At 36.8% G+C, this 51580-nt stretch carries 33 protein-coding genes, 1 tRNA gene, 3 rRNA genes and 1 pseudogene; 18 read left to right on the plus strand and 20 right to left on the minus strand.

Features of this window, described 5'->3' with window-relative positions; genetic code table 11:
- From H1X92_RS05980 to rrf (H1X92_RS05990), 3 genes are all read left to right on the plus strand, one after another.
- A 23S ribosomal RNA gene (locus H1X92_RS05980) occupies positions 1-361 on the plus strand; the annotation flags it as partial.
- Positions 362-541: 180 nt separating this feature from the next.
- Positions 542-657: ribosomal RNA gene (rrf, locus tag H1X92_RS05985) — 5S ribosomal RNA — on the plus strand.
- 149 nt (positions 658-806) lie between these two features.
- A 5S ribosomal RNA gene (gene rrf / locus H1X92_RS05990) occupies positions 807-922 on the plus strand.
- 150 nt (positions 923-1072) lie between these two features.
- Here rrf (H1X92_RS05990) and acs read toward each other — a convergent pair.
- Positions 1073-3031 (minus strand): acetate--CoA ligase, encoded by a 1959-nt coding sequence (acs, locus tag H1X92_RS05995; protein ID WP_180559295.1) that lies wholly within the window; start codon positions 3029-3031, stop codon positions 1073-1075.
- A gap of 339 nt (positions 3032-3370) precedes the next feature.
- On the opposite strand from acs, the gene sodA reads away from it, so the two are divergent.
- Positions 3371-3997 (plus strand): superoxide dismutase [Mn], encoded by a 627-nt coding sequence (sodA, locus tag H1X92_RS06000; RefSeq protein ID WP_180559296.1) that lies wholly within the window; start codon positions 3371-3373, stop codon positions 3995-3997.
- Positions 3998-4293: 296 nt separating this feature from the next.
- On the opposite strand, the gene trpS is transcribed toward sodA, so the two are convergent.
- The 11 genes from trpS to pilM form a co-directional block, all read right to left on the minus strand.
- Entirely contained in the window at positions 4294-5337 is a 1044-nt protein-coding gene (gene trpS, locus H1X92_RS06005) for a tryptophan--tRNA ligase (RefSeq protein WP_180559297.1), read from the minus strand.
- Between the two features lies 1 nt (position 5338).
- Complete coding sequence (locus H1X92_RS06010) at positions 5339-6043, minus strand: phosphoglycolate phosphatase (protein ID WP_180559298.1); 705 nt, start codon at positions 6041-6043, stop codon at positions 5339-5341.
- Positions 6043-6714 carry a ribulose-phosphate 3-epimerase gene (gene rpe, locus H1X92_RS06015; RefSeq protein ID WP_180559299.1) on the minus strand — a complete coding sequence of 224 codons (672 nt, stop codon included), beginning with the start codon at positions 6712-6714 and terminating at the stop codon, positions 6043-6045. Before rpe ends, H1X92_RS06010 begins: the two co-directional genes overlap by 1 nt.
- A gap of 27 nt (positions 6715-6741) precedes the next feature.
- On the minus strand, positions 6742-7572 hold the full coding sequence (gene dam / locus H1X92_RS06020; RefSeq protein ID WP_180559300.1) for an adenine-specific DNA-methyltransferase: 831 nt from the start codon (positions 7570-7572) through the stop codon (positions 6742-6744).
- Between the two features lie 79 nt (positions 7573-7651).
- Positions 7652-8512 carry an SPOR domain-containing protein gene (locus H1X92_RS06025; protein ID WP_180559301.1) on the minus strand — a complete coding sequence of 287 codons (861 nt, stop codon included), beginning with the start codon at positions 8510-8512 and terminating at the stop codon, positions 7652-7654.
- A 125-nt stretch (positions 8513-8637) separates the two neighbouring features.
- Positions 8638-9732 (minus strand): 3-dehydroquinate synthase, encoded by a 1095-nt coding sequence (gene aroB / locus H1X92_RS06030; RefSeq protein WP_180559302.1) that lies wholly within the window; start codon positions 9730-9732, stop codon positions 8638-8640.
- A 54-nt stretch (positions 9733-9786) separates the two neighbouring features.
- Positions 9787-10308 carry a shikimate kinase AroK gene (aroK, locus tag H1X92_RS06035; RefSeq protein WP_026823190.1) on the minus strand — a complete coding sequence of 174 codons (522 nt, stop codon included), beginning with the start codon at positions 10306-10308 and terminating at the stop codon, positions 9787-9789.
- Positions 10309-10929: 621 nt separating this feature from the next.
- Positions 10930-11973: a secretin N-terminal domain-containing protein gene (locus tag H1X92_RS06040; RefSeq protein WP_180559303.1), complete on the minus strand. Its 1044-nt coding sequence runs from the start codon at positions 11971-11973 to the stop codon at positions 10930-10932.
- A gap of 16 nt (positions 11974-11989) precedes the next feature.
- The gene (locus H1X92_RS06045) at positions 11990-12514 is read right to left on the minus strand and encodes a hypothetical protein (protein ID WP_180559304.1); all 525 of its coding nucleotides are present in this window, start codon (positions 12512-12514) and stop codon (positions 11990-11992) included.
- Positions 12501-12785: a PilN domain-containing protein gene (locus tag H1X92_RS16225; RefSeq protein WP_180559325.1), complete on the minus strand. Its 285-nt coding sequence runs from the start codon at positions 12783-12785 to the stop codon at positions 12501-12503. Before H1X92_RS16225 ends, H1X92_RS06045 begins: the two co-directional genes overlap by 14 nt.
- A gap of 269 nt (positions 12786-13054) precedes the next feature.
- Positions 13055-13888: a pilus assembly protein PilM gene (gene pilM / locus H1X92_RS06055; RefSeq protein WP_180559305.1), complete on the minus strand. Its 834-nt coding sequence runs from the start codon at positions 13886-13888 to the stop codon at positions 13055-13057.
- A gap of 115 nt (positions 13889-14003) precedes the next feature.
- On the opposite strand from pilM, the gene mrcA reads away from it, so the two are divergent.
- Positions 14004-16529: a peptidoglycan glycosyltransferase/peptidoglycan DD-transpeptidase MrcA gene (gene mrcA, locus H1X92_RS06060; protein WP_180559306.1), complete on the plus strand. Its 2526-nt coding sequence runs from the start codon at positions 14004-14006 to the stop codon at positions 16527-16529.
- 89 nt (positions 16530-16618) lie between these two features.
- On the opposite strand, the gene nudE is transcribed toward mrcA, so the two are convergent.
- Complete coding sequence (gene nudE, locus H1X92_RS06065) at positions 16619-17170, minus strand: ADP compounds hydrolase NudE (protein ID WP_180559307.1); 552 nt, start codon at positions 17168-17170, stop codon at positions 16619-16621.
- A 349-nt stretch (positions 17171-17519) separates the two neighbouring features.
- On the opposite strand from nudE, the gene H1X92_RS06070 reads away from it, so the two are divergent.
- The 4 genes from H1X92_RS06070 (at position 17520) to pckA (ending at position 22815) form a co-directional block, all read left to right on the plus strand.
- Positions 17520-19664, plus strand: coding sequence for an IgaA/UmoB family intracellular growth attenuator (locus H1X92_RS06070; RefSeq protein WP_180559308.1), 2145 nt, complete (start codon positions 17520-17522; stop codon positions 19662-19664).
- A 15-nt stretch (positions 19665-19679) separates the two neighbouring features.
- Positions 19680-20096 carry a ribosome-associated heat shock protein Hsp15 gene (gene hslR / locus H1X92_RS06075; RefSeq protein WP_180559309.1) on the plus strand — a complete coding sequence of 139 codons (417 nt, stop codon included), beginning with the start codon at positions 19680-19682 and terminating at the stop codon, positions 20094-20096.
- Between the two features lie 26 nt (positions 20097-20122).
- The gene (hslO, locus tag H1X92_RS06080; RefSeq protein WP_180559326.1) at positions 20123-20995 is read left to right on the plus strand and encodes an Hsp33 family molecular chaperone HslO; all 873 of its coding nucleotides are present in this window, start codon (positions 20123-20125) and stop codon (positions 20993-20995) included.
- 197 nt (positions 20996-21192) lie between these two features.
- Positions 21193-22815: a phosphoenolpyruvate carboxykinase (ATP) gene (pckA, locus tag H1X92_RS06085; protein WP_180559310.1), complete on the plus strand. Its 1623-nt coding sequence runs from the start codon at positions 21193-21195 to the stop codon at positions 22813-22815.
- 604 nt (positions 22816-23419) lie between these two features.
- On the opposite strand, the gene H1X92_RS06090 is transcribed toward pckA, so the two are convergent.
- The gene (locus H1X92_RS06090) at positions 23420-24613 is read right to left on the minus strand and encodes an NAD(P)/FAD-dependent oxidoreductase (RefSeq protein WP_180559311.1); all 1194 of its coding nucleotides are present in this window, start codon (positions 24611-24613) and stop codon (positions 23420-23422) included.
- 290 nt (positions 24614-24903) lie between these two features.
- Here H1X92_RS06090 and pitA point away from each other — a divergent pair, with 290 nt between their 5' ends.
- Positions 24904-26391 carry an inorganic phosphate transporter PitA gene (gene pitA, locus H1X92_RS06095; protein ID WP_180559312.1) on the plus strand — a complete coding sequence of 496 codons (1488 nt, stop codon included), beginning with the start codon at positions 24904-24906 and terminating at the stop codon, positions 26389-26391.
- Positions 26392-26492: 101 nt separating this feature from the next.
- Here the strand turns inward: pitA and uspB are convergent, their stop codons facing one another.
- Positions 26493-26819 (minus strand): universal stress protein UspB, encoded by a 327-nt coding sequence (uspB, locus tag H1X92_RS06100; protein ID WP_180559313.1) that lies wholly within the window; start codon positions 26817-26819, stop codon positions 26493-26495.
- Positions 26820-27228: 409 nt separating this feature from the next.
- Here uspB and uspA point away from each other — a divergent pair, with 409 nt between their 5' ends.
- Both uspA and gdhA read left to right on the plus strand, forming a co-directional pair.
- The gene (gene uspA, locus H1X92_RS06105) at positions 27229-27660 is read left to right on the plus strand and encodes a universal stress protein UspA (protein ID WP_180559314.1); all 432 of its coding nucleotides are present in this window, start codon (positions 27229-27231) and stop codon (positions 27658-27660) included.
- 255 nt (positions 27661-27915) lie between these two features.
- Entirely contained in the window at positions 27916-29256 is a 1341-nt protein-coding gene (gene gdhA / locus H1X92_RS06110) for an NADP-specific glutamate dehydrogenase (protein WP_180559315.1), read from the plus strand.
- A 168-nt stretch (positions 29257-29424) separates the two neighbouring features.
- On the opposite strand, the gene H1X92_RS06115 is transcribed toward gdhA, so the two are convergent.
- From H1X92_RS06115 to prlC, 5 genes are all read right to left on the minus strand, one after another.
- The gene (locus H1X92_RS06115; protein ID WP_180559316.1) at positions 29425-30762 is read right to left on the minus strand and encodes an HlyD family type I secretion periplasmic adaptor subunit; all 1338 of its coding nucleotides are present in this window, start codon (positions 30760-30762) and stop codon (positions 29425-29427) included.
- 50 nt (positions 30763-30812) lie between these two features.
- Positions 30813-32513: a type I secretion system permease/ATPase gene (locus H1X92_RS06120; protein ID WP_180559317.1), complete on the minus strand. Its 1701-nt coding sequence runs from the start codon at positions 32511-32513 to the stop codon at positions 30813-30815.
- Positions 32514-32655: 142 nt separating this feature from the next.
- On the minus strand, positions 32656-35316 hold the full coding sequence (locus H1X92_RS06125) for a hypothetical protein (RefSeq protein ID WP_180559318.1): 2661 nt from the start codon (positions 35314-35316) through the stop codon (positions 32656-32658).
- Positions 35317-35546: 230 nt separating this feature from the next.
- On the minus strand, positions 35547-36308 hold the full coding sequence (gene rsmJ / locus H1X92_RS06130; RefSeq protein ID WP_259371263.1) for a 16S rRNA (guanine(1516)-N(2))-methyltransferase RsmJ: 762 nt from the start codon (positions 36306-36308) through the stop codon (positions 35547-35549).
- A gap of 6 nt (positions 36309-36314) precedes the next feature.
- Positions 36315-38357, minus strand: coding sequence for an oligopeptidase A (gene prlC, locus H1X92_RS06135; RefSeq protein WP_180559320.1), 2043 nt, complete (start codon positions 38355-38357; stop codon positions 36315-36317).
- A gap of 196 nt (positions 38358-38553) precedes the next feature.
- On the opposite strand from prlC, the gene H1X92_RS06140 reads away from it, so the two are divergent.
- From H1X92_RS06140 to H1X92_RS06165, 6 genes and pseudogenes are all read left to right on the plus strand, one after another.
- Positions 38554-38648: transfer RNA gene (locus H1X92_RS06140), tRNA-Sec, on the plus strand.
- A gap of 192 nt (positions 38649-38840) precedes the next feature.
- Positions 38841-39355: pseudogene (locus H1X92_RS06145) on the plus strand (IS6 family transposase); the annotation flags it as partial.
- A 259-nt stretch (positions 39356-39614) separates the two neighbouring features.
- Positions 39615-44255 (plus strand): pentapeptide repeat-containing protein, encoded by a 4641-nt coding sequence (locus tag H1X92_RS06150; protein WP_180559321.1) that lies wholly within the window; start codon positions 39615-39617, stop codon positions 44253-44255.
- A gap of 1152 nt (positions 44256-45407) precedes the next feature.
- Positions 45408-48182, plus strand: coding sequence for an amino acid adenylation domain-containing protein (locus H1X92_RS06155; RefSeq protein ID WP_180559322.1), 2775 nt, complete (start codon positions 45408-45410; stop codon positions 48180-48182).
- Positions 48183-48202: 20 nt separating this feature from the next.
- On the plus strand, positions 48203-49255 hold the full coding sequence (locus H1X92_RS06160; protein ID WP_180559323.1) for a thioesterase domain-containing protein: 1053 nt from the start codon (positions 48203-48205) through the stop codon (positions 49253-49255).
- On the plus strand, positions 49252-51513 hold the full coding sequence (locus tag H1X92_RS06165) for an amino acid adenylation domain-containing protein (protein ID WP_180559324.1): 2262 nt from the start codon (positions 49252-49254) through the stop codon (positions 51511-51513). Before H1X92_RS06160 ends, H1X92_RS06165 begins: the two co-directional genes overlap by 4 nt.
- The last annotated feature ends 67 nt before the right edge of the window (positions 51514-51580 follow it).

The raw sequence follows: 51580 nt of genomic DNA on the forward strand, positions 1-51580 counted from the left end.
AGGGTATGGCTGTTCGCCATTTAAAGTGGTACGCGAGCTGGGTTTAGAACGTCGTGAGACAGTTCGGTCCCTATCTGTCGTGGGCGAAGGAAGATTGAGGGGGGCTGCTCCTAGTACGAGAGGACCGGAGTGGACGCACCACTGGTGTACAGGTTGTCATGCCAATGGCATCGCCTGGTAGCTAAGTGCGGAAGAGATAACCGCTGAAAGCATCTAAGCGGGAAACTTGCCTCAAGATGAGTCTTCCCTGACAGTAATGTCCTATAAGGGGTGTTCGAGACGAGGACGTAGATAGGCTGGGTGTGTAAGCGTAGCGATACGTTGAGCTAACCAGTACTAATGACCCGAGAGGCTTAACCTGACAACACCGAAGGTGTTTTGAGAAGAGAGAAGAGATTTTAGCTTGTTCAGAGATTGGTGCCTGTAAGCGGTTACGGCGCTAGAAGTCAACGGGCGAGATGGCCTGCGCATAGCGAGAGGCAGCCGAGATGAGCGCCCGAGGCAGTAGCGTAACGAAACAGGATAGCGAAAAAAGAATTTGTCTGGCGGTAATAGCGCGGTGGTGCCACCTGATCCCATGCCGAACTCAGAAGTGAAATGCCGTAGCGCCGATGGTAGTGTGGGGTCTCCCCATGTGAGAGTAGGGAGCTGCCAGACGTTAATTTAATGCTAATGGCTGAGGCCATTAGTGAAATAAATATGTGACAGGACAGTTTGGTTAGTCGTTGTTTATCTATAATTTTAATTATTAATTTGATGAATGCGCTATTTGAATGTTCGATAGAATATAAATAGAAAAGAATTTGCTTAGTAGCTATAGCGCGGTAGCTCCACCTGATCCCATGCCGAACTCAGAAGTGAAATGCCGTAGTGCCGATGGTAGTGTGGGGTCTCCCCATGTGAGAGTAGGGAACTGCTAAGCTTAAAATATCAAGGCCACCTATAAAGGTGGCTTTTCTATATAAATAATAAATCTATGTTAATGAATAATATATTTTATAGTTGAATTATATCTATTTTATCGACCATCTTTGTTAATATTTTTAGAGTTTATTATTGGTAATTGACTAATCTAACTAGAAATATTGATTGAATCCTTTTCTTCTAGTAATTTTTCAACAACACTAGGATCGGCTAAGGTTGATGTATCTCCTAAATTGTTTATATCACCAGTGGCAATCTTTCTTAGAATACGTCGCATAATTTTACCTGAGCGAGTTTTTGGTAAAGCATCAGTCCAATGAAGAATATCTGGTGTGGCTATTGGACCAATTTCTTTACGCACCCAATTGCGTACGTCATTATAAAGTTCTGTTGAAGGTTTTTCTCCATGATTTAATGTAATGTAGGCGTAAATTGCTTGTCCTTTAATATTATGTGGAACACCAACGACGGCAGCCTCAGCAATTTTAGGGAAGGCTACAAGTGCGGATTCGATTTCGGCTGTACCTAAACGATGGCCCGAAATATTTAAAACGTCGTCAACACGACCGGTTATCCAATAATAACCGTCTTCATCGCGGCGAGCACCGTCCCCACTGAAATACATACCTTTAAATAGTGAAAAATAGGTTTGTTCAAAGCGTTCATGGTCACCATAAATTGTTCTAGCTTGCCCTGGCCACGAATCCATGATGACAAGATTGCCTTCAGCAATACCTTCAAGTAAATTACCCAAGTTATCAATAAGCTCGGGCTTAATACCAAAAAAAGGTAATGTGGCAGATCCTGGTTTAAGTTCAGTAGCTCCCGGTAAAGGTAAAAGCATAAAACCGCCGGTTTCAGTTTGCCACCATGTATCAATAATAGGGCAATGGCTATTACCTATTTTTTTGTAGTACCATTCCCAAGCTTCTGGGTTAATAGGTTCACCGACATAGCCTAAAATTTTTAAAGAATTACGCTGGGTACCTTCAATAGCTTTATCACCTTCGGCCATCAAAGCACGTATTGCCGTTGGTGCAGTATATAAAATATTTACTTTATGTTTATCAATTACTTGGCTCATACGGTTTATACTTGGATAGTTAGGTACTCCTTCAAACATTAACGTAGTGGCGCCATTGGATAGAGGGCCATAAATTAAGTAACTATGACCTGTTATCCAACCTATATCAGCAGTACACCAATAAGTTTCTTTTGCCTGATAGTCAAAGGCGTATTTGAAAGTAAGAGAAATATAAACTAAATAGCCTCCAGTGGTGTGTAAAATGCCTTTTGGTTTACCTGTTGAACCTGAGGTATAAAGAATAAATAAAGGATCTTCTGCATTCATTTCTTCAGCAGGACAATCAGCGTTAAGCCCTTTAATAATTTCATGCCACCAGTGATCACGTTTTTGTTGCCAGTCGATTTGATTACCGGTTCGCTTAAAAACAATAACATTATTAATTGTTTTGACAGTCGGGTTTTTTAACGCTTCATCAACATTTTTTTTCAGCGGTATAGTACGATTTGCTCTTAACCCTTCATCTGCGGTAATAATAAGTTTAGCTTTACTGTCAGTAATGCGTCCTGCAATAGCTTCTGGTGAAAATCCAGCAAAGATAACAGAGTGAATAGCGCCAATGCGTGTGCATGCTAACATGGCGATAGCGGATTCAGGTATCATCGGCATATAAATGGCAACAACATCGCCTTTTTTGATGCCTAGTTTTTTTAACGCATTGGCAAATAGACAGACATCATGATGAAGTTGGCGGTAGGTTATATGATAAAATTGTGATGGGTCATCGCCTTCCCAAATGATTGCAGTTTGATCACCACGTAATTGTAAATGGCGATCTAGGCAGTTAGTACTTAAATTTAAAGTGCCGTCTTCAAACCATTGGATGTTAATGTGACCCGGGTCAAATGAAGTGTTTTTTACTTTGGTATAAGGTTTTATCCAATCAACGATTTGACCTTTTTCTCGCCAAAATGCGTCAGGATCTTCAAGTGATAATTGATAATCTTGTAAATACTGTTTTTTATTAATTAAGGTACGTGCGGCAATTTCAGTAGGAATGGGGTACTTGAATGTTGATATCATATTTTTCTTCTCCTCATTTGGGTTAATCATATGCTAAATAGCGATTAACTAACCCTATGTGTAAGAATTTGTTTTTTTTTTGTGTTAGTGATCACGTAAATGTTGCTGCTTCATTTTATTTTAATTGTTTGTTAATTAATTATTATGTTTAAATTCATTTAATTGATGTTTTTTATTGTAATTTTTATTTTGATGTAATTAATGAGTTGTTTTTTATAGATAATAAAAAACCTTAAAAAATGTATTGTTTATAATTGTTTTCAATATGATGGTAATCCTTGTAAAATAAGTATTGATTAAAACATTTATTTTATATTTCAGTAACAGGAGTTAATGAAAATGAGCTATACATTACCTTCCCTACCTTATGAATATGGGGCACTAGAGCCACATTTTGATGAAAGGACAATGAGGATCCATCATACCAAACATCACCAAACATATGTCAACAATACCAATGATGCTTTAAAAGATTTTCCTGAGCTTGCCAAACTTGATATATATGATTTAATTCAAAATTTAGATAAAGTGCCATCTGATAAGCGTACCTTTTTACGCAATAATGCAGGCGGGCATGCCAATCATAGTATGTTTTGGATTGGATTAAAAATTGGTACTGAACTAAAAGGTGAGCTGAAATCGGCAATTGAACGTGATTTTGATAGTGTAGAAAATTTTAAAGAAATCTTTGAAAAAGCGGCTGCAACTCGTTTCGGTTCTGGTTGGGCGTGGTTAGTCTTGAAATCGGATGGAAAACTGGCGGTTGTTTCGACAGCTAATCAAGATAATCCGTTAATGGGTGAGTCTATTTCCGGTGTTTCTGGTTATCCTATTTTAGGGCTTGATGTTTGGGAACATGCTTATTACCTTAAATATGAAAATCGTCGTCCTGAATATATTAAAGCTTTTTGGTCGGTTGTTAACTGGGATGAAGCTGCGAAACGTTTTGCGCAAAAAGTAAAATAACATTGACGATACCTGTTTGTTTCTTTTCAATGTTAGTGGTGCCAGATTACTTACTGGCCTACTAATATTTTTGGGATAACAATTAAAAATATAACAATAAAAATTACAAAACACTGTTAATTGTTTATATAATCAGTTGAAAAAAATAATTTCTTTTACTAAATATTGTTTCCTTGTTTGATAAATATATTAATAAAATAAAGATTTGCTCTTATTTTACTTTTCATTGTTATTAATTTTTATAAATAATTTATTCTTAGTGTCAATCTCCCACGTATTTTACGGGGAGAAGAGAGTTAATTTTTTATAGGATTAATAAAACCAATAGCATCATAAACTTTACTAAGCGTTATTTGAGCGCGAGCCTCTGCTTTGCTAGCACCTTCAGACATAATATCATTTAATAATTTTTCGTTATTACGAAATTCATCAAAACGACTTTGGATATTTATTAACATATCAGAAACAGCTTCAGCAACAGTGTTTTTAAGATCGCCATACATTTTTCCAGCAAATTGTTTTTCTATCTCCGAGGTAGATATAGCTGTTATGCCAGAAAGGATATCTATTAGATTAGAAATACCCGGTTTATTTTCTAAATCATAGTAAATTTGTGGTGGCTCGTCAGAGTCAGTGACAGCACGTTTTATCTTTTTAGCTGCTGATTTAGGATTTTCTAATAAGGTTATAACATTATTGCGATTATCGTCTGATTTTGACATCTTTTTTTGCGGTTCTTGTAGAGACATAACCCGCGCGCCTTTTTCCGGAATAAAGGGATCGGGTATAGTAAATATTTCACCATAGAGCGAATTAAAACGTTGAGCGATATCACGGCTTAATTCTAAATGTTGTTTTTGATCAATACCAACCGGGACTTGGTTTGTCTGGTAAAGTAAAATATCTGCAGCCATTAATACTGGATAATCAAATAATCCAGCATTAATATTTTCAGCATGACGGGTTGATTTGTCTTTAAATTGTGTCATGCGGCTTAATTCACCAAAATAGGTGTAACAGTTAAGGGCCCAGCTAAGTTGAGCATGTTGAGGAACATGGGATTGAACAAAAATAATACTTTTTTTAACATCGATACCGCAAGCTAGATATAAGGCTAATGTATCAAGCGTACGCTTTCTTAACTCTTTGGGATCTTGACGGACTGTAATGGCATGTTGATCAACAATACAATAAATACAGTCATATTTATCTTGCATGTGAACCCATTGACGTAATGCGCCAATATAGTTGCCGATGGTTAATTCCCCAGACGGTTGAGCCCCACTGAATACAATAGGTTTTTTGAGAGTATTAGTTGATTTTATTGGGGGTGTATTCATATTACGATTCCAGAATTTTCAAAGGTGGTAGTCCTAACGCAGGAAGTAGATCGGCAAAATTATCTAATACATAATCTGGTTTACTTAATGCGATAGATTCACCATAGTTATATCCATAAGTTAAACCCGCACAAGGACAGCCAGCCGCTTTAGCAGCTAAGATATCGTTATGAGAATCGCCGACAAATAATAATTGATTTTTATGTAGGCCAAATTTTCCCATTGTAAGATATAGTGGAGCCGGATGGGGTTTTTTCTCTTTTACGTCATTTCCCCCTAATATTAAAGAAAAATAAGAATTAATTGCTAATTTTTTTAATAAAGGGGCAATAAATGGTGTTGGTTTATTGGTGACGATTGCCATTGGAAAAGGTTGTTTGGCTAATTCTGCTAATGTTTCTTTTACTCCAGGAAAAAGCTGACTACCTGTTATGACTGTTGTTGCATAAATTTTATCAAATAGTTGATGAATATTATTTTTTATTTTTGGTGTAATTTTAATATTTGCCCAAGTTAATGCGCGTTCTATCATAATATCGACACCATTACCAACCCAAGTGGAAACAAGTTCTTTACCGGCAGCAGGTAATTGCTGATTAATTAAAGCATGATCTAAGGCATCAGCTAATCCGCCAACACTGTCGACTAATGTACCATCCAAATCAAATGCGATAGCTTGAATATCGGTTAATTTTTTTAATGTCATTAAATCGCCTCAGCTAATTTTTTACGCATAGCATCAATGACAGTTTTGTAATCTGGTTGATTAAAGATTGCAGAACCTGCGACAAAAGTGTCAGCGCCTGCATTTGCAACATTAATAATATTATTAACATTGATGCCACCATCAACTTCTAGGCGAATATTATAACCATTACTATCAATCATTTTACGAACTTGACGCAATTTATTTAGGGTTTGTGGAATAAAAGATTGCCCACCAAAACCAGGATTTACCGACATAATTAGGATCATATCTAATTTATCTATTACGTAATCTAAATAGTTCAATGGTGTTGCAGGATTAAACGCTAACCCGGCTTTACATCCGTTATCTTTAATTAATTGTAATGTGCGATCAATATGCTCGCTTGCTTCAGCGTGAAAGGTAATATAGGTTGCACCAGCTTTAGCAAAATCTGGGATCAGTCTATCTACTGGTTTTACCATCAAATGTACATCAATGGGAGCTTTAATACCATAATCGCGCAATGCTTTACATATCATTGGGCCGAAAGTTAAATTGGGGACATAATGGTTATCCATCACGTCAAAATGGACAATATCTGCTCCAGCTTTAATTACATTCTCAGTATCTTCACCTAAACATGCAAAATTTGCGGATAAAATAGAGGGGGCAATCAGAAAATCTTTCATTATTATCTCCGATTTGTTTTTTACCTTTTACTTTTTTTTATAAGTTGGATTATAGAATGCCAAAAGTTCGTCGACTTTTCTACGAGCAAGGCTATTGCGACTAATTGTTCTACGTACTTTAACAACATTTAGCTTGGCGTGATGATACCATTCTCTAGTCGCTGGTGTATCATGATTTGATATTAATACTGGTATTCCGCGTGTTGATGATAAGTGATAAGCGATTTGAGCCAGATTGTATTGTTCTTTGTTGCCAAAACTATTTGTATGATAGGCGGTAAAATTAGCTGTATCTGAAAGCGGTGTATAGGGTGGATCACAGTAAACAACAGCACTTTTATTTACTGATAGCAATGTTTCTTGATAGGTTTGGCAGATAAAAATAGCTTTTTGTGCTTTTTCAGCAAACCAATAGAGTTCATCTTCGGGAAAATAAGGTTTTTTATAACGACCAAATGGAACGTTAAATTCACCTTTTGAATTATAGCGACAAAGACCATTGTAGCAATGACGATTAAGATATAAAAATAGTTCACTACGGCGTTGAGAATTATTACATAGGTTAAATTCAGTTCGTAAACGGTAGTATTGCTCAGGCGTATTAAACTCAGAGTTAAAAAGCTTACGTGAATGCTGTACAAATGTATCAGCATGGTATTTTACGGTATTATATAAATTGATAAGATCATTATTAATGTCAGCTAGGATGTAAGCATTATAGTTGGTATTCAAAAATACTGAACCTGCCCCGACAAATGGCTCTACCAGACAATCACCTTCTGGTAGATATTTTTTAATTTCTTCTACCAGAAGATATTTACCGCCAGCCCATTTTAAAAAAGCGCGTTTTTTCTTCATGCCGCCAAATTTTATCTAAATGTTCCAGAGTTTTTGGTATATCTCTGTTTAGGACAGCATATTTGCGCCTAATAATTCTTTATTTTTGATCTTGCTTAACTTGCTGAAATTTTCTAACCCAGGGTTTTTTTTCCTGCACAGAAGTGGGCAAAGTTGAAATTGCGTTTTTTGCTTCACTGACTGAGTGGTAATTACCATGGATAAGAACATACCACGGTTGTCCATTACGTACGGTCTTATAGATTTTATAATTAGTTAAGCGATTTTTTTTAGCAAATGCTTCTAGGGAGTCTGAACGGCTAGCACTACTTAATTGTAGGGTGTAATTACTTGCTGGGGCTGATAATAAATCACCACTATGGTTTGTATGTGTTCGAACTATAGGTTTTGTTTTTGTTTCAGGATTAGTTTTAACTGGTTCAACGATTTTAGGTGGTGTAGTCGAAGGAAGTATTGTTGATGTTGAATTTTCAACCAATTGTTGCTTTGTAGTCGGCAATGTTTGGCCCTGCCGTAAAGCATCAACAACGTCACCAGGAATTTCAATACGTTTACCTTGCCCTTGGTTAGCTGGAGGCAACGTTCCTTCAGTTGGGGTATCACTAATTGAAGGCATAGTTACGTTTTGTGGTTGGTTTTGTTCTTGAGATATAGAAGACTCATTTGACAGAGTTGTTGATTTAGAAATATCAATGTTACGTTCATTATTTGTTACAGAGTTATGTTCTTTCTCATGATTAGTTGGTGCTTTAAGTGCTGAGCTAATCGCGATAATGAGTAATAATAGAACCAAAACAGCGATACCTATCATGACATGTTGCCGAGAAGCTAGATGATGTTTAGATCCTTGTTGACGTGAACGTAATACAGGCCTATCTGAAGTATCTGGCCGGAAGTTACTTTGATCTTGAGGATCTCTTTCTGGTTTAAACTCGTCCATTTCCCCTCCCTTTAAGGTGAATGACCTCATATCATGGATAAAGATGATTTTTTGTGCAGTTTGATTCTAAAATATGGATATTTATTATAGTGTCACTATAGCTATCTTGCTATCTCAATCACGGTTTAATCTGCATATAGGCATTGCTTAATTGCTTTTAAAACAATCTCATGGCTTATATTAGAGTATAATTCTGCATTACCAATAGATTTAGGTAGCACCAGATTAAGTTGATTATTAACTACTTTTTTATCTCTCATCATGTGAGGTAAATAAGCTTCAGCAGCCATTTTTGCTGGTCCTTTAGTGGGAAGATTTGCTTGCCTCAGTAAGTTTAAAATGCGTTGAGTATCATTATTATCAAATTGGCCGATTAACTCTGCAGTTTTTGCAGCCATCACGATACCTGCAGCAACTGCCTCGCCATGTAGCCAGCAACCATAGCCTAATTCAGTTTCAATAGCATGACCAAAGGTATGTCCTAAGTTCAATAATGCACGTTTTCCATTAATTTCTTTTTCATCTATGGCGATGATTTCTGCTTTTAGTTCACAGCAACGCCGGATGCAATAACTTATTGTTTTTTCGTCAAACTCAAATAGTTTACTAATGTTTTTTTCTAACCAACAAAAAAAATCATAATCTAGAATAATTCCATATTTAATAATTTCTGCTAAGCCTGAAGAGAACTGACGTGCTGGTAATGTTTTTAGACTATCTAAATCAATAATAACCGATATAGGTTGATAGAAAGCACCAATCATATTTTTACCTAACGGATGATTGACAGCTGTTTTTCCTCCAACAGATGAGTCAATTTGAGATAGAAGTGAGGTTGGTGCTTGGATAAAACGAACGCCTCTTTGGTAGCAGGCGGCAGCAAATCCTGTCAAGTCACCAATAACTCCGCCCCCAAGGGCAATAAGAGTGGTGCTTCGAGGATGATTTTTTTCCAATAAAGCAGTGAAGACGGTATCAAGAATAGCTAATGTTTTGTACTGTTCTCCATCAGGTAGAATGATCTCATTAACTTTGACGCCCATTTTTGTAAGAGTAGTTTTTACTCTTGTAGAATAAAGGGAATGTAGCGTTTTGTTCGTTACAATCATCGCGTAATCGCCACTTTTAAGCGGCAAAAATGCGTCAGGTGAGTTAAGTAAACCAAAGGCGATGCTAATAGGGTAACTCCGTTCACCAAGTGTAACTGTCAATTTTTCCATATTGATTTTACCTTTATGGCATGTCAATCAGTCATTCATGTTGATTTATTGAAATCAAGTATTTTCTAATAATCCAATGATTTGGTTAGCAACCACTTTTGCACTTTGATCGTCGGTATGAATAGTAATGTCTGCGATTTCTTCATAAAGTGGATTACGTTCATGAGCGAGTTTTTCTAAAACTTCACGAGCAGGCTGATCTACTTGCAATAAAGGTCTTTTTTTATCGCGTTGTGTTCGTGCCATTTGTTTTTCAATCGTTGTTTCAAGATAAACGACCACCCCGCGAGCAGACAAACGGTTACGTGTTTCTTTTGATTTTACCGATCCTCCCCCTGTTGCTAGGACAATTCCTTGTTTTTCTGTAAGCTCATTGATGATTTTTTCTTCACGTTCCCGAAAACCTTCTTCGCCTTCCAAATCAAATACCCAACTCACATCAGCACCAGTACGTCGTTCAATTTCTTGATCGGAATCAAAAAACTCCATACTAAGTTGCTGCGCTAGCTGGCGACCAATAGTACTTTTTCCGGCGCCCATAGGCCCAACCAGAAAGATATTACGTTTCTCTGCCATGTTTTTGGTATTACTAAGATTATTCGTTAATGATAACCCGCCCCGCCAATCAAATTAGCAACGGGACCTATAATTGAAACCTCATGAGTATTGACACCTTTTCTTGCATATAAAAGCAAAAAAATCCCAAATACATTCAGTTTTTTCTGAATTATATCGGAGGGCCTGTTTTTGGAACATAACTGATAGCAGTATTTCTTCACAGGTTTAAAATCCCAAATGTCTCGTAATACGTAATATACAGTATTACAAAGCTCAAGTATTCGTCTTTAAGTTTGTTTGCGCACTAAGTTTAACATCAATCAATTTGAAAACCACGTCGATATCTAAACGGAAAGCGTATTATTTGCTGCCGATTATGAATGATATTAAATTGGATATAAAAATTATCGCAATAGATTAGCTAAAAATGCAACTTTAATCGTACATATAAAGGTTTTATCATCGAGTGTACGCACTTACATTGTTTATTTCGCCAAATATTTAACTTTGTAAGCTAAATCTTTCTTATCGTCAAATTTATAATCCATTATTCACAATAATCGGATGATTTTTGCTCTTTTTAGCGCCTTTTAGTATGAAGTTATATTATAAAAAATAATTATTGGTTACTATATTTTATTAAATATTAATTAATTGAGGTGTTATAAATATGACTAATTCTCTGTGATAAGTTTGTTTTCCATCTTTGGTGAATAACTGGCCAAAGAAAGGAATTTCTGCTAGGTAAGGAATTTTTTGTTGTTGATTGTTTTTTTTCTGTTGGAAAATTCCACCTAAAATAAGTGTTTCTCCATGATTAATCGTAACTTGCGTTGATATTTCTTGTTTATTAATAGCAATATGTTGGTAAGTATTTGCTAGTAGAGTAGTATTGGGGCTATTTTGACTAATTTTTAGCGATAGACGAACTTTACCTCCTCGTAAAATGGTAGGCTTAACTTCCATTCCTAGTATTGCTTCTTTAAATTTTATCTGACTTTTTTTATTACTTTGAATGATATAAGGAATTTCTGTGCCTTGCTTAATGCTGGCCGATTGGTTATGAGAGGCCATCAATCTGGGGCTGGCAATGATAGATAGTTGATTTTCTTGTTCTAAAGCACTCAATTCCAGTGACAATAAGTGACTTTTAATTTTGGCAATATTGAAAGCGATATGTGGAATTGAAGATGGTGTTGGTTGATGAATATTCAGCCTGCTAATTCCGACTTGGTTCATTTTATCGGCACTGAGTTCCCAAAAGATACCTAGTTCATATAAAGCCTCTCGACTTGTATTGATAATATAGGCTGTGATTTGTACTTGTTGTTGTGGAATATCAATTTTTTTTAGCCAGGATTGAAGCCGTTCAATGTGTCTCTGAGTATCTTCAAAAATTAAGTTATTGGTCTGTTTATCGGCGAAAACTTTTCCTTTTTTGGTGAGTAAGGGGGGATTTTTTTGTGAAAGTTGAGATGCTAATAATTCTGCTTCAGCATATTGCAGGGGGTAAGTTAGATAATGTATATCACTCTTTTCTTCAGGTATTGGTAATGTATGAGTAACATTGTTTTCAATAATTTCTTCTATTTTTGGCGGGGTAAAGGGTTCTCTGGCGGCTATAGCATTAACGCTAAATAATGTTATTAATACTACAATTAATATTAAATTAAGTAAATTCATTATGTTAGACTTTTTGTTATGGATGAGAGAATGAATTCGCAATATAAGTTATTTTTTTGGGTGTTATTTTTAGCTGATGAATAAGGAGGAGTGGATGGGTTTTTTGTAAGTTTTCGACAAAGGCAATTAATTGATAATAGCTTGTTAAAATTGTGAAATAGTAATCTACACGATTATTTTGATTTTGTTGTTGCCAATAGATGAGTTTTTCACCTGAAGTAGGTAGCGGAAAATTAAATTGAGCAGAAACCAGAGAAGATGTCGGTATTGAAGTAAGTAAGTCTGTTATTTGTTGTTTCTTTTTGTTTAGCAGAGTTTTTAATTTGTTTTTTGTTATGTTTTGTATAAGTTGTATTTTTAATATATTGATATGTTGTCTGTTGTTTTTCCGTTGTTGATTCATTTCATTAATGATTAAAGAATGTTTTGACCAATAAAAAATAAAGAAAAAGAGAAAAATTAAAAAAAGCGTTAACCATTGTGGGATAAGCTGTTTCCATAATGGCCTGTAAAACCATTCATATATTTTATTTTTTATCATATTGTTCCTCCGAACGTAGCCAGTTTGCATTTAATGTGGTTTTTTGAATATTCTGTGAGGTTAGTTGTATTGTTTCTAATTGGATTTGAGTTACTAACTTTTGCTCGGTTAATTGGCGCATGGACGATAAAATTTCATGATAATCATGGCTATTTGCTTCAATTATTAATTTATCTCCTTGGCTTGAAAGCCCTTCTAACCAACTACCTGTTGGCAGAATATTTGGAATTTGTTTTAGTAAATAAAGTTGTCGTTTGTTGTGGTTAGCGATTTAAATTAACGTATTGAGTTGTTGAGTTAATTGATCAAGTTGCTGTCGCTGTTGCTTAATGTTAGCAAGTTGTTGTTCAATGGCAGCAATTTCTATTTTTTCATTATCAAGTAAATATTGTTAATGAAGGTATTGCTGTTTATGTCTATCAAATATAAAAAACAGAATTATTAGTAAACTTGAAATTTGTATAAAAAAGAGAGATAACCAATCATAATGGCGTTGTTTGAGGCGTTTTTTCTGCCATGGCAGAAAATTGACTTGATAAATCATTTATCTACCTCACGAAGGGCTAAACCTGCGGCGATCGCAAAATTATGGAAATCTTTTGGTAACTTGATAGAGTAATATTGAAAAGAATCTAACAGAGACCAAGTGGAAAAATGATGATGCTTTATATCGTTACCGAGGTAAAAAATAGTATTAGGTTGTTGTTGGGTTTCTTTAGGTAGTAATAATACTAGTTTTTCTATAGAGTCTACCTCAGTTATCTCAAGTGGCTGGTAGTGTATTGATTGATATAAAGGGCCAGCACATATCCACTCTTGTTGTCGCCGATAAATAAGCCAAGTGTTATCAGTAATAGAGGCTTTGTGTGCTAAGTAACGAAGGGCATTAGGAGATATATCGATGACAGAAAGTGAAAAACCTACTTCATGCAATAATTCAGACCAAAAAACAATATCACTACGTCTAGTCGCACAAAGGTAAATTTGCTTTTGATAAATACGATAATCCAGAACAAGCTCACTGATATCCATAGGAAATAGGGTTTCAGCTTTACTATGGACCAGCCAGCCAATTTCTGGTTCAGTTAGTGTTATTTTTTCGGGTAAAAGGAAGTGAGATTTTAGGATTTGTAATGTCGATAAAGAGAATCTTGCATCACAATTGTTAGGTAGTTTTTTGCACCATTGTTGCAGGATATTTTTTAGCGTGGTTATACGAATATTTTGGGTTTCAGTATCTTGGGTTTTAATTATTGGTAAAGAATGTTGCCAACATTCGCGAAGTTGCCAGCCATGTCTGTGTCGAGTAGCAGCCACAAGTTGAATTTTATTATGATGTATATCAAGGCCAATCTGCCATTTGTGTAAAAGCATAGACGATTTCCCTATTGTTAATGTATAAAATTCCATATTCAAAGTATTTTCGAACATTTATACTAAGTATTCATTGTTTATAAACCACCCAATAAATCGTAAATGGGAATTTCAGGTGAAGATCGTAAAGTTTTTTCTTTTTTTTATAGTTTGTTGTCTAGTTTTGGGGGCTGGATCTATTTTTGGTTTGTACAAATATGTCGAATCAGAACTGCCTGATGTAGCAACATTAAAAGATGTTCGATTGCAAGTACCTATGCAGGTGTTAAGTGCAGAGGGTGAGTTGATCGCGCAATTTGGAGAGAAACGTCGTCTTCCATTGTCCTTAAAAGAAATTCCCCCACTAATGATAAAAGCTTTTGTTGCGACGGAAGATAGCCGATATTATGAGCATCATGGTATTGATCCTATAGGCGTTTTTCGCGCTATATCGGTCATAGCTGCTTCCGGTCATGCTTCGCAAGGGGCTAGTACAATAACGCAACAGTTAGCCAGAAATTTTTTCCTAAGCCGAGAAAAAACATTGATGCGTAAAGCTAAAGAGGTGTTTTTAGCTGTCCGGATTGAGCAATTATTGTCAAAAGATGAAATTCTGGAACTTTATTTAAATAAGATTTATTTAGGAAATCGCGCTTATGGTGTAGGTGCAGCTGCTTATGTTTATTTTGGTAAGTCTGTAAATGAATTAAGTTTAAGTGAAATTGCGATGATTGCAGGTTTACCAAAAGCACCTTCTACTTTTAATCCTCTTTATTCCTATGAACGAGCGATAAATCGTCGCAATATCGTATTATTACGGATGTTAGAAGAGGGGTATATTACTCAACAGCAATATAATGAAGCAAAGCGTGAAAAAATTATAGCCACTTATCACGCACCAAAAATTTTATTTTCAGCGCCCTATCTGGCAGGAATGGTTAGGCAAGAGCTCTATAAACGCTATGGTGAGAATGCCTATACCGATGGTTATAAAGTCTATACCACCATCTTCAGTAAAGATCAGATAGCAGCAGAGAATGCTTTGCGTAATAACTTAATTAATTATGATATTCGTCATGGTTATCGAGGAGCAGAAAAAACTCTTTGGACGCAGCGACAAACACCTTGGGCACATGAACAAATTATTGAAAAACTAAAAAAAATACCTACTTATGGGCCATTAATTCCCGCTGTAGTTATTGCGACTGATAGAAATAAAGCTGAAGTTATAATGTCAAATGGTGTTTCTGTTGAGTTGGCAATCAATGGTGTTTCTTGGGCACGTAAATATATTTCTGATGAGCGACAAGGAGTAACACCTAAAACGGTTAACGAAGTTGTTAAAGTGGGAGAATTAATTCGTATACGACAGGTTAAAGATAGTTGGTGGTTAGCGCAAATACCAGAAGCAAATTCAGCTTTTATTGCTCTCAATCCAATCGATGGCGCTATTGTTGCGTTGGTTGGCGGGTTTGATTTTGAGTTAAGTAAATTTAATCGAGTAACCCAGTCATTACGTCAAGTTGGTTCCAATATTAAACCTTTTCTTTATACCGCAGCATTAGATAAAGGATTAACGTTAGCTTCGTTATTAAATGATATGCCTATTACTCGTTGGGATGCTGGAGCTGATTCAGATTGGCGACCTAAAAATTCTCCCGACAAATATGCAGGTCCAATTAGTTTGCGGCAAGGATTAGGACAGTCGAAAAATGTTGTGATGGTACGAGCTATGCGTGCAATGGGAGTTGATTATGCGGCGGATTATCTAAAACGCTTTGGCTTTCCTGAAGAAAATATTAATCGAACAGAGTCATTGGCATTAGGTGCTCCGTCATTTACGCCTATGCAAATAGTTCGAGGTTATGCTGTTATGTCTAATGGTGGTTACCTTATCGATCCTTATTTCATTAGTCGAGTTGAAGGGCTAGAAGGTCAGATTGTGTTTGAAGCTAAGCCCAAAATCGCATGTCCTCAATGTAACGATATACCTGTTATTTATGATGATGTACCAAAAATTAAAGAAATAAATGCAGAATCTATTGAGAATATAGTTAAATCTACAACACCGACGATGAGGCTTGAACCTAGAGTAGATATTAATAGTGAAACGCCAATAACGGTTCAACAAGAAAAATATGCTCCACATGTAATTAGTACACCTTTGGCTTTTTTAATTAGTAATGCAATGATGACGAATATTTATGGAGAGCCTGGTTGGATGGGGACAGGCTGGCGTGCGAGAGATTTTAAACGTAAAGATATTGGCGGAAAGACAGGAACGACTAATAGTTCTAAAGATGCTTGGTTTTCTGGTTATGGCCCCGAGCTAGTTGCTACAGCCTGGATAGGCTTTGATGATAACAGACGCAGTTTAGGGCGTACTATTACCGGTGGCGAAGCGGGAGCAAAAAGTGCTCAACCTATCTGGAATGATTATATGAAAGTTGTTCTTGATGGAGTGATGGAAAATAAAATACAGCCCCCAGAAGGAATTATTTCTATTACTATTGATAACAAAACCGGTAAATTAGCAACGGATAATTCAGTAAGTAAAAGTTTGGAATATTTTATTGAAGGAACTGAACCTAAAACAGCAGCTATTCGAGAGGTAGGTACAATGGTTATTTCTGAAGATGGCAATAGTCAGGAACTTTTTTGAACACTTATAACTTTGTTTAATTTTTGTCGTTGAAATTAGGGTTATTAAATAGACCCTATTTCATTTAACAATATTAGGACTTAATTGAGTTAGCGAATATTTTTGAGATAACGTTGAGCATATAATAGAGCGCTAATATTTCTCGCTTCGTTAAAATCTTTAACATCAAGGAGTTCCATCATATTGTCAATTGGCCAACGAATTTGTTCTAGCGGTTCGGGTTCATCGCCCTCTAGTTTTTCCTCATAAAGATTTTGTGCAATGAATATATTCATTTTACTAGAAAAATAGGCAGGGGATATTGTTAGTTTTCCTAGCAATTCAACATGTTTTGCGCCATAACCAATTTCCTCTTTTAATTCTCTTATAGCAGCTTGAATGGCACTTTCTCCTTTATCAATAGCTCCCTTAGGAAAACCTAATTCATACTCTTCAATACCAACAGCATATTCACGAATTAAAATTAGTTCGTTATTGATAATAGGAACAATCAGTACGGCTTCATTTATTGTTGGCTGCATTCGTTCATAAAGACGCTTAACGCCATTACTAAATTCAAGATCAACAGATTGGATACGAAAAAGTCTAGATTCAGCAATATTTTTTATATCCAGAATTTTGGGTTTTTTCATTTGTTTCATATACTGTGTCCCGGACAAAATTTGTTGAATAGATTATAACTTTTTATATTAAAGACAAGGATGGACTTTTAGTTTTTTGCTGAAATCAATTGTCATTCAATCTATCTATTTAGTGATAATATATCAATAAATTTAACCAGAATTGATTATTAGGATAAGGATGTTTTAGTAATATTTTTATTAAATTACTTATTAATTGAACTACTATCTTGTTAAAATAAATAATGATAAATCGTAACTCATTGTTATTGATATTAAAAATAGAAAACTAGAATAGGAATTACCTTATTTAGAGCTACGGAAATGGTTGTTATTCTGCACAGGCATTATTCGTTACATCGGGGAAGAAATGAGCTTACCTTTTGTTATATTGGTTATTTTAATTATTTGCTTGTTTATATTAATTTTCTTTTTGTTTATGAAGGGAAAAAAAGGTAATGATGTAGATAGATTACCTTTCTTAATACATGCTAATTATCGCAAAATTACATCTGATGAATATCAGATAATTTGTGATTATCTTAAATATACCAATTCTGAACAAATCTTAATAAAGACAAAAGAGGCTACAATAAGAAAGTTATTTGATTTCCCTAAAAGAAATGCTTGGGTTTCTTCGGGCTGTAATGCAATAACACGTTTTTCTTTAATCAACGAGCAAGATAATTTATGGCGCTATTTTATTGATACTAAAGAAGTTCATTTACCCCGACAATTAGAACCTTATTTAACAACGCAAAATGTTATGGATGTTGTTGAAACTGATACCTTACCTCTTGTTATATCAGTAAATAATCATTTTTTGGCTGATTTCAAGCAAGATTTTAAAGAATTTCATTTAGCTAGAGAAATAACATTTCCACCAGTTAATGCTTTGATTCAAGAGAGTGGTCAGCAACTGGTAAAATTTATTAAGGTTAGAAAAGAGACATTGGAAGAGTATAAGCTTAATCGATCGTTTAGTTTATGGGGTGGTGGCGTTATTTGTGTTGGGCTAATTGTTTGTGCACTTTCGTTATTTGTTATTGCTATTTTTTTTCCTTGGTTAATGCTATTGGGCGGACTTACTTTTATTGTTGGAGTGTATCTCCTTTATCGACCCTATATTTTTCGTAAAAGATATCAACAAGATATTCGTTGTGTAGAGGGTAAACCTAAACGATTGGGTTTATTCGGCGAGTTTGACAAAGGTAAAAAACATAATATTTCATTGGCTGGAATTGATCTTATTTATCCATCTCATTGGGAGCCATTCCTGGAATATGAGATTGATCAAGCTATTAATATTGATATGTATGCAAACGGTTACGTTGTTCGTCAAGGACGTTACTTATCTTTACATGAAGAGGCACGTCGTTATCCATATAAAAGATATGGCAAAAATTTAATGTTGGTGATAACAAGTTTTTTTCTCATGTTACTACTTCATTTCTATGAACCGGTTCATTTACCAGCGAGGTTAATTTTTCATTGGCTTAATGGAGAAAATTATCGACATACAACAAATTATTCTGAATTGGAAGTAATGCCATTACAGATTGGAGATTATATTGCAGTTAAAGGTGTGGGTATGTGCTATGTACCTATTGATTTTATAGAGAAAGGTAATCGATTTGATTTTCTTCCTTTTGATTGTTCCGGTATCTATTGGAATAATATAAGCCCCTCTCCTATACCTGAATCTGATATAGTTGAAAAAGTATTTTCTCTTTCGACAACAGTTAAACAGCAGCTTTATTTTAATAACCTAGATCATAAAGTTAATCAGCAACTTCGACGCGAGATTATGAAATCCGGCATGAATTTGCTTGATAATTTTGCTGATATCATTTTAAAAACAAATTCATTATGCCCACTTAATAATGAATGTTTTCGTTTAAAGAGCGCTTTAGTTAATTTAAGTGATACCTACGAATGGTCGGTACTTGTTGCTCGAGCAAAAAATGGAAAATTAGCCGGTACAAATGTGATATTACGGCCAGGTGGAGCAGAAACCCTGGAAAAATTGGTTAATGAAACAACATCTTTTTATATTAATAGAGAAATAGAAAAAGCAGCAGCATTATTGAATTCACCACCAGCCAGAGGTGTATTACTTATTAGTGAAGAAGGAAAACCGTTTGTCGATCTAGTTTCGTTCCACTCTCCTGTTGTTGATTCTTATACTCCATTACAAAAATGGCAGGAGCTGCAAAAATTGTCAGATATTTTGATGCATACGCCTTTTGAAGCAGAAGGTATTATTACTAAATTATTTGTCGATGCAAAAGGTACGCGTCATATTATTTTACATAGTAAACCTAGCTCTATCTTACTTTTACGCTATATTAGTGCTTTTCTATTAAACTTGCTGTTAATGGCAACTTTTATATTGAATCTTATTCTGGTTATTACACGTAAGCGTATAAATAAATGGCGATTAAAAAGTATTCGACAATATTATGAGCATTGTTTCAATATTGTTCCTTCTTCTGACCAGCAAAAAAATATTTAACGTAATGAATCGAATATGAAAACACAATCAGAAATGGATTTGATTATCCGTTTAGATAAATGGTTATGGGCGGCACGTTTTTATAAAACTCGCGCAATTGCCCGTAAAATGATCGAGGGTGGCAAAGTTCACTATAATGGGCAGCGCAGTAAGCCAAGTAAAGTTGTTGAAAAGCATGCGATTATAAAATTAAGACAAGGAAATGATGAGCTAACTATAAAAGTATTGGCCATTAGCGATCAGCGACGGGGCGCATCGGAAGCAAGAGCGTTATATCGTGAAACACAAGACAGTATTGTTAATAGAGAAAAATTAGCATTAGCGCGGAAAACCAACTCATTAACAATGCCAAATCCAGAACGTCGTCCTGATAAGAAAGAACGACGTAACCTGATTAAATTTAAGCATACAAATTTAAATGAGTCATTTTGATGACGACTTTAGTAATGAGAGAAAATATGTCTAAATATGACCAGTTACACCGTTTTTTGTTTGAAGATGATGCTGTTCGTGGTGAGCTAGTTTCAGTTAATGAGACTTATAGAAAAATACTTTATCAACACAATTATCCGCCAGCAGTTAATTTATTATTGGGTGAATTGTTAGTTGCCACTAGTTTATTAACGGCAACTTTAAAATTTGATGGTGATATTACCCTACAAATTCAAGGAGATGGCCCTGTAAAAATGCTGGTAATAAACGGAAATAATCATCAACAAATGAGAGGTGTTGCTCGTGTTGAGGGACCCGTTACTAATCAATCATCATTAAAACAGATGATTGGTCAAGGCTATATGGTGATCACGATTACACCAACAAATGGTGAGCGTTATCAAGGTGTTGTTGCATTGGAAAGTAATACAATAGCGGAATGTTTGGATGATTATTTTAAACAATCAGAACAGTTGCAGACACGTTTATTTATTCATTCCGCTGAGATAAATGGTCAGCCTGCTGCCGGTGGAATATTATTGCAAGTACTGCCCTCTGCAGCTAGTGAAAGTCAGCATAAATTTGATCATCTGGTAAAATTAACCGCAACGATTAAGGGCGAGGAGCTATATAACTTAGAGGCAAAGGAAATTCTTCATCGTCTTTATCATGAAGAAGATGTGACTTTATTTGATCCGCAGCCAGTCACCTTTCATTGCAACTGCTCAAAAGAGCGTTGTGTAAACATTTTGCTATCTCTTCCTGATGAAGACATTGAGCATATATTACATGAACGGGGTGAAATTGATATTGAATGTGAATTTTGTGGGGCTAATTATCTGTTTAATAAGCAAGATATTGAGGACTTGAGGCGAATTAAAAAACAGCAGATCCATTGAGTCATCCGTGCTTATTTTATGCCGTAATAAAAGCTATAAACACATATTTTACTGTAACGTTGATTGTGCTCTAGATCGCATTTCTAGTTGAGAAAATAGTTTAGATGAAATTTATTGATTTTTATCGCTGTTAATTTCGAGTAAAAATTTATGATAGGTCCTAATTAAGGTTAAAATTCATTTAGGAGCATAAATTAATGAGTGCAAAAGAAAAGATTACTCCAGAAGAGATGGCTAGATATGGTATTCATCAAGTTACTGAAATCGTTTATAACCCAGGATATGAACAATTATTTGCAGAAGAAACAAAACCTTCTTTAAAAGGCTATGAACGCGGTATTGAAACTAACTTAGGCGCAGTGGCGGTTGATACCGGTATTTTTACTGGTAGATCACCCAAAGATAAATATATCGTTCGTGATAACGTTTCTATGAATACCGTTTGGTGGGCGGATCAAGGTAAAGGAAAAAATGATAACAAACCGATGACCGAGGCAGTCTGGAAATCATTAAAAGATTTGGTGACTAACCAATTGTCGGGTAAGCGTTTATTTATTATTGATGCTTTTTGCGGGGCGAATGCAGATACCCGTTTGAAGGTGCGCTTTATTACCGAAGTGGCTTGGCAGGCACATTTTGTCAAAAATATGTTTATTCGACCTACTGAACAAGAATTGATTGATTTTCAACCAGATTTTGTTGTCATGAATGGTGCAAAATGTACTAATCCCAACTGGCAGGCTCAAGGCTTAAACTCAGAAAATTTTGTGGCGTTTAATTTGACTGAGCGTATGCAACTTATTGGCGGTACTTGGTATGGCGGTGAAATGAAGAAAGGATTGTTTTCTGTCATGAATTATTTGCTGCCGTTAAAAGGAATTGCTTCGATGCATTGTTCAGCCAATGTTGGAGAAAAAGGGGATGTGGCGATTTTCTTTGGTTTGTCTGGTACAGGAAAAACAACCCTTTCTACCGATCCTAAGCGTAAATTAATTGGTGATGATGAGCACGGATGGGATGATGATGGTGTATTTAATTTTGAAGGTGGTTGTTATGCTAAGACAATAAATTTGTCTGAAGCAGCAGAACCTGATATTTATCATGCGATCAAACGTGATGCATTATTAGAAAATGTCACTGTTTTAACTGATGGTTCGGTCGATTTTAATGATGGAACAAAAACAGAAAACACCCGAGTTTCTTATCCTATTTACCATATTAATAATATTGTTAAACCAATATCTAAAGCAGGCCATGCGACGAAAGTGATTTTTCTGACAGCCGATGCTTTTGGCGTTTTGCCACCGGTATCTTGTTTGACACAGGAACAGACAGAATACCACTTTTTGTCAGGTTTTACCGCTAAATTAGCGGGTACCGAACGCGGCATCACTGAACCTACGCCTACTTTTTCAGCCTGTTTTGGGGCTGCTTTTCTGACATTACATCCTACTCAATATGCTGAAGTATTAGGTAAACGTATGAAAGCCGCTGGCGCAAAAGCATATCTGGTTAATACAGGTTGGAATGGAACCGGCAAACGTATTTCGATCAAAGATACTCGTGCAATTATTGATGCAATTTTAAATGGGGATATAGATAAAGCAGACACCATAAATTTACCTGTTTTTAATTTAGCTATACCAACCCATTTGCCGGTAGTCGATAATAATATTTTAGATCCGCGTCATACTTATGCAGATAACAGCCAATGGGAAGTTAAAGCTAAAGATTTGGCTAAGCGATTTATTAATAATTTTGAGAAATATACTGATACCCCAGTGGGTGCGGCACTTGTGAAAGCAGGTCCAAAGCTATAATTTTTTGATTAAAAGGTTACTGATAATAAAGTAAAAAGTGCATAGGATAGAATAAAATCTATGCATTTTTTATTTTATTGTGAATATGTCTTGCGGTATTAATGAATTGAAATGGGACAGCAAAAATTTTTTAAAGTTGTCTCTATGGCCTTGCTGTTACGTTATATCCGATAGTATATAAGTCAAAAAGCGGAATCTATTAAAACATCCACCTTATAATGAAATCTTTATTAATTACTCGTGATGATAAAATTAATCGGATAAAAGTTAAAATTGATAAGTGCTAAAAAAAGTGCCAGCGCTAGGCTGGCATAAGTAAACACTGGAAGCAATGTGAGCAATGTCGTCCTTTCATATGATCCCAGAAAGGTTCATCTGAAAGTGTTTTAATGATAATGGTTATCACTATCATTTGTAAAGTGATTTTTTTAATATAAATGTAAAAAATTCATTTTTAATTATTATTATCTGATAAATATAGTATATTTTTATAATAATGTGTTTTACAATCTTAAAACAATAATTTTATGGTTGAAGACAATTAATAAAAATTAAAGAGATCATTTTAGCTGATAATATTAATAAGTTAACGATAACGAAGGCGTTATGACCTTGTCAGATGCTGAGCACATGCCCAAGCTGAACTCCATGCCCATTGAAAGTTATATCCCCCTAACCAACCAGTAACATCAACAACTTCACCAATAAAGTAGAGTCCGGCTACTTTTTCTGACTCCATTGTTTTTGATGAAATACTACTCGTATCAACCCCACCGAGCGTGACTTCTGCGGTACGGTAACCTTCTGTACTATTTGGTTGTATCTGCCAGTTATGTAATCTTTCCGCAATGATGTTTATCTGCCTTTTATTAAGCTGTTTTAACGAGTTATCTGGAATTCTTTTTAATATTTGTAGTGTCTCGATAAAACGTTTAGGTAGATATCTTGCTAATAGATTTTTTAGCGATAGATTAGGATTAATGGTTAGTTCATGGGTTAAGTAGTCGATAAGATTAATATTGGGAAATAAATTAATACTTATATGCTCTCCTGGCTGCCAGTAACTTGAGATTTGCAAAATGGCTGGGCCTGATAATCCTCTATGTGTAAATAAAAGATTTTCTTGGAATGTCATTGCATTTTGTGAACTAACTTTTACTGAAATAGCAATACCGGAGAGTGTTTGTAAAACGTCAAGCAGTGCCTTATGCAATGTGAAAGGCACTAAAGCTGCTCGTGTGGGCTGGATGTTATGCCCAAATTGTTCGGCTATACGATAACCAAAAGGAGTTGCCCCTAGTTTTGGCATTGAAAGACCACCGCTAGCGACAATTAGTGCACTTGAACTAATAACTTTTTCATTAACAGAGACTACATACTTATTGTCTATTTTTTTTATCTCAGTTATTTCGCTTTGAAAGCGTAAACTAACGCCAGCGACTTTACATTCAGTTAATAGTAAATTGACGATATCTTGTGCGCTATTGTCACAAAAAAGTTGACCTAATGTTTTTTCATGATAAGGAATATGATGTTTTTGTACTAATGCAATAAAATCCCATTGAGTAAAGCGAGCTAGTGCTGACTTACAAAAATGAGGATTAGTAGAGATATAAGCAGTAGGATCAATATAAAGGTTGGTGAAATTGCATCGCCCGCCACCCGACATTAAAATCTTTCTACCCGCTTTTTTACCATTATCCAGTACTAGTACTTTTAAACCTTTTTGGCCTATATTAACTGCACAAAATAGACCAGCCGCTCCTGCACCTATAATGATTACGTCAAATTTTTCCACAAAATTTCTCTTTTATCTGAAAAGATATTTATTAATAATACAAATAACGCGTTTTTTATTAAATAGGGTAAAATATTTATTACGATCTAAATTTGAGTAGACAAATGTCAGTAAGTGCTAAAAATCTACTTATTCTTAACTTTAGTAACTTAATGAAAGTAAAGAATATTTTTGTTTTATTCGTTTTTTTTGTCAATTAAAGTCAAAAAAGATGTAGATTTTGCTTCCACCGCTAACGTTTGTCACTGATAATGCATTGAGTTCATATTCAACAAATTGGCTTAAGGTTTATGCTACATTTATTTACTGGTTTGGATTTCTACACCGGTCTGTTATTAATACTAGCGCTATTATTTGTGCTATTTTACGAAGCAATTAATGGTTTCCATGATACCGCAAATGCAGTAGCAACGGTTATTTATACTCGAGCAATGCGAGCTCAATTTGCGGTTGTTATGGCGGGTGTTTTTAATTTTTTTGGCGTTATTTTAGGTGGCTTGAGTGTTGCTTATGCCATTGTGCATCTGTTGCCAACAGATCTTCTCTTAAATGTAAGTTCTGCTCATGGTCTAGCAATGGTTTTTTCTATGCTATTGGCGGCCATTATTTGGAATTTGGGTACCTGGTATTTGGGATTACCTGCTTCCAGTTCACATACATTAATAGGCGCTATTATTGGTGTTGGTTTAACCAATGCCTTAGTGACCGATTCCTCTATAGTGGATGCATTAAATATATCAAAAGTCATTGAAATTTTTCTTTCTCTTATTCTTTCTCCAGCTATTGGTTTTGTTATAGCAGGATTGCTTATTTTCTTTTTACGCCGTTATTGGAGTGGTACGAAAAAACGTCGTCGCATTCATTTAACACCGGCTGAGCGAGAGAAGAAAGATGGTAAAAGAAAACCGCCTTTCTGGACACGTACTGCATTGATTCTATCTGCGGTTGGTGTCAGTTTTTCCCATGGTGCGAATGATGGTCAGAAGGGTATTGGTCTTATTATGCTCGTGTTAATCGGCGTGGCTCCAGCCGGGTTTGTGCTTAATATGAATGCCAGTGGTTATAATATAACTCGTACCCATGACGCAATAGTCCATTTACAACATTATTATGAAGAGCATCAGTCAGCGGTAAAACATATTGTTAATAAGTCACAACACGAGTCGGAATTGGAAATTTTAGATGAGAAATTCCATTGTGATAATTCACGTCCTATTAATGTGTTAAAACAGACATCACTGATGTTGGCCGACATTCAAAGTTATTCAGCGCTAAAGCCCGAGCAACGTAATCAAATGCGTCGATTATTAATGTGTTTATCTGATACGGCATTAGATGTAGCTAAACTACCTAAAACGTCTTCTTCCGATGCACGTTTTCTACGTAACTTGAGTAATGATTTACTTAATACTGTAGAGTATGCACCACTGTGGATTATTATTGCCGTTGCTTTAGCTCTTTCTGTGGGTACTATAATTGGTTGGCAACGTGTTGCTATAACGATCGGTGAAAAAATTGGTAAAAAAGGTATGACTTATGCACAAGGTGTTTCTGCTCAAGTTACTGCTGCAGTTTCCATTGGCGTTGCAAGTTATACTGGTATGCCTGTATCAACAACACAAGTACTATCTTCTGCGGTAGCAGGCACAATGGTTGTTGATGGGGGTGGTGTACAAGCTAAAACAATTAAAAATATATTATTGGCTTGGTTCTTTACATTGCCTATTTCTATTATACTTTCTGGTTTGTTTTATTGGATATCATTAAAACTAATATAGACATGTGAACAAAGTAAATAACAAAAAATAGTGATGATTAATTTGAGCATCACTATTTTTGTTGGTTAAATAATATATCATCTAAATGTTATTTAAGCTGATTAATATTGCCAAATGGTCCATATTAAACTTATTAAAACAATCATACTTAATCCACTAATTAACATAAATTGCTTACGAATGCGTTCACAACGTAAAATAACTTCAGGATCGTGGTGATTAATATATTGCTTAGTATTAATGTAACGAATTAGTTTTATATGCTTAGTCCATTGGCCATGGGCTGTAAAGAACCCGTTGCCATCAACAGATTGATAGAGCAAGGGATCAGATTCCCGCAGAATAAAAAGTAATACTCGAATTGAAGAAAAATACCGCATCATATTTATGATGCAGAGTATACATAATGCCCAAAACCATACATGCATATTAAGATAATAACCTCAACAAATACAGATTTAGCCGCTGATATTGTTTATAGCAAGCATAAAAGAAAATATTTGCTTATCAGTTGCCGGTCTATTTTAATTGTAGAATAATCTAACAACTTCACAAAATGACCCTTTGTGATTATTTTTATCTGCTTAATTTTAATGACATGTATTTTTAACAAATAATTAATATCCTCAACACTATGATTTTTATGCTAAATTATGGAAAATCTAGCTGATTTGGTCTATGCTAATTATTAGTAAGGAATCTATTTTTTATAATTTAATGGGTAAAATTTTTATTAAACTAAGTTCAAGATGATATTTAAGTATCAGGTTTGACCGCTAAATATTTATCATAAAAACAGTATTCTTTTTTAAGAGCGACGTTTGAAAGGAGCTAAATATGGCTTACAAACATATTCTTGTTACCGTTGATTTATCCCCGGAAAGTAAAATTTTAGTTGATAAAGCTGTTTCCATGGCAAAACCTTATGATGCAAAAGTTTCTTTAATTCATGTTGATGTAAATTATTCTGATCTTTATACCGGATTGATTGATGTAAATCTTGGTGATATGGAGCAACGTATTACCAAGGAAACTCACCAAGCATTGACTAAACTAGCAAAAGAGGCAGATTATAAGATTGAAAAAGAATTGAGTGGTCGAGGTGATCTCGGGCAGGTTTTGGTTGATGCAATAAAAGAATATAAAGTCGATTTAGTGGTTTGTGGTCATCATCAAGATTTCTGGAGTAAGTTGATGTCCTCGGCTCGCCAACTAATAAATACTGTTCATGTTGATATGTTAATTGTGCCGTTAAAAGATAGTGATTGATAATATTTGTTAATAAATTAGTTTTTTTCAATAAAAACACTTGATTATTCAAGTGTTTTTTTGTCAATTCCGCTTTAATTTAAATTATTTATATTTTGCCGAAAAATGTGATTAAGACATAAAAAATCTCATTAAAAATAGAGATAAATTAGTGATATATTCAATAAGTAAATTCACATATAGCAGGTCATTCTGCAAAAAAACGTTAATAAGTATGAAAATATAATAATTTATTTTTAATCTAAGGAATTTTGTATGAAAGGTTGCTTATCTTTAGAAACATTCCTAACACCAATCCAGTCACGTTATGCTGATCAACCTGAGTTCTTACAAGCCGTGCGTGAAGTTTTTACTTCTTTGGCGCCATTTTTACACAATAATCCTCAATATTGTGAGCAGGGATTACTGCAAAGAATAGTCGAGCCAGAGAGGGTGATTCAGTTTCGTGTTTGTTGGGTTGATGATCAGGGAAATGTTCAAGTTAATCGAGCCTGGCGGGTACAATTTAATTCGGCAATCGGTCCTTTTAAAGGTGGAATGCGTTTTCATCCTTCAGTTAATTTATCAATTTTAAAATTTCTCGGCTTTGAACAAACTTTTAAAAACGCGTTAACCACTTTACCTATGGGCGGAGGTAAAGGGGGCTCAGATTTTGATCCTAAAGGAAAAAGCCATGCAGAAGTTATGCGTTTTTGTCAGGCATTGATAACAGAGCTTTATCGACATTTAGGTCCTTATACCGATGTTCCTGCTGGAGATATTGGCGTGGGCGGGCGAGAAGTCGGTTTTATGACAGGTATGATGAAAAAGCTGTCAAACAACACTTCCTGTGTTTTTACAGGTAAAGGCATGTCTTTTGGTGGCAGCTTAATTCGACCTGAAGCTACCGGTTATGGTTTGGTTTATTTTACTGATGCGATGTTAAAACATCTTGGTTTATCGTTTGAGGGGAAACGCGTATCTGTTTCTGGAGCGGGCAATGTTGCTCAGTATGCTATTGAAAAATGTATGTCATTAGGTGCTAAGGTGGTTACTGCTTCTGATTCAAATGGCACCGTTGTTGATGAAGCGGGCTTTACACCAGAAAAACTTAAACGATTGGAAGAGATTAAAAATCAGTATGGTCGTGTTGAAGCATATGCAAAAGAGTTTGGTTTGACTTATCTTAAAGGAAAGAACCCCTGGTCGGTGCCAGTAGATATTGCTTTACCTTGCGCCACTCAGAATGAACTTGATATAGATGATGCAAAAATTTTAATTAAAAATGGTGTCAACGCGGTCGCTGAAGGTGCAAATATGCCGACGACAATTGAAGCTACGGATGCATTTCTTGAGGCGGGTGTGCTGTTTGGGCCGGGAAAAGCCGCCAATGCAGGGGGGGTAGCAACATCCGGTTTAGAAATGGCACAAAATGCGGCTCATTTGAGTTGGACCGCAGAAAAAGTGAATACGCGTTTGAAACATATTATGTTAGATATTCATCAGCATTGTGTGAAGTATGGTGGAGAAGATAAGCAGACTAATTATGTTAAAGGCGCAAATATTGCTGGTTTTGTAAAAGTCGCCGATGCGATGTTAGCACAGGGAATCCTGTAACAAATTAATAGTTATTGAGCAAATTAAAATTAATTATATAGTTCAATACCGTAAGATTTTGAATTTTATTTTGTTTATTGGACATCGCCTGCAACTATCCTTTTCAGGCGATGTTTTTAGCAAAAATTTGTCGATTATTATTTATCTATCACCTGACATTTAGCGCTATTAATCTTCATTTAAACTCATATGTAGGCGATCAAATAAAGGTTTAAATAAGTAATTTAGTAGCGATCGTTCACCGGTACGAATAAAGACCTCTACTGGCATTCCTGGTTTGATGGTTAACTGATTTAGGCGTTGACGATTTTTATCATTTACTTGAACCTGTAATAAATAATAGGGCTCGCCAGTTTGTTCATTAAGCAGCCTATCAGCAGAAATCATCGTTACATTGCCTTCCACTTTCGGCGTCGTGCTTTGATTAAATGCAGTAAATTGTAACTCTACCGGTAAACCCAATTTTACTTGATCAATTAATTGTACTGGAACCCGTGCATCAACTAACAGTGGTTGATCATCGGGAACAATCTCCATCATTTTTTGTCCGGCAACGATCACGCCGCCCTCAGTAAAAACTGACATACCAATTATAGTGCCAGCAACGGGGGCACGTATTTGAGCATTAGCCAGTATGAACTTAGCTTTAACCAGTTCGCTGTTAGTATGATTAATCTTAGTTTGTGTGTCAGCTAGTTGAGCATGAACGTCTTTTTGATATTCTTGTTGCAGTTTTTCGCTAAGCAGTTTTTGCTCTAATATTTGATGTTGTATACGGCTAATATCACCAAGTGTTTGCGCTAAATTACCATCAACTTCAGTATATTTATTTTCAGTTTCAAGTAATGTATTGCGAGCAATATAACCATTTTTTTCTAATTCCCTTAATCCTTCTAATTGTTGCAATAACATTGTAAGCTGCGTTTTTTGGCTTTTTGCTTTTTGTTGTTGGGCATATAGAATAGCGTCTAATCCGGTTATTTTTTCTTTAATACTGGCCAATTCTAATTGTAAAACTTGATATTGGTTTTCCAGCAATTGTTGATTTAATTGAAGAAGCTCGCTTACATCATGCTCTTTCATTTCATGTTGCAAAGCGGGTGAGATAATCAACCGTTTTTTGCCCTGCTGTTCTGCCAATAAACGGGCTTCTCTAACTAGTAATTCGTGGTATTGTTTTAGTTTTATACTATATTCCGAATGCACTTCAACGGTATTGAGTGTTAAAAGAATTTGTCCTGCTTGTACTTTTTCACCATTATTGACAGATAGCTGTTCGATGATCCCGCCATATTGATGTTGAATAGTTTTATGATTGCCTGCCACAATCACATTACCTGATACAGGAACTCCTTTATCTAAAGGAGCGAGTGCTGACCATAATAAAAAGCCACCAAACCCAATAGTCACTAATAACCAACCTAAGTATACAGCTCGTTTTTCATTACTGATTAAGTTGTCTGTTAAGATAGGAGATGATTTGTGATATTTACCTTGTGCTGACATATTTTTTTCCATTAATTGCTATTATTTTTTATCGGCTTAAATATTGAAAATCACGTTGTTAGTTGTGACGTTTTATGTTCATTTAATAATGTTTGTGGTGTTCCAAAACGTGGTGACATTCCGGCCTGTAAAATTAGCACATGCTCTACATATCTGATCAGAAAAGGGCGATGGGTAATTATAATAAGGGTGCAATGTTGTTTTTTAAGTTCTTCAATCGCAAGGCACAGGGCTTTATCTCCTTCGCTATCAAGATTAGAGTTAGGTTCATCAAGAATAATTAAACGAGGAAGGCCATAGATAGCACGAGCCAAAGCTAATCGCTGTTTTTGTCCGCCAGATAAGCCACGGCCATACTCACCTAATCGTGTATCGTATCCATTGGGTAAAGCTAGAATTAAGTCATGCACTCGGGCAATTTTGGCGGCAGTAATCACTTTATCTACGTCAATTTCACCAAAACGAGCAATGTTTTCTGCTATTGTTCCATCAAATAATTGTATATCTTGCGGTAAGTAACCAATGTGAGGCCCTAAAATTTCTCTATCCATTTGGTGAATATTTGCTCCATCTAGCCGAATGTACCCTAAGGTAGGTGGAAGCGCTCCAACAAGTATCCGCGCTAATGTTGATTTTCCTGCACCAGATGCACCAATAATAGCTAATGTTTGACCAGCAGAGAGTGAAAATTGGATATCAAATAACAACGGTGGATATTCAGGATCAGGGCGATAAAGAACATTTTCAACGCTTAATTTGCCAGTTGGAGTTGGTAAGGTCATCACTTGTTTACGGGGGGGGTGCTGTTTGAATAACTGATCTAAGCGTTGATAAGCCTGTTTGGCATTATTATATTGTTTGCTAACTGCAATAAGTTGATCGATGGGACTGAGTACACGTCCCACCAGAATAGAACTAGCGATCATCATACCAGCGGTCAATTCATTGTTAGTGACTAACCAGGCGGCCATGCCTAATACCAGGGATTGGAGCATTAAACGTGCCGTTTTTGACCAGGCGCTGCTGGCTGAAGTCCTTTCGCTGGCTAAATTTTGATGGGATAAAAAAGCGTGATGGTAGGTTAACCAGCAACGCCGAATATTACCTAACATGCCCATTGCCTCGATCACATCTGTGTTACGCAAGTGGTTAGAGGCTTGATTAATGGCTTTGCGTGCCATCAGATTGGCTTGCGCCAGTGGTTTATGAGTATAACGTTGATTCAGCCAAGCGAGCAGAGAAATAAAGGTTGCACCACCTAAGGCTAGATATCCTAACCAGGGATGAAGTAAAAATACCACACAGAGAAAAAAGAGAAACCAGGGAGCATCAAATAAAGCAAATAAAGCATTACCTGTTACGAATTGGCGTAATGTTGTTAGATCACTTAACGCTTGGCTGGCCTGTGAATCACTATATTTTAAGCTTTGCTCGTAAGCTGCATTGAATACCGATTGATTAACTGATAAGTCTAGACCAGTGCTAATACGTATAACAATTAGATTACGCACCCATTCGAGTATGCCAATAAATGAATAAATACAAATAACAAGAAGTGTCAACATTAATAACGTCATTTTATTATTTGACGCTAAGACACGATCATAAACTTGTAACATATAAATAGAGGGGGCGAGCATCATTATATTGATGATAGCGGTAAATATACCAATACTATAAAACGCTTTTTTATATGTTTTTATTTCATTAATTAATATGTTGGTATTTTTAGTTTTTGAATTGTCTATCATATTATTCCCATTTTTATTTTTATAAGATCCAATCCTAATACCTATTATTTAAATAATTAAAATATTGGAAAATGCTTTGCATTTTCCAATGGATTTAAAATTATTAATCGACGTTATTTTTATTAGGTTATATTATCTATTCCTATATATACATAATCTCTTCAGAATTAATCATTCCATTATCATTGTCCGTACACTCATTAATCTCATCCTGATAACCAGCATAGCCTATATTCGAATGTTGTCTATGATAAGACACATTTTCATTAGATTGATTGTTGGCTAATAGTTGATAGGAAGGGTAATAACTGGAAGGTTGTTCATTATAAAGAATTTCAGTGGTGCTTTCATAGTCTAGATTTTTATTTTTCCCAAAATTAATTTTTTTATAGTCAGTGTATCCCCGATTTGTATCGCCAATATCACCACTACCTTGTTCGAAAAGTATTGTTTCTTCAATAGTATCAACTTGCGGAGAATAAGAAGCGAGAAAATCATTGTAACTATAGTTATAATCAATAGAAAAGAAAATATCCCCTTGAAAATTATGATGATCATTCGATAACATGCCAATTTCAGTGTCATTATGGAATATTTTTACTTTAGTGAAATATTTATCATTATCAGAAATTCTTACTATTTCATTATTTTTATCTCTTGGAATTTGATAATCATTTGGATCATATTTAAGTTTAAACAGAGTACCTTCTGTATATTGTTTAAAATCTATTAATCCAATATTAAGATGCTTATTTGAATGATCTTTTTTTTCGTATTGGTGGGCAAAAATGGGATCGATAAGTCTATATTCATCGGGTATGTCAGTATATTCAGTACCCTCTTGGTCACATACAGCTAATTTATAAGCGTTATCTTTTTTTATTAGCTTAAGATAAGTTATTTCCTTTGGTAATTGATAGCGAATGTTTTTACCATGATCATGAATAAATAAATCACTTCCATCAATAAGGTTATTGTTTTGGTCTCTTAATTCTTCATTAATATAAAATCCGATAGTTTTGAAATCATAAAATGCCTTATTTTCTTTATGGAGTTCTGCTTTATGTACATCATCTTCTGTACTCGCACTGCCTTTATTATCTAATAATTCACCTTTCTTGATGGTGTGACCATGTTCTTTTTGAAAGGCTGAATATTGAGCAAATGTAGAATCCTTATGATTGTATATTTTAGTATTTTTAAGTTGTAAAACTGGAAGCTTTTCTTGATTAATATGAGTAATATTTGGACTTAGTAATTCGTTTTTGTGTAAATGCGAAAAATCAAAATAGGGATCGTTATTAACTGCTCTACCATCGATAAATGCGGCTTTATATTGTCCATCTTCATTTTCAATCGCTAGGTAAGCTTTGTTATCATAATTAACATGAAATCGTTGTAGGCCATTATGAAAAATAAACATTTCATTATTTTCTTGGCCTTCAATTTGTTTAAATACACCGCTTTCACAAAGTAATTCGCTAACTTTTTCCTCTTCATTATATAAAGATAATGCACTAGCCATACCATTACCTAGTTTTTTAACGCTGAAAATGGTATCTAAAGGTCGATTGGTTAAGTCCGTATTGGTGAGTGTATTGGCATTAATTTGTATTAATTCAGCGATTATTTCATCTATTTTTTCATCAGTAATTGGTTCATTAGAGTTTTGTTTAGCGTATTTTGATTTTACAATTTGGCGTTGATATTGATATTCACTACTTTCAGTAAAATTTTTAGTACCGTCTTTATTGGTAAATATTAATTTAAATTCATTGTTATTTTTTTTAATTAATTTTAAATGGCGATAATCACTGTCTAAATTGATATCGATATGGATATTCTTTGCGGCTGAAGAGCAACGAATGTAATTACCAAAACCCATATATTCTACAGTAGCAAATTCTCCAACCAATTCTTTAGTTGTTAAATTTTTTATATTAGCGGTGTAATAATTTACATCTTTAATTTCGCCATCTATTATTTCTTTTTTGCTAGCAATAAATTTACCTTTAGTTACTTCTAAGGCATTTATTTTTTGCATGGCATTATCAGTATTATTTTCAGTAAGCCAATCTTTAAATTTATTATTTTCTTTTTTAATCAGTTTTAAATATTGTTCTGGATTTTCATTGTGTAAAATTTTATTTAATAATTCAGGGTTCTTATCATTTAAATACATGATAATAGCATGCCCTGCTTTATAAACCATGTCATTATCATGAAAGTTATCTGAATATTTTAATTCTAAAAGCTGATTTATATTTTTTGTTTTTATTTCATATTCAGTCAGATCAATGCTATTTGATTGAGAATTAAATTTTTTATCAGATAAATGCTCAATATAATCAGCGATACCTTCTGTTAATACATTAGGCAAACTACCAGCATTAGGTATATTAATATTAGTTAAATAGTGGGTGAATTCATGTTTGAGATTAAGAATGTTGCCTTGTTGATATATATAGATAGTTGGAGGATTATTTAGGTTTTCTTTATAGAACATTCCGCCTTCAGTGCCTAAACCTTTTTCTTTACCATAATATTGGTAATCTTCTTTATTATCGAAAATATATATTTCAAGAGGCTGTTCGCTTGGATTAATATTTTCTAAATTAGCTAATATTTTAAAATTATCTACAGTTTGTTCAAGTTCTTTGATTATTTTATTTTGTTTTTTGAGGGTGAGATTTTTATAATAAAGAATAACCTTTATATTTTCTGCTATAGTTATTTCTTGTTTTGAATTGTTGGTGTCGAAATAATAATCAAATTTGTTCGGTTGTTTTATTTTATAATCCACAAATTATCTCCAATTATATTAACAAATATCCATTTAAACAATAACATTTGTTAAGCTACATTTATTTTTGTGTTATTGCAAGTTTATTTTAATGTTTATAATATTGATGTTATTTTTAAAAAAATGTGTTTTTAAAGCTGTGTGTGGTGAATATTTTTATGAAATAGTTAATAAATAGTAAGTTTCACTATTTATTAACATGCCAGGTTGTTAATTATTTTTGTTAATATTTAACAGGATGAATCAGTTGAACATGCATAAATATCAAAACGATGATTTTTAGTTTTGATCGTCGTTTGTGGCGAGATTGCTGCGAGGGGGGATGCATAATTGGGTCGTTTAACAACCACACGGCGTTTAGCTATCGTCATTGCCGGCATTAAAAGGCTATCGGCATCTTCATCATTACCAACAAGAGATTGAAAAACGCGCATTTCTTTTTTTACTAAGGCACTTTTGGGTCGATGGGGATACATAGGATCGAGATAAACCACATCTGGGGCGGGTGATAGCGTTGCTAATGCATTAATACTTGAAGCATGTAGCAATGTCATTCTTTGTCTTAACCAGCTTCCTATTTCAGCATCAGCATAACCCCGCTCTAATCCGTCATCAAGCAGTGCCGCAACAACCGCATGACGTTCATACAGCCGTACTTGACAGCCTAGGCCAGCAAGGACAAAAGCATCTCTACCAAGTCCGGCAGTCGCATCAACAATAGTGGGTAAGTAAGATTTTTTAATGCCAACCGCTTTTGCGATAGCTTCATTTCGTCCACCACCAAATTTACGCCGGTGTCTCATTGCACCTGAAACAAAATCTACATAAATGCCGCCTAATTTAGGTTCGTCTAATTTTTTTAGCTGTAAATGCGCTGGTGTGAGTACTAATGCCATTAATGCAGTCGGTGAGTGTTTAAGTTGCCATTTATCTGCAATAGACGATAAGGCGCTTTGAGAAGCGCCGGGTTCACAAATTAATTGGATATCAATTGCCATTTATTCATTAATACCATAACTCTGTAACATTGCATCTAGCTTTGGTTTTCGTCCACGGAAACGTTCAAAAAGTACCATGGGTTCCTCTGAACCACCACGACTTAAAATATTATCAAGAAATGCTAATCCAGTACTGCGATTAAAAATACCTTCTTCGCTGAATCGTGAGAATGCATCGGCGGCTAAAACGTCGGCCCATAAATAACTATAGTAACCGGCCGCATAACCACCAGCAAAAATATGGCTAAATGCATGCGGGAAACGACTCCATTCTGGAGACGGTACTACTGCAACTTGTTGTTTAACCGATTGTAAGGTTGATAAAATTTGTCCGCTTTTTTGCGGCGAATATTCTGTATGTAAACGAAAATCAAATAAGCCAAATTCTAATTGACGAAGAATAAACATTGCAGCCTGATAATTTTTGGCTGCTAACATATTATCTAACATTGATTTTGGTAATGGTTCACCAGTTTCATAATGACCTGAAATAAAAGCAAGTGCTTCCGGTTCCCAACACCAATTTTCCATAAATTGACTTGGCAGTTCGATAGCATCCCAGGGTACACCATTAATGCCAGCAACATCCGCTACTTCAATTTGGGTTAACATATGGTGTAAACCATGGCCAAATTCATGGAATAGGGTAATAACTTCATCATGGGTAAACAGCGCCGGTTTATCACCAATGGGTTTGTTAAAATTACAGGTTAGGTAAGCCACCGGTTTTTGTTCGCTACCATCGGCATGTTTTAATTTGCCTGCACAATCATTCATCCAGGCACCGCCACGTTTATGTTCTCGGGCATAGAGATCTAAATAGAAGCTACCGCATAAATCACCGCGTTCATCATATAATTCGAAGAAACGCACATCGGGATGCCATATCTCCACATCATGACGTTCTTTAGCTGTCAAACCATAAATTCTGTTAATCACCTCGAACAGACCGTTTATAACCCGTTGTTCTGGAAAATAGGCACGTAGTTGTTCATTATCAATTGAAAATTTATGCTGTTTTTGCTTTTCACTGTAATAACCCAGATCCCAGGGCTCAAGTTTTTCAATCCCGTAGTGATCCTTAGCAAATTGGGACAATTCAGCAAGCTCTTTTTCACCTTGGTGGTAAGCTCGCTGGGCAAGATCGGTAAGAAAATCTAGCACCTGTTTGGGTGATTCGGCCATTTTAGTGGCTAGCGATTTTTCAGCAAAGTTATTAAAACCAAGTAATTGAGCTAATTCGTAACGTAAGGCTAAAATTTCGTCCATAACCTCGCTATTATCCCATTTGCCAGCATTTGGCCCCTGATCAGAAGCACGGGTGTTATAGGCATGATGCATTTCTTGGCGTAGCTCACGATTATCAGCATAAGTCATAATCGGCAGATAGCTTGGCATATCCAACGTGAATAACCAGCCTTCTTCTCCTTTAGAGTTAGCTAATGCTTTTGCTGCTAACAGCGCACTTTCTGGTATACCAGCAAGCTTGTCGCTATTTTTAATCAGTTTTGTCCAACCCATTGTTGCATCTAGGACATTATTGCTAAATTTAGTTTTTAATTCGGCAATTCGAATAGCAATTTCGCCATAACGCTTCTTTTTTTCTACAGGTAAACCAATTCCGGATAACTCAAAATCACGTAACGTATTTTCAATCGATTTACGTTGTGCTTGATTGAGTTTATCAAATTCAGCACTATTTTTTAGTGACTTATAAGCTTGATAAAGGCCGGTGTGTTGCCCCATCCAGGTACTAAATTCTGATAGCATAGGTAAACAGTTATCATAAACTTGTCGTAACTCATCACTATTTTTTACTGCATGGAGGTGACTAACGGGTGACCAAGCGCGGGATAGTCGGTTGTTAGCTTCTTCTAATGGTTGGCATAAATTGTTCCAGCTAAAGGTGCTATTTTCTTTAAGTATGGTCTCAATTGTCTGTCGATAGCCATCTAATACAGTGTTTACCGCTGGGATCACATCTTGCGGTGTGATGGTGGAAAAATGGGGTAACACCGATTTTGTTAGTAAAGGATTTGTCATAATAAAAACATCCTGTGATTAATTATCCTATTTGCTAGGTACAATTAAATATATAAGAGATGTGATTAAGATATGGCCACATACGGCTGAGTTCAATATTAGGCTAGATATTTTATCTAATTTTTTGCGAGATTGTTTAAATACATAGGTTTAGAATTTCTGCAAATAGGATTATAATGGTTACCAATTTTTCCATGGAAGATCATCGTCCCCGGTGGGGTGGCTGGACTTCAAATCCAGATGGGGCCGCCAGCGGTCCTTGGCAGGTTCGACTCCTGTGGTCTTCCACCAAATGAGTCAATCTAATTCTACTAATCTCTTATTAATATATCTATTTTTAATTCAACGGATATCAACGGTTCTGTTGCGTTGAGTGTTATCAAGTAAAATGCTGTTTTTTTTTTACCTATGTCTCTGATCTGAAATACTTTTAAATGCCTGAATTAGTCCATCAATATTATTGCTAAGTAGTATGGTCGCTGATATCTCACCTATTCACTGAACCTACATAATCGCGAAGAAATAATGGCTGAGTGCGGTATTATCGTTGACTATTCGCCTATATTGCTGGTTATCAGATTAACACCGATAGTAAATAAAGCATTTCGTCAGTATAAAGCTCCCTTAGACCGATGGTGGTGCGTCAATGAAGCTTATATCAACATCAAAGGCCAGTGGAGATATTTGGATCGGGCTGTTGCTACGTCACGGATGACTATCGATTTTCTGCTGACGGTTAAGTGGGATAGTGCTGCTGCGGTGTTTTTTTTCACAAGGTCATTCGTCATCACGGCCAATCCGAGGTAGTGACCATTGATAAAAGTGGTGCTAATACCGCAGCATTAGCTACTCTCAACACAGATAAATCTAAAGACCAAAATATTACTGTTAGGCAAAGTAAGTATTTATACAAGCGGGCAGAACAGAACCATCGAAATAACAAGCGACGTATACACTCTATGCTGTTTTTTAAGTCACTGGGGCGGGCGCAAACCTTGTTTGCAGTATCAAACTGATACTTATATTAAAAATGGGTTAGTTTCAACATTCGAAAGGGATGACTTGCCACAGGTTATCCTATTTTATTTGTTAGTTGCCTAAAAAAACAGCTCGACTTTAATTGATCGGCTGACGTTAATGCAACAAAAGCAAAATTGTTTATTCATTTATGTAATAATTGCACGCAGACAAAAACTAAACATTTAATTATAATTTTTAACATTTTGTTTTAATTAAATTCAAAAAATGGAATATAGCATGACATTTTTAATAAACTCAAACGTCCCATCATCTGCCTGGTTAGCATCTACTGCAGATTTTTCACAACGTAACAAAAGAGCGGCTGAAAATGTAGCTAATGAAGAAAAGGCAACAGATAATTTAATAAATTCAGACAGCATAATACCGCAAGATGGAGAAATGTCATCAACTTCATTGGCACATAACGCTGTCACCAAATACAAACATGCAAGTGTTGCGCTTATCAATCAATTGCATCATAAATTACCAACTGTCATAGCATTATCGCCAGACGATTTTTATCATGATGTTAACGATGAACAGGTTAGACTCTTATGTGGCCTGTTAACCGAAGAAGGCTATATCACTAGTCAACCTTGCGACATTATTTTAGTCCGTGAGTTGGTAAATCATGTCACTGATTATTTGACCCGCTTTAAAGATGATGAAGAGAAGATAGCCAAGCTCGTTAGGTTACTATTAAAACCATTAGGTGAATATGGTGCTAATCCAGGGGAAAAAATTTCTTCTGCCCGCCAGCAAGCGGTTATTGCTAATTGGTTACAATATGCAGTATTAGGTATGTCATGTGAGGCATGGATACTAGAACAAGTCAGTGACATAAAATCACAGGGGGATTCACTATTCCACCATTCCAGTTTGCAAGGTCGGTTATTCAATCAACTCAATAGTCAGAGTGAGTCTGGCAAATTGTCGCCTGAAACCTGCGCTTATTTTCAACAGCACGTCGTTAACCGTATCATGCCAACTTTTATGCCACAGGTTGAGAAGCATAAGGATGGGGAAAAACTATCCGGGGTGATGATAAATCAACCAGAATGGGGCTATTTGCATGCTGGGCTGACACTATTACAGGAGAGTGGTGCTGACATTAAGGGCATGAGTCTGGAAGAGATTAACAATAACGGTATGCTGCTGGCCGCACTTTTGCAGGAGAAGATTTTGCCAGCTGAATATAATCGATACTTTAAAATACCGGCTCTAATCCATGAGCGATTAAATAGCGAACAGACCACCACCCCAACGTTGGAAATGACCGACGTTTATGCCAATTATTTTGATTATTTAATCCAATCTGAACAAAACAATCCCTTCATTAAATTGATTAACTTATCACAAAATTGGAAGTCCCGGCCCGAACTAGCTAGTCAAAAATTAACAGCGCATAATATCCCTAGCAGTTGGTTAAATGTCTATTTGGATCAAAATAGAGAGGTTACTATTGAAAATGAACAGGGAGAAACGTTTTTATTACCTAACATAGATGAAGTTTTTGCCGAGCAGAACCAACAAATTGCTAAATTTACCGAACAGACAGACAGGATTATGCTACCCCTGGCTTTTAATTCAATCAAACAAGATGAGCAAGTCTTTATTGAACGGGCTGACATTAAACTGGTGAAGGCCGAATTTAATGCTATTGGTAGTTATCGAAGCATCCCTATGCGAGGAGCAAGGCGAGGAATGGCTGCGGGTGGATTAATAACCCGGGTGCCTGAATCAATTGATTTGCTACAGTGTAAGTTTAATGGCGAACAACGTATGTACGCATTAACCCTGGAGCAGGATGGAGGGCGTTATAGATTATATCGTGTGGATGAAGATAAACAGTCAATTCTTGGCCTATTTGGTCATGATGGTCGAGCCTATAATGATGATTATAAATTAAAAACCCATCCTATCATGCCTTTAAAAACAGCAAATGATAAAGCCGATATTCTGTTTGAAAAGTTGGCTAAGCGGCATGGTGAAAAATTAGCTGCACAACTGCAAGAGGAAGGTTATCAGGAAACCACCCGGCAAAAAGTCGAGGCTTTTTTCTTAAGTCTTATTCCCTTCTATACCATGATCACTGAGGCACAAAAGGGGAACAAAGGGAAGGCGGTTCTGGCGGGCTCACTTGATCTCTTAAGTTTTTTACCATTTATCGGCAAAGGTGCTCAAGTTGGTAGCCGGTTTAGCATCGCAATGGGAGAAGCGGCAATAAAAGGGCTACGAACCGGATTAGCACAGGCTACAATCAGACAAGCATTACGTGAAGGTGGAAAACAGTTTGTTAAGTTTGGTATTCCTCATATAGCTAATCGTTTGCCGGCTAAAACTTATATTAACTTAGGGATCACTTTTTTACGTAGTGCGGATCCGGGTTTTGAATTACTCACCTCGGGCGGCATAAGAGGAGTTAATGCGTTAAAAAATGCGGCGCGGCAACTACAACATGAAATTAAAGGATTAAACCCATTAATCAAGGCGTTGGAAAAAAAGACACAAGATTTGGCTGCTGAGTCAGTTAAATCGTTTAAGATGGAGACCGCTTATCATCCTGAATTGGGAAAAGAAGTTCAGATCGTAAATATCGGCCAGCAGCAAGGTAAAGACATTTGGGTACAAGTCAATTTGGAAAACAATACCCTTTTTGGTCGAAAATATCGGCTTAATTCAACGGGGGAGCTGGAATTAGCACCGGTATCAATCCGTGAGCGGTTGTATCAACTAAAAACCCAAGGAATGGGGGGGAAAGGAGCGAACAAAGCGGCTCAAAGATGGACTGCCGAAACGAAGCGGGTAACCGGATCGGCAACAAATGCTGAGCGACTCTATAAGCTAAAAGAATTAATTGGTAATCGGGAAGCTAACACTGTTATCAATTTAACCAATGCGGATTTGAGTAATATAAACTTTAGCAATTATTTTAATATGTTTAATGTAAAAATAGACCTCTCATCCGCTGACCTAACTGGCATTAATTTACGTAATAGTAAGCTATATCAAATTAAGCTGAAAAAAGCTAAATTGGATGTTGCTAATTTGTCACAAAGCAGTCTCATGCATTCAAATTTAACCAAAGCGTCAATGATGAGCGCTAACCTACGTGACGCTAAATTGAATGAGGCTATTCTGAGGAAGGTTGATTTAGGGTCTGCTGATCTGACAAAAGCGATCCTAGACGGTGTTGATTTGACAGAAGCTAAACTCATGAATAGCAAGCTGGCAGATGCGCGGATGATTTTCACTAAATTAAATAACGCTGATTTATATAGCGCTAATTTAAATAATGCATTACTGATTTATGCTGATCTGACGCAAGCGAATCTAACTGGCGCTAATTTGACTGCTGCGGATATGACAGCAGCGATACTCACTAAAAACAAATTAACTGGCTCTGAATTAAGAAATGCTAATTTAACTAAAGCTAAACTGAAAAAAGCTAACTTGACTAATGCGAATATGTCAGGGGCTTCGATGTTGGAGGCTGATTTAACGGAAGCTACACTGATAAATACGAACTTGTCAGGGGCTGATTTAAGTGACGCGACACTGAAAGAATTATGGATTTTGGGTGCTAATTTTACCGGTGCTAAACTAAACAATACCTCCTTTACGCTTGCCCTGCCTAAATGGACTGAAAATAACCTAAACACGGCACTTAATCATTTTGATAATAAAATTAGTCTGTTAACCACTATTGACAGCATTGATAATCAATATAGCGAATTAAAAAACAAACTGGCGCTACAATTAATCCGTTCTCTTGACAAACCTAGCCTCAATCTTACCAATGTCACATTTCCATTATTAGACATTCTTAGCAAAGAACCATTTATAATCAATCAGGATATTTCTCTATTTGTTAATAAGCTAGTAGCGAATTTAGAAAATCATGCATCACAATTTTTTTCAGCAGCTGAAACGGCTTTCCATCCTGTTTTTAAAACCAATATAAAAGTAACTAAAATTGGCCAACAACAGGGTAATGACATCTGGATGCAGATAGATCCGAAAAGAGGTGCCCTTTTTGGTGAAAAATATTATCGCGATACTGAAAATAATCTGCAATTGGCGCCGGTTGAAGTACAAAAGCAATTTTTAGTTGCTCAACCACTCTCTGAAAGTCAGGGAAAAAAAGTTTTTATAGAACAAAAAGCGCTATCTAGTACTATATCTACGACAGGATCCGCTTTTTATGCGAATAAACCGTCACCTCTTGAGCAATCTTTATCTCGTGACGATCTTGATTGGATTCTAACCTCAATCCTGAGACCAGCTAAGGAATTAAATGCAAAAGGACCCTGTGGGCTTACATCAGCAGGGATTTTCACCTATTTAAATGGCGGAGGGAGAGAGTTAGCAAATACCTTTTTCCATGAGGTTATAAATAATGCCAAGCATGGAAGAGAGAGTGGCATGCTAGCATCAGACTTAATAAATAGATTAGTAAACAATGGTACAGAGGTTAACGTAGATATTTATTTGAAAAGCATTCCTGATAAACCTAGGGTTACGCATGGATATTTAGCTGCTGAATTAGGGGATATAGCGCGAGAACATCTTTTCGATATTAACGCTATTCGCGCTAAAATAGATAGTATGCCGCCTGGGGAAAGTCAAATGTTTTTTATTGATAATTCCCACGTGATTACGCTAGCACGAGACAATGATAATAAACTATGGCTATTTGATACAGCACTTAACCCCAAAATGAGCAACTTCCCAGGATTTGAAGATTTCACAGAATTTCAAGACGTCACAAAATCAGGAGAAAACTATGCTACTGATTTAGAAGCACAAGCTATTTTAGATAAGTATTTGCAACGTATACAAACCCAACCTGTAATTGTTAGCATAAAACATAAATAATTGATAATAAGTTGACATCCTCCACGTCCTTTAGGGCGTGGAGGATGTCAACTGTTTCTAGACTAGCAAAACTTAAATATTCACTAAACAAACCACTATTTTCAATCAAATTATTGCTGAGATTAACCACGATTTTATTTTTAGGAAAATCAATAAAACTAAGCGAATAACAATTCATTATCTAAATGCAATAACGCAATAACCATGCATTAACTAATAACAATTCAAAATAGTTATTCCATTAACAATTTAACCTGGTGACCAGTTTTGGATGTTTATAAAACGCCAAATACATTGGGAAATGTGAAACTATGCACAAAAATAAACAAATAAAGAAGATAACGTATTAAAACCGTTATTTGCGCTAGGTTAATGATATGTATATGAATTTTTAAAAATACTAACGATAACTGCCATTTTGTTCTGGGTTACTAATCGTGTTTCAAATTGGTAGTGAAAGTGAAAATTCTCAATTCTCAGAGGTTGTAACGCTACAACCTAAAAAAGCCGTCCACATTTAATACTTCCCCGCATAAGTGAGGTTTGAAGGTGCTTGATATCGCCGGTTGACTGAGCAAATACAAATAAATATTGAAATACCAAATCGTCTCGAGAGGTAGTTCGTGGTCACCAAACGATGGCTTAGTTTGGTGTTGTAGCGTCACTTTTCTAGATTAATTAGCCGTGTGCTGGGTGATGCCGCGCTCATTCAGCATGATGTTGACAGTGAACATGCTATGGATTGTTTAGATCTTACGCGGTCGATCAGTAGGTGAGAGCGCCACTATATCAGCAGTAAGTATAAAAAAATGTTCTGGTGTAAGCGGATAACACAAAATGTAAGTTGATGTGGTAATTGCTGAAATAACAGTCTAATGGAACATTTGTTAGCCAAAATAGAGTGTGAACTCTAAAGCGACCGTTTAAACAAACTGGATAATTTGGGCTAACCATTACAGAACCTATGACGCAATGCACTTTATTTGATTGAGCATGCATTAGATTGATAAGTGTTTTTGCGGTTAAGCAAATGTAATAACCACCGGCTGTCTACTATCAACAAAAATCTAGCAATGCAGCGGAGTTACCCTTTCTCACAAAATATAAGGAAAATAAAGACCATGACACAATGGGTTGCGACTAAGTGGGAAAATGCGTTTTATTTGTCCGATAAATCATCTGATAACGCTGAAATTTCCAATACCCTTTTTTTCAATAAAATTAACCGGTAAACTTAATCGTGAAATGTTTATGTTGGCTGTGTCCCACGCACTAAAGCAACCAAGCTTTCAGTGCACGTTTTTATGGCAAAACGAATTAATCAAACGCCAGGTAGAGGTGTCGACACAAGGTGAGTATTATGATTTTTCACAGCATCATTCACCGCAGCAGTCTGGACAAGATAATCTTAATACGCTTTACCAGCAGCGATTGGTGCCTGGCGTGACGCCACTATTTAAATGGTGCTTATGCTATCTGGGTGAAAACGATCAGCAGATGGAACATGTGTTAAATCTTGTTATTCATCATCTAATCATTGATGGCACTTCATTTCGTCAGCTTATGAGTAATGTCCAGCGTTTTTATCAATTATTAGTAGAATCTCAACCATTACCTAAATGGCCATCTCCAGCAGGTTATTTCACCAGTCAGCAGCCAGAAAATAGTTTAACTCAATCAGAGTTGGTGTTGGCGGAACAGCGTGCACGAGATTTAATCGGTCAACAGTGTCAATTAATGCTACCCCGCAATGCGAAACAAAATGAAAAGGTAAAAAGTAAAACGTTATCTTTATCTGAGTATATTGGGAAGGGTATTCAGGTTTTAGCCGACCAGCACAATGTAACTCGGCATATTATTTTGCAGGCAATATTTGTTGGTTTACTTCATCGTTTATCGAGCCAAAATGATATTGTCATGCTCTCGCCAGTGAGTATGCGCCCACTCTCTCACCGGGAAGAAGGCGGATGTTGGGTCAACACGGTCATTTTAAATCACCATTTTACCGCAGATTTGAGCTGGTCTAATCTTTTTGAACAAATTAGTTTGCAACGTAAACGCTGGAAAGAGGTAAAGCACATCCCTTTGGCAAATATTATTGGGGCGTTGCGTAAACAGAAAAAAGATTATTCACTAGAGCGGTTCAATCTGATGTTTGCTGAAACGATAGCATTAAACCATAGCTATCGTTTCAGTGATGGCGTCACTGTTTGTGAAAATTATGAATTTATCGAAAGCAGTAATGACCTACAACTAATGTATTGTCAGGCAGAAAATGGTGAAATTCATTTACGTTTAAATATTGCGCCAAGTATTAATCGGGATGGGCTATTTAATGCTTTTATGGCGCAATATCAATCAGCGTTAAATACGGTGTTGGTAAATTCTGACCAGCGTATCAGCGATTTGCAACTGCTTACGCCGAGCATGATAGCCAATATACATCAACGTAATGTTACTGCCGTAGCCTGGCCTGCCCATACGTTGGCACAACAATTTTATACTCATGTGTTAGAACAGCCGGATCATACTGCGCTTATCGATGATGTAACCGGTCAAGAGTGGAGTTATGGCCAGCTCCATCATCTTGCTACCCATATCGCGACCCATTTAAACACCATGTTTAATGATCCGCGTCAAATGATTGTGATGTTGCATATTGAACCTCTGGCGCAGTTGGTGATTGCTATTCTGGCGGTGCAGTATGCAGGCATGATTTATTACTGTATTGATCATAGTGCGCCGGAGGAGCGTAAAGCGGTGATGAAGGGCGTAGTACAGCCCGATTTATTGTTAGTTGATCAACCACAAATGTTTGCTCTGGCATTACCACAATTGGAAATTTCCCTCTTGCTAGAAGAAGCGCAGGCGTCGCTGCTTGACGCCATATCTCCCTTGAACCAGAGACCCAAAGGTTCGGTCGAAGATCTAAGTCACTTAATTTTTACCTCAGGTACCACAGGCACGCCCAAAGGCGTGGCATTATCCCACCGGTCAGTAATGAGTACCTTATATCAGCCGCTACATCTGCCAGTTTCGCAGCGTGTTCTCTATTCCGCTAATGAAACTTTTGATTGTGCAACGCTGCAGTTATGGTCAGCTTGGATCCATGGTGCGACGGTTATCACTCCAGAACGAAAAGCCATTACTGATCCACAAAGAATGCAGCAGCTGATTGTTAATTATCAACCAGACAATATTTTCTTAACGACGGGACTATTTGATAGCTACATGCAATCTGGTAAGGCCGCGCTTTTATCAACCGTTGATACGTTGATTTTCGGTGGTGATGTTGTTAACCCTACAGCGGTGCGTGCTGCCCAGCAGGCCGGGGTCAAAAATTTGTTTAATATCTATGGTCCAGCGGAAACTTGTGTTTACAGTTTTGCTTATGCTGCATATGGCGAAATCAACGGCCCTGTTCCGCTTGGCTGGGTTTCCAATAATATGCAGGTCTATATTCTTGACTCGCAACAGCAACATGTTCCTTATGGTGCGATTGGTGAACTCTATTTTGTTGGGCAAGGATTAGCGCTTGGTTACCATCAGCGGCCAGATTTAGATAAAAATGCATTTGTTGAAATAACCCTACCGGGCACTAAGGAAGAAAAAGTTAGCGCTTATCGCAGCGGCGATTACGGTTACTGGAGCGAAGAGGGATTGATTTTTGTTGGACGACGCGATGATCAGGTCAAAATCAGGGGCTACCGTGTTGAATTAAAAGAGGTGCGTCTGGTACTGGAAGACGTACCTGGTGTTATTCTCGGTGTGGTGATTGCGCCGGGAGAAGCTGGCCATCGGCAACTACATGGCTTTTATATCAGTAATGCTCCGTTGGATAGCAACCAAGTGCGTAAAGAGCTAGCTAACAAATTGCCGGAATATATGGTTCCGCGTTATCTGCAGCAAATTGAAAAATTCCACTGACGGTGAACGGTAAATTTGATTTGCGTGCCTTAGAGGCGATGCGGGTAATTGAAAGGCCGCGCAACGACAAATTTATTGCACCTCGCAATGATATTGAGATGAAACTGTATACGCTTTTTTCGCAGCTTTTTCTGAATGTGACAATTGATATCCATAGCCATTTTTTTGAACTTGGTGGTGCATCGCTGGATGCATTAAGGCTGGTAAATCTGGTTGAAAAAGAGATTGGCCAACTGCTTTCTCTAACTGAATTAATTCGTTATCCAACTATTGAGCAACTAGCGGTTTTACTACGGACACGCGCTAGAGGTAGTCAGCCACAAAATATGCGCGCAGAAAATTTAATGACCTTTCGTGACGGCAAGCGCCACCTTATCTGTATCCATCCAGGTGGCGGTACTGCTTATTGTTATCTTAAGCTGGCTAATGCACTTAATCGTGATCTGGGTATACATGGTATTCAGGCGCAAGGTTTAAAAGAGGGAGAGTCATTTTTACCCAGTTTTGATGCGATGGCAGACCATTACCTCAGTCAAATTGAACATCTAATCAGTCAACCGCATATACTATGCGGTTGGTCATTAGGGGGGCTGATGGCGCTATTAATGGCGCGTAAGCTTCAGCAACGAGGCTTTCACCATAGCAAAATTATTATGTTCGATACCGGCTACCCTTATCCCGAGATGGTGCGCTGCATCCCCCAAATGCGATTGGATGAGTTTAAACAGAAACTATGTCGTTTTGATGGCATATTTCCAGATATTCGTGAAGAGGATATTGATCGTTATCACCGCTTATACAATCACCACCGTCTGTTACTTACCGGTATAACTGAGGTTCCTCATTTTTCTGGCCGTGCCTGGTTGATTCAGGTACGTGACAAAGAGTACACCTTTGATATTGAACGTGCTGCCGCATCCTGGCGTCAGGTTATTCCTCAGTTAGTTGCATTGCCCACTTCAGGTAATCACTGGTCGTTAATGGATCCACCCCACGTACAAAAAGTGGCGGCGATGGTGGAAGATATAATGGCCGAACATTGTCAAGAGATGGTTGAGGATGTCTGCCTATGAACATCGAAAAACCGCAGAATTTACTGGCTGCTTTTCACCATTGGCGGCAAGCAACACCTGAAGCCAATGCTTGGGTCGATGCACAGCAGTGTTTGAGCTATCGTGAACTGGATGAGAAAAGCGCTACGTTGGCCGCCAAACTGGCTGTTTTGGTTGAAAAACCTGGCGATATTATTGTCCTGCATTTGGAAAAAGGTGCCGATATGGCGATAGCCATAATGGCTGTAATAAAGCTGGGGGCAAGTTATCTCTGCGTTGAACCCAATGCACCTCAAGCTCGCTTAGAACAACTATTAGAGGATGTAGCGCCGGCGCTGGTTCTGACGGCATCTGTTGTAAATTGTGCTGTACCGCAAACCACCCGCTGTGTTCATTATAGTCAGTTGCCTGAAGCTAGTCCTATAAGTAAATTTCAAGGGTACCATTCAACACCACAGGCTTGTGCCTGCCTGTTTTATACCTCTGGTACCACTGGAAAGCCGAAAGCAGTGGCTGTTAGTCACCAAGGGATCATTCATATGGCCTGGCAGCCAGATTATGTCACTATCCTACCGGGTCAGGGGGTAGGCTCAGTTTCGACGCCCGCTTTTGATGCTTTCAGTTTTGATTTTTGGGCAGCGTTAACCAATGGGGCATATACAGTCATGCTCACGCCAGATATGCTTTGTTATCGGGGAAACGATAATGACCTCAAGCCTGCTGCTACGGTGAATGTGCTATTTATCACCACGGCATTATTCCACTCATTGATATCGGGCTCAGCCCCTTTGCTCGCTTCGATAAGTTACTTATTAGTGGGAGGAGAGGCGCTGAGACCGAAAGCTGTTCGCCAGTTTTATCGTCGGTTTATGCCAAATCCACCCCAACTGATCCAGGTTTATGGACCTACAGAATGCAGTACTTTTGCTACTGCTTGGCCAGTTCCGCAGAATTTCATTGGTGACCGACTGCCGATCGGGCAAGGGATCGGACAAACGCAGTGTTGGGTTTTGACACCGGAAGGGGAACTGGTTAGCGAGGACGAAAGTGGTGAGCTTTATCTTTCTGGGCCAGGCTTGGCTTTGGGCTATTACGCAGATGAGCAAACCACTTGTCAGAAGTTTGTCGACTGCCATTTTACTTCCACACCCGTTTGTTGTTATCGCACCGGTGACAAGGTACGCTGGAACAATCAGGGTCAACTGGAGTGGTTGGCACGCATTGATAGTCAGGTCAAAGTTCGCGGCTTTCGCGTTGATCTTAATGAGCTGGAACAGCATATTCTCTCGGCACCGGACGTTGAGGCGGCAGTCGTGTTGACGCGTGAAAATGAGGTTTCCATTGAGTTAGTGGCGTTTGTCAGTGGAAGTGCTGATCAACTGATAGATTTTCTTAAATCACGCGTTCCCGGTTGGATGCTTCCCCATGAAGTACATAGATTACCTGCTCTGCCCTTGACACAAAATGGCAAGATTGATCGCCAGGCCTTATTTCAATCCTTAACTGTGCAAAATCTGTCAAAAAAGATACAACCGGTTAGTGAGCATGACGCTGAGGCGGCACTGCGTAGTCTATTGCGCCACGATAATTTCAACTTGCAACTTTCTTTAATGGATAACGGTGGTGATTCGCTGACAGCTATAAGAATGTTATCGGCCTGGCAAGTTCCAACAGGTCAGGCGCTAGTCACTGCCGCTGAATTACTCTATACCACGCCGGTCAGTGCGGTATTAACCAGGCTGCAGCCTGTAGTTAAACAAGCAACTATTATGCTTGATAACGATATTAGTCATGAGGCCTCTAGCAAACAATTGCGTATGTGGTTTTTACAGCAGCGTGATCCCAGTCTATATGCTTATGCAACGCCTTTTCAGTTTGAATTTCAGGGCCAGATGGACGAGAAATGCCTTGAGCAGGCGCTACAAATACTGGTAGAACGCCATGGCGCTTTCCGTACCCTGCTTGAATTTGACATAAATACGCAACAGCTAATGCAACGGATTGTTCCGTACAGTGATTTCACCCTTGTGCATCAACAAGTGAGCGATGAATGCTGGTCTAACTGGGCTAAAGCGTGGTTCAGACAACCTTTTCAGTTAGGTCAAGAGGTTGCTCTGCGTGCTTGTTTACTCACCACAGATAACGATCGGCAAGTGCTGTTGCTGAATATGCATCATGCATTGATTGATGGTGAGTCGATGAATATTTTACTCCGTGAACTGAGCCAGTGTTATACGGCCTTACAGCACGACCAACAACCTGGCTTGCTTCCATCTTAACCTCCAAAGGGTACTCCCACCGACATAAGGTGGGAGGGGAATTTGGTCGGGCTTGAAAAGCCCGAAG

Origin of the sequence: Arsenophonus endosymbiont of Apis mellifera, from assembly GCF_903968575.1 — a bacterium.
GTDB lineage: Bacteria > Pseudomonadota > Gammaproteobacteria > Enterobacterales > Enterobacteriaceae > Arsenophonus > Arsenophonus apicola.

Coding starts and splice junctions, on each gene's coding strand:
- aroK (WP_026823190.1), bottom strand. CDS start 10,308: ATGGCAGAGAAACGTAATATCTTTCTGGTTGGGCCTATGGGCGCCGGA.
- gdhA (WP_180559315.1), top strand. CDS start 27,916: ATGAAAGGTTGCTTATCTTTAGAAACATTCCTAACACCAATCCAGTCA.
- H1X92_RS06070 (WP_180559308.1), top strand. CDS start 17,520: ATGAGCTTACCTTTTGTTATATTGGTTATTTTAATTATTTGCTTGTTT.
- hslO (WP_180559326.1), top strand. CDS start 20,123: ATGTCTAAATATGACCAGTTACACCGTTTTTTGTTTGAAGATGATGCT.
- nudE (WP_180559307.1), bottom strand. CDS start 17,170: ATGAAACAAATGAAAAAACCCAAAATTCTGGATATAAAAAATATTGCT.
- H1X92_RS06010 (WP_180559298.1), bottom strand. CDS start 6,043: ATGACATTAAAAAAATTAACCGATATTCAAGCTATCGCATTTGATTTG.
- trpS (WP_180559297.1), bottom strand. CDS start 5,337: ATGAATACACCCCCAATAAAATCAACTAATACTCTCAAAAAACCTATT.
- prlC (WP_180559320.1), bottom strand. CDS start 38,357: ATGACAAATCCTTTACTAACAAAATCGGTGTTACCCCATTTTTCCACC.
- H1X92_RS06025 (WP_180559301.1), bottom strand. CDS start 8,512: ATGGACGAGTTTAAACCAGAAAGAGATCCTCAAGATCAAAGTAACTTC.
- H1X92_RS06040 (WP_180559303.1), bottom strand. CDS start 11,973: ATGAATTTACTTAATTTAATATTAATTGTAGTATTAATAACATTATTT.
- H1X92_RS06045 (WP_180559304.1), bottom strand. CDS start 12,514: ATGATAAAAAATAAAATATATGAATGGTTTTACAGGCCATTATGGAAA.
- uspB (WP_180559313.1), bottom strand. CDS start 26,819: ATGCATGTATGGTTTTGGGCATTATGTATACTCTGCATCATAAATATG.
- sodA (WP_180559296.1), top strand. CDS start 3,371: ATGAGCTATACATTACCTTCCCTACCTTATGAATATGGGGCACTAGAG.
- hslR (WP_180559309.1), top strand. CDS start 19,680: ATGAAAACACAATCAGAAATGGATTTGATTATCCGTTTAGATAAATGG.
- H1X92_RS06165 (WP_180559324.1), top strand. CDS start 49,252: ATGAACATCGAAAAACCGCAGAATTTACTGGCTGCTTTTCACCATTGG.
- H1X92_RS06150 (WP_180559321.1), top strand. CDS start 39,615: ATGACATTTTTAATAAACTCAAACGTCCCATCATCTGCCTGGTTAGCA.
- pilM (WP_180559305.1), bottom strand. CDS start 13,888: ATGCTTTTACACAAATGGCAGATTGGCCTTGATATACATCATAATAAA.
- rpe (WP_180559299.1), bottom strand. CDS start 6,714: ATGAAAGATTTTCTGATTGCCCCCTCTATTTTATCCGCAAATTTTGCA.
- H1X92_RS06155 (WP_180559322.1), top strand. CDS start 45,408: ATGCGTTTTATTTGTCCGATAAATCATCTGATAACGCTGAAATTTCCA.
- dam (WP_180559300.1), bottom strand. CDS start 7,572: ATGAAGAAAAAACGCGCTTTTTTAAAATGGGCTGGCGGTAAATATCTT.
- uspA (WP_180559314.1), top strand. CDS start 27,229: ATGGCTTACAAACATATTCTTGTTACCGTTGATTTATCCCCGGAAAGT.
- H1X92_RS06115 (WP_180559316.1), bottom strand. CDS start 30,762: ATGTCAGCACAAGGTAAATATCACAAATCATCTCCTATCTTAACAGAC.
- pckA (WP_180559310.1), top strand. CDS start 21,193: ATGAGTGCAAAAGAAAAGATTACTCCAGAAGAGATGGCTAGATATGGT.
- pitA (WP_180559312.1), top strand. CDS start 24,904: ATGCTACATTTATTTACTGGTTTGGATTTCTACACCGGTCTGTTATTA.
- acs (WP_180559295.1), bottom strand. CDS start 3,031: ATGATATCAACATTCAAGTACCCCATTCCTACTGAAATTGCCGCACGT.
- H1X92_RS06120 (WP_180559317.1), bottom strand. CDS start 32,513: ATGATAGACAATTCAAAAACTAAAAATACCAACATATTAATTAATGAA.
- aroB (WP_180559302.1), bottom strand. CDS start 9,732: ATGGAAAAATTGACAGTTACACTTGGTGAACGGAGTTACCCTATTAGC.